General features: G+C 59.6%; 51 protein-coding genes (2 of these 51 cut by a window edge). 17 read left to right on the top strand and 34 right to left on the bottom strand.

Annotated features, from left to right (window positions below):
- Window positions 1-511 carry the 5' portion of a class I SAM-dependent methyltransferase gene (locus tag CKW30_RS07825; protein WP_041478224.1) on the bottom strand. The gene continues 272 nt to the left of window position 1, outside the view, so only the first 511 of its 783 coding nucleotides appear in the window; it begins with the start codon at window positions 509-511; its stop codon lies off the left edge, out of view.
- 92 nt (window positions 512-603) lie between these two features.
- Between CKW30_RS07825 and CKW30_RS07820 the strand changes: the two genes are divergently transcribed.
- Entirely contained in the window at window positions 604-1,224 is a 621-nt protein-coding gene (locus CKW30_RS07820; RefSeq protein WP_056783179.1) for a hypothetical protein, read from the top strand.
- 3 nt (window positions 1,225-1,227) lie between these two features.
- Here CKW30_RS07820 and CKW30_RS07815 read toward each other — a convergent pair whose 3' ends face one another.
- The 7 genes from CKW30_RS07815 to ppc all read right to left on the bottom strand — a co-directional run bounded on the left by CKW30_RS07815 (window position 1,228) and on the right by ppc (window position 8,565).
- Window positions 1,228-1,920, bottom strand: a complete 693-nt coding sequence (locus tag CKW30_RS07815; RefSeq protein WP_095180474.1) for an extensin family protein — start codon at window positions 1,918-1,920, stop codon at window positions 1,228-1,230.
- Between the two features lie 2 nt (window positions 1,921-1,922).
- A complete protein-coding gene (locus CKW30_RS07810) occupies window positions 1,923-2,759 on the bottom strand; it encodes an oxaloacetate decarboxylase (protein WP_095180473.1) in 837 nt (278 codons plus the stop codon).
- Between the two features lie 30 nt (window positions 2,760-2,789).
- Window positions 2,790-3,650, bottom strand: a complete 861-nt coding sequence (locus CKW30_RS07805) for a DUF72 domain-containing protein (RefSeq protein WP_095180472.1) — start codon at window positions 3,648-3,650, stop codon at window positions 2,790-2,792.
- A complete protein-coding gene (locus CKW30_RS07800; RefSeq protein WP_042606956.1) occupies window positions 3,650-3,958 on the bottom strand; it encodes a hypothetical protein in 309 nt (102 codons plus the stop codon). The genes CKW30_RS07805 and CKW30_RS07800 overlap by 1 nt, the downstream gene beginning before the upstream one ends.
- Window positions 3,959-4,215: 257 nt before the next feature.
- On the bottom strand, window positions 4,216-4,890 hold the full coding sequence (gene tsaB, locus CKW30_RS07795; RefSeq protein WP_095180471.1) for a tRNA (adenosine(37)-N6)-threonylcarbamoyltransferase complex dimerization subunit type 1 TsaB: 675 nt from the start codon (window positions 4,888-4,890) through the stop codon (window positions 4,216-4,218).
- Between the two features lie 93 nt (window positions 4,891-4,983).
- Window positions 4,984-5,634, bottom strand: a complete 651-nt coding sequence (adk, locus tag CKW30_RS07790; protein ID WP_095180470.1) for an adenylate kinase — start codon at window positions 5,632-5,634, stop codon at window positions 4,984-4,986.
- A 300-nt stretch (window positions 5,635-5,934) separates the two neighbouring features.
- The gene (gene ppc / locus CKW30_RS07785; RefSeq protein ID WP_095180469.1) at window positions 5,935-8,565 is read right to left on the bottom strand and encodes a phosphoenolpyruvate carboxylase; all 2,631 of its coding nucleotides are present in this window, start codon (window positions 8,563-8,565) and stop codon (window positions 5,935-5,937) included.
- Window positions 8,566-8,778: 213 nt separating this feature from the next.
- Between ppc and CKW30_RS07780 the strand changes: the two genes are divergently transcribed.
- The 5 genes from CKW30_RS07780 to CKW30_RS07760 all read left to right on the top strand — a co-directional run bounded on the left by CKW30_RS07780 (window position 8,779) and on the right by CKW30_RS07760 (window position 13,193).
- Window positions 8,779-9,123, top strand: coding sequence for a hypothetical protein (locus CKW30_RS07780; RefSeq protein ID WP_016771500.1), 345 nt, complete (start codon window positions 8,779-8,781; stop codon window positions 9,121-9,123).
- Between the two features lie 378 nt (window positions 9,124-9,501).
- Complete coding sequence (locus CKW30_RS07775) at window positions 9,502-9,906, top strand: DUF4398 domain-containing protein (RefSeq protein WP_024011747.1); 405 nt, start codon at window positions 9,502-9,504, stop codon at window positions 9,904-9,906.
- Between the two features lie 55 nt (window positions 9,907-9,961).
- Window positions 9,962-10,750 (top strand): OmpA family protein, encoded by a 789-nt coding sequence (locus tag CKW30_RS07770; protein ID WP_095180468.1) that lies wholly within the window; start codon window positions 9,962-9,964, stop codon window positions 10,748-10,750.
- Window positions 10,751-10,949: 199 nt separating this feature from the next.
- A complete protein-coding gene (locus tag CKW30_RS07765; RefSeq protein WP_095180467.1) occupies window positions 10,950-11,150 on the top strand; it encodes a hypothetical protein in 201 nt (66 codons plus the stop codon).
- A gap of 66 nt (window positions 11,151-11,216) precedes the next feature.
- Window positions 11,217-13,193, top strand: coding sequence for a hypothetical protein (locus tag CKW30_RS07760; protein WP_143497895.1), 1,977 nt, complete (start codon window positions 11,217-11,219; stop codon window positions 13,191-13,193).
- A 239-nt stretch (window positions 13,194-13,432) separates the two neighbouring features.
- Here the strand turns inward: CKW30_RS07760 and CKW30_RS07755 are convergent, their stop codons facing one another.
- From CKW30_RS07755 to CKW30_RS07695, 13 genes are all read right to left on the bottom strand, one after another.
- Window positions 13,433-13,762 carry a hypothetical protein gene (locus tag CKW30_RS07755; protein ID WP_095180465.1) on the bottom strand — a complete coding sequence of 110 codons (330 nt, stop codon included), beginning with the start codon at window positions 13,760-13,762 and terminating at the stop codon, window positions 13,433-13,435.
- Window positions 13,759-14,664, bottom strand: a complete 906-nt coding sequence (locus CKW30_RS07750; RefSeq protein ID WP_095180464.1) for an alpha/beta hydrolase — start codon at window positions 14,662-14,664, stop codon at window positions 13,759-13,761. Before CKW30_RS07750 ends, CKW30_RS07755 begins: the two co-directional genes overlap by 4 nt.
- Window positions 14,665-14,816: 152 nt before the next feature.
- Complete coding sequence (locus CKW30_RS07745) at window positions 14,817-16,067, bottom strand: flavohemoglobin expression-modulating QEGLA motif protein (protein ID WP_166554750.1); 1,251 nt, start codon at window positions 16,065-16,067, stop codon at window positions 14,817-14,819.
- Between the two features lie 185 nt (window positions 16,068-16,252).
- Window positions 16,253-16,966: a TetR/AcrR family transcriptional regulator gene (locus CKW30_RS07740; protein WP_056783159.1), complete on the bottom strand. Its 714-nt coding sequence runs from the start codon at window positions 16,964-16,966 to the stop codon at window positions 16,253-16,255.
- Between the two features lie 105 nt (window positions 16,967-17,071).
- On the bottom strand, window positions 17,072-18,574 hold the full coding sequence (gene lysS / locus CKW30_RS07735; RefSeq protein WP_095180463.1) for a lysine--tRNA ligase: 1,503 nt from the start codon (window positions 18,572-18,574) through the stop codon (window positions 17,072-17,074).
- Between the two features lie 79 nt (window positions 18,575-18,653).
- Window positions 18,654-19,749 (bottom strand): peptide chain release factor 2 gene (prfB, locus tag CKW30_RS07730; protein WP_099758102.1). Its coding sequence is split into 2 segments (ribosomal slippage): window positions 18,654-19,676 and window positions 19,678-19,749, totalling 1,095 coding nucleotides; the frame shifts between segments, so codons are not numbered across the junction.
- A gap of 307 nt (window positions 19,750-20,056) precedes the next feature.
- Window positions 20,057-21,058, bottom strand: coding sequence for a PleD family two-component system response regulator (locus CKW30_RS07725; protein ID WP_041478162.1), 1,002 nt, complete (start codon window positions 21,056-21,058; stop codon window positions 20,057-20,059).
- A 48-nt stretch (window positions 21,059-21,106) separates the two neighbouring features.
- Window positions 21,107-22,117, bottom strand: a complete 1,011-nt coding sequence (locus CKW30_RS07720; protein WP_095180462.1) for a chemotaxis response regulator protein-glutamate methylesterase — start codon at window positions 22,115-22,117, stop codon at window positions 21,107-21,109.
- The gene (locus tag CKW30_RS07715; RefSeq protein ID WP_095180461.1) at window positions 22,114-24,384 is read right to left on the bottom strand and encodes a hybrid sensor histidine kinase/response regulator; all 2,271 of its coding nucleotides are present in this window, start codon (window positions 24,382-24,384) and stop codon (window positions 22,114-22,116) included. The genes CKW30_RS07720 and CKW30_RS07715 overlap by 4 nt, the downstream gene beginning before the upstream one ends.
- Window positions 24,381-25,064 carry a chemotaxis protein CheW gene (locus tag CKW30_RS07710; RefSeq protein WP_095180460.1) on the bottom strand — a complete coding sequence of 228 codons (684 nt, stop codon included), beginning with the start codon at window positions 25,062-25,064 and terminating at the stop codon, window positions 24,381-24,383. Before CKW30_RS07710 ends, CKW30_RS07715 begins: the two co-directional genes overlap by 4 nt.
- A complete protein-coding gene (locus CKW30_RS07705; RefSeq protein WP_095180459.1) occupies window positions 25,061-26,335 on the bottom strand; it encodes a CheR family methyltransferase in 1,275 nt (424 codons plus the stop codon). The genes CKW30_RS07710 and CKW30_RS07705 overlap by 4 nt, the downstream gene beginning before the upstream one ends.
- The gene (locus tag CKW30_RS07700) at window positions 26,332-26,868 is read right to left on the bottom strand and encodes a chemotaxis protein CheW (protein WP_095180458.1); all 537 of its coding nucleotides are present in this window, start codon (window positions 26,866-26,868) and stop codon (window positions 26,332-26,334) included. The genes CKW30_RS07705 and CKW30_RS07700 overlap by 4 nt, the downstream gene beginning before the upstream one ends.
- Entirely contained in the window at window positions 26,868-28,490 is a 1,623-nt protein-coding gene (locus tag CKW30_RS07695) for a methyl-accepting chemotaxis protein (RefSeq protein WP_095180457.1), read from the bottom strand. Before CKW30_RS07695 ends, CKW30_RS07700 begins: the two co-directional genes overlap by 1 nt.
- A 416-nt stretch (window positions 28,491-28,906) precedes the next feature.
- On the opposite strand from CKW30_RS07695, the gene CKW30_RS07690 reads away from it, so the two are divergent.
- The 8 genes from CKW30_RS07690 (at window position 28,907) to CKW30_RS07655 (ending at window position 39,416) form a co-directional block, all read left to right on the top strand.
- Window positions 28,907-29,422, top strand: a complete 516-nt coding sequence (locus CKW30_RS07690; protein WP_007949952.1) for an Hcp family type VI secretion system effector — start codon at window positions 28,907-28,909, stop codon at window positions 29,420-29,422.
- A gap of 134 nt (window positions 29,423-29,556) precedes the next feature.
- A complete protein-coding gene (gene tssI / locus CKW30_RS07685) occupies window positions 29,557-31,599 on the top strand; it encodes a type VI secretion system tip protein TssI/VgrG (RefSeq protein ID WP_095180456.1) in 2,043 nt (680 codons plus the stop codon).
- On the top strand, window positions 31,589-32,326 hold the full coding sequence (locus tag CKW30_RS07680; RefSeq protein WP_095180455.1) for a DUF4123 domain-containing protein: 738 nt from the start codon (window positions 31,589-31,591) through the stop codon (window positions 32,324-32,326). Before tssI ends, CKW30_RS07680 begins: the two co-directional genes overlap by 11 nt.
- Window positions 32,326-36,984 (top strand): RHS repeat-associated core domain-containing protein, encoded by a 4,659-nt coding sequence (locus tag CKW30_RS07675; RefSeq protein ID WP_095180454.1) that lies wholly within the window; start codon window positions 32,326-32,328, stop codon window positions 36,982-36,984. Before CKW30_RS07680 ends, CKW30_RS07675 begins: the two co-directional genes overlap by 1 nt.
- Complete coding sequence (locus CKW30_RS07670; protein ID WP_041478181.1) at window positions 36,984-37,274, top strand: hypothetical protein; 291 nt, start codon at window positions 36,984-36,986, stop codon at window positions 37,272-37,274. The genes CKW30_RS07675 and CKW30_RS07670 overlap by 1 nt, the downstream gene beginning before the upstream one ends.
- Window positions 37,275-38,498, top strand: coding sequence for a hypothetical protein (locus tag CKW30_RS07665; RefSeq protein ID WP_252877501.1), 1,224 nt, complete (start codon window positions 37,275-37,277; stop codon window positions 38,496-38,498). It begins immediately after the preceding gene.
- Window positions 38,499-38,676: 178 nt separating this feature from the next.
- Window positions 38,677-38,829, top strand: a complete 153-nt coding sequence (locus CKW30_RS27840) for a barstar family protein (RefSeq protein WP_371857534.1) — start codon at window positions 38,677-38,679, stop codon at window positions 38,827-38,829.
- A gap of 242 nt (window positions 38,830-39,071) precedes the next feature.
- Window positions 39,072-39,416: a hypothetical protein gene (locus CKW30_RS07655; protein WP_071174496.1), complete on the top strand. Its 345-nt coding sequence runs from the start codon at window positions 39,072-39,074 to the stop codon at window positions 39,414-39,416.
- Between the two features lie 124 nt (window positions 39,417-39,540).
- Here CKW30_RS07655 and CKW30_RS07650 read toward each other — a convergent pair whose 3' ends face one another.
- Window positions 39,541-40,263: a tellurite resistance TerB family protein gene (locus tag CKW30_RS07650; protein ID WP_095180453.1), complete on the bottom strand. Its 723-nt coding sequence runs from the start codon at window positions 40,261-40,263 to the stop codon at window positions 39,541-39,543.
- Between the two features lie 179 nt (window positions 40,264-40,442).
- A complete protein-coding gene (locus CKW30_RS07645; protein WP_095180452.1) occupies window positions 40,443-40,628 on the bottom strand; it encodes a hypothetical protein in 186 nt (61 codons plus the stop codon).
- 403 nt (window positions 40,629-41,031) lie between these two features.
- On the opposite strand from CKW30_RS07645, the gene CKW30_RS07640 reads away from it, so the two are divergent.
- Window positions 41,032-42,660: a glucan biosynthesis protein D gene (locus tag CKW30_RS07640; protein ID WP_095180451.1), complete on the top strand. Its 1,629-nt coding sequence runs from the start codon at window positions 41,032-41,034 to the stop codon at window positions 42,658-42,660.
- Between the two features lie 199 nt (window positions 42,661-42,859).
- Here the strand turns inward: CKW30_RS07640 and CKW30_RS07635 are convergent, their stop codons facing one another.
- The 3 genes from CKW30_RS07635 to CKW30_RS07625 form a co-directional block, all read right to left on the bottom strand.
- Entirely contained in the window at window positions 42,860-43,966 is a 1,107-nt protein-coding gene (locus tag CKW30_RS07635) for an NADH:flavin oxidoreductase/NADH oxidase (protein ID WP_039759093.1), read from the bottom strand.
- A gap of 266 nt (window positions 43,967-44,232) precedes the next feature.
- Window positions 44,233-45,942 carry a single-stranded-DNA-specific exonuclease RecJ gene (gene recJ / locus CKW30_RS07630; protein WP_016771527.1) on the bottom strand — a complete coding sequence of 570 codons (1,710 nt, stop codon included), beginning with the start codon at window positions 45,940-45,942 and terminating at the stop codon, window positions 44,233-44,235.
- 54 nt (window positions 45,943-45,996) lie between these two features.
- On the bottom strand, window positions 45,997-46,539 hold the full coding sequence (locus CKW30_RS07625) for a YaeQ family protein (RefSeq protein WP_007908961.1): 543 nt from the start codon (window positions 46,537-46,539) through the stop codon (window positions 45,997-45,999).
- Window positions 46,540-46,685: 146 nt separating this feature from the next.
- On the opposite strand from CKW30_RS07625, the gene CKW30_RS07620 reads away from it, so the two are divergent.
- Window positions 46,686-47,885: a CaiB/BaiF CoA-transferase family protein gene (locus CKW30_RS07620; protein ID WP_095180450.1), complete on the top strand. Its 1,200-nt coding sequence runs from the start codon at window positions 46,686-46,688 to the stop codon at window positions 47,883-47,885.
- A 220-nt stretch (window positions 47,886-48,105) separates the two neighbouring features.
- On the opposite strand, the gene CKW30_RS07615 is transcribed toward CKW30_RS07620, so the two are convergent.
- From CKW30_RS07615 to xerD, 7 genes are all read right to left on the bottom strand, one after another.
- Window positions 48,106-48,387: a DUF3509 domain-containing protein gene (locus tag CKW30_RS07615; protein ID WP_016771530.1), complete on the bottom strand. Its 282-nt coding sequence runs from the start codon at window positions 48,385-48,387 to the stop codon at window positions 48,106-48,108.
- A gap of 162 nt (window positions 48,388-48,549) precedes the next feature.
- Window positions 48,550-48,957 (bottom strand): response regulator, encoded by a 408-nt coding sequence (locus CKW30_RS07610; protein ID WP_041478191.1) that lies wholly within the window; start codon window positions 48,955-48,957, stop codon window positions 48,550-48,552.
- A 117-nt stretch (window positions 48,958-49,074) separates the two neighbouring features.
- Window positions 49,075-50,448, bottom strand: a complete 1,374-nt coding sequence (locus CKW30_RS07605) for a transporter substrate-binding domain-containing protein (RefSeq protein WP_095180449.1) — start codon at window positions 50,446-50,448, stop codon at window positions 49,075-49,077.
- A 120-nt stretch (window positions 50,449-50,568) separates the two neighbouring features.
- The gene (gene thrC, locus CKW30_RS07600) at window positions 50,569-51,978 is read right to left on the bottom strand and encodes a threonine synthase (protein WP_024011723.1); all 1,410 of its coding nucleotides are present in this window, start codon (window positions 51,976-51,978) and stop codon (window positions 50,569-50,571) included.
- Between the two features lie 106 nt (window positions 51,979-52,084).
- Window positions 52,085-53,389: a homoserine dehydrogenase gene (locus CKW30_RS07595; RefSeq protein ID WP_024011722.1), complete on the bottom strand. Its 1,305-nt coding sequence runs from the start codon at window positions 53,387-53,389 to the stop codon at window positions 52,085-52,087.
- Window positions 53,390-53,520: 131 nt separating this feature from the next.
- Complete coding sequence (gene dsbC / locus CKW30_RS07590) at window positions 53,521-54,252, bottom strand: bifunctional protein-disulfide isomerase/oxidoreductase DsbC (RefSeq protein ID WP_095180448.1); 732 nt, start codon at window positions 54,250-54,252, stop codon at window positions 53,521-53,523.
- Between the two features lie 366 nt (window positions 54,253-54,618).
- Window positions 54,619-55,515 (bottom strand): site-specific tyrosine recombinase XerD, encoded by an 897-nt coding sequence (gene xerD, locus CKW30_RS07585; RefSeq protein ID WP_071174488.1) that lies wholly within the window; start codon window positions 55,513-55,515, stop codon window positions 54,619-54,621.
- A 108-nt stretch (window positions 55,516-55,623) separates the two neighbouring features.
- Here xerD and CKW30_RS07580 point away from each other — a divergent pair, with 108 nt between their 5' ends.
- Window positions 55,624-57,432: a sodium:proton antiporter gene (locus CKW30_RS07580; RefSeq protein WP_095180447.1), complete on the top strand. Its 1,809-nt coding sequence runs from the start codon at window positions 55,624-55,626 to the stop codon at window positions 57,430-57,432.
- A gap of 166 nt (window positions 57,433-57,598) precedes the next feature.
- Here the strand turns inward: CKW30_RS07580 and rplS are convergent, their stop codons facing one another.
- Window positions 57,599-57,671: the final stretch of a 50S ribosomal protein L19 gene (gene rplS, locus CKW30_RS07575; RefSeq protein ID WP_003175895.1), read on the bottom strand. It continues 278 nt past the right edge of the window; only the last 73 of its 351 coding nucleotides appear in the window; the start codon falls outside the window, past its right edge; it ends in the stop codon at window positions 57,599-57,601.

Here is a 57,671-nt window from a genome sequence, read left to right as displayed (position 1 = left end):
CCCCTTCCCAACTGCGCATCACTTCGATGGAGTTGCCCTTAAGCAATTTCATCCGCGCCACGATCGGCGCCACGTCGAAATCTTCCGCCGCCCGCGCCAAGCCGTCCTCAAGCAGTGCGCCGATCAGCGGCTGACGCTCGATCAGGCTCATTTCACAACCGAGACTGGCCAGCACAAATGCATCCTTGCCCAAGCCCGCCGTGGCATCCAGCACACGCGGGCGAACGCCTTGGGCGATGCCGACAGCCTTGGCAATCATCTGGCCGCTGCCGCCGCCATACAAACGACGATGCGCCGCGCCGCCTTCGACGAAGTCGACCCGCACCGGTCCAGGCGCATCCGGGCCAAGCTGCTGCAACTGCAAACCCTGCTCGCCGACCTGCAAGACGAACTCGCCGTCCGCCTCGCCGAGCGGCAGGCCGAGACGTTCGGCCCAGTGTGCGGCTTGTGCTTGAAACGTCGGGGCGAGGGCCTGGACATGGATGCGGCAGGCCGCAGGTGACTCGATCATGAAAAAACGCTCAAAAAAGTTAAGGATTGACAAAAACCGCCGATAAACCATTCAACGCGCATTTTGCCAGAGCTGAGCGTCAACCGAAAAAAATGTCAGGCATTCTTCCCACATCGATTGGCTACGTTTCGCCCCATGGCGACTTTAGCCGTCATAACACTCAAGCACTGAGCGGCGTCAGTCACCTGTGGCAGGATTTCTTTGCCCAGGCCCTGGCCGAACAGACGAGTGAAGTGGTGCCTGCCTGTGGCACGTTTCCACCGGTTGACCTGAACAGCCCGGAAGAACCGACCGTTGGCAGCGAGCTGCACGCGCACATCGTCAGCCAGCGTGAGTGCGACGTGGTTGAAACCCAGGTTCGCCCGCCGGAGCCACTGTTCCTGCCGATCGCCGAGTTCGAAATGGAGCTGCTGGACAAGCCGTTCCCACCGTTCCCGCCGGAAGAGCTCAAAGCCCAGCAAGAGCAACAGGATTTCGACAGCAGCTGGGTACGCCCGATTGTGATCAACAATGGCCAGCCAGTGCCGGAGCCAGGCCCTGCTCCGCAGAAACGTCCGCTGTACCTGCCGATTGCCGAGTTCGATCTGGACTTGCTGCAGAAGCCTTACCCGCCGTTCCCGCCGGAAGAAATCGTCGAGCAGCAGAAAGCTCTGGACTTCGATAATGGCTGGGCTCGCCCGATCGTTCTGCAGAACCTGCGCCTCGCTGCCTGATTCTCAGCGACACACGCTCCAGCGCCCGACATCGACATGAAAGTGATTGCGATGGGCGGCGTTGTAATCCGGGCTCAACACCACACTGAATGACTCGCAGGCGCCGTCGCGCAGTTGGCGGAGAAACTCTGCGTCCTGGTGTTGCTTGGGCCAATCCCTGAGCACGCTGATCGTGCGTCCGCCAGCCAAACGGAAACCGGCAATGTCCAGCGCGTCGGCACTGGCATGTCGACTGAGGGCACCGCTCTCACGGTTGTAGACATTGCGACAGGCAAAGCTGCCGAGGTGATCGACACGCGCGATCTTCTGGCCATAAGCCGATTGCGCGGCCGGTTGCAGGGTGTGGTGTTCGAACATCGCGTACGCCACCGCCAGCGGGCAACTGGCAATGAAACTGCTGCTCAGCGCCACTCCACCGCCATGCACCCGCAGAGCACCGACCAGCGGACACTTGGCGCCGGGGCTGTCGGCCTGGGGGCTGACGCGCAGATCCGAGCTGCTCAGCGCCTGTGCGCAAAGCTCAGGATCGCTGCGCAGGCGCATGAGTTTGTAACCGGTCAGCCAGTTGGGCGCGGCTTTTATGTCCAATGGCGCCCACGGGTTCCACTGCGGCGGCACCTCCAGCCAGCCACGCCAGACACTCACCGCGCCACCAGCGATCGCGAGCAACACCCCCCAGAACAGCCAACGTCCCATGCTCAGCCCTTGAAGAATTGGTTGGCCCTGGCGTACGGCATCGACTGCGACGTAAAGCCAAACGTGCCGCACTGGTGGATTTCTTCAGCCGCGCGGAAGAACTCGCCGAACGCCGCCAGCGCCAGTGCCGACCCGGTGCTGATCCGCCGGACGCCCAGTTCCTCGAGCTGTTGCACGGTCAGTTTCAAACCGCCAGACATCAACACATTGACCGGTTTCGGCGCCACCGCTTGCACCACTGCGCGCACTTCTTCGGCGCTGCGCAAACCCGGCGCATAGAGCACGTCGGCACCCGCTTCGGCGAATGCCTGCAAGCGGCGAATGGTGTCGTCAAGATCGGGGTTGCCGTGCAGGTAATTTTCCGCGCGAGCGGTGAGGACGAAAGGAAACGGCAGGGTGCGCACCGCCGCGACAGCGGCTTCAATCCGTGCAACGGCGTGTTCGAAGCAATAGATCGGCGCGTCCGGACGTCCCGTAGCGTCTTCGATCGACCCGCCCACCGCGCCCGCTTCGGCGGCGCGCAACAGACTCTGCGCAGACTCGACCGGATCATCGGCAAAGCCGTTTTCCAGGTCCACCGCCACCGGCAGATCCGTCGCCGCGACAATCGCGCGGACATTGGCCAGGGTCTCGTCGAGACTCAACGCGCCATCAGGCTTGCCTTGGGAAAACGCGTAACCGGCACTGGTGGTTGCCAAGGCCTGATAGCCAAGACCGGCGAGCATCTTCGCCGAGCCGGCATCCCACGGATTAGGGATGACGAAGATCCCCTGGCGATCATGCAGGGCCTTGAAGGCTTGGGCTTTGAGTCGTTGCTGTTGACTGACTTGGACGTTCATCGACGGCCTCCCGGACAGAAAAAACCCGCCTCAGAGCAAGCCAAGCTGCTCGGCGGCGGGTTCCCTGTATAGCTCAGGCAGAGCGGGCAAGCCAGGCAAACGTTGCATCAGTTGGACGTGAAAACGCTGCGCCAGTTTCGCTGCCAACAGGTTGTCAGCGGTGTGCAGAAAGACGTAGGGCGTGCGCCCCTCTTCTATCCATTCAGCAATCTTCGCCACCCACGGCACGAGAAACGCATCGTTGGCCTCAAGCTCGGGATGGCCAATGAAGCGCACCTGCGGAAACTGCGTGAACGCCGCCGGACGGGTCGGCACTCGCGGCTTTTTCGACTGCGCGTGGATCACCGAGGACTCGGTCGACAAGCAGCTGAACAGCGCGCGCGGGTCGAGACAGATGCGCTCGACACCGCGATCCAGCAACAGACGATTGAGCAGACGCTCGCTCTCGCCCTTGGCGAAGAACTGTTCATTGCGCACCTCGACCGCAAGCGGGCAATCCAGTGCATCGATAAACGCCGCGAGCTCCGGCAGACGCTGCGGCGTGAAGCTTTTCGACAGTTGCAGCCACAGCGGCGAAACACGTTCGCCTAACGGCTTGAGTAATTGCAGGAAGGTTTCGGCAGCGGTCAGTTGCTCGCGCAAGTCGCCGCTGTGGCTGATGTCGCCGGGGAATTTGGCAGTGAAGCGAAAGTGCGCCGGCATGATCTCGGCCCAGCGTTGCACAGTGGCTGGCGACGGGCTGGCGTAGAAGGTGGTGTTGCCTTCAACGGCGTTGAACACCTGGCAGTAGAGAGCGAGAAAGTCGGAGGTTTTTGCGTCTACCGGATACAGATACTCGCGCCAGGCATTTTCGCTCCAGGACGGGCAACCGAGGTAGTAAGGCAGATCCATCAGATATACAGATCGAGGCCCAGCACGTCTGCGTCCCAATCGACAAAACCGGCGGTGCTCAGGTAGCTGGCCAGAGCCATGGCTACGCTTTTCTTCATCGCGCGGTGGTAGATCATGTCTTGTTGACGGGCAGGCAGGTTGCTCAGGCGTTGCGCAGTGGCTTGGGCTGCACGGGCGGCCATCTGCTCTTCGCTCGGGAATTCCAGCTCGCCGTCGATGATGTCGACGGATTCATCCAGCGCCGCATTGCCTTTACGCGGCTTGCGCTTGATGGGGTAGGACTGAGTGGAAACGCCGTCTATACGCATAATGTCATGCTCGGTATCAATGATGGCAATTTAGCGGCACTTGACCGACTTAGCAAACCGCCGAGTGATAACTAGAACACATAAAGCGCAAAAGGTTTTAAGCGAGGGGGCAGAAACTGACGATTGGCGATATTTGTATGTGACCGCGAACCTGTGGGAGCGAGCCTGCTCGCGAAGGGTCCAGCACATTCAACACATGCATTGACTGACCAGAAGCCTTCGCGAGCAGGCTCGCTCCCACAGGAGAAAGTGTCGTATCAGCGGGCTTTGGGGGTGGCAACTTTATCGCGCAAGTAAACCGGCTGCGCGTCATCTGCCGGGATCGCCTCACCGCGCTCCCAGGCGAAACGCGCCAGGGTCAGCAGGTCTTCGGCGTGGGGCAGCATGCCCGCGTCGGAGCCGCTCAGATTGACCGCGATGCGCTCGCCGTAACCCCAACCGGTACCGGCACCGAACCAATCGCCACTGGCATCAGCGGGCAACGCGGCGACTTCCGGCGGCAACACGGCTTCGGCGCCAACCAGACGCATCTCCCCCGCCGTCTCGCGGTAGCAGCCCCAATACACTTCATCCATCCGCGCATCAATCGCAGCCGCGACCTGGCTTACGCCATGTTCACGAAAGGCTCGCTGGGCCAGCACGGCAAGGTTGGATACCGGCAACACCGGACGATCCAGAGCAAAGGCCAAACCCTGCACCACACCAATGGCAATGCGCACACCGGTAAACGCGCCCGGGCCACGGCCGAAAGCAATCGCGTCGACCGCTTGCAGCGTGGTGCCGGCATCGGCGAGCAATTGCTGAATCATCGGCAGCAGCTTCTGCGCATGCAGGCGCGGGATCACCTCGTAATGGCTCGTGACCTTGCCGTCATGCAGCAAGGCAACGGAGCAAGCTTCAGTCGCGGTGTCCAGGGCCAGCAAGGTGCTCATCGATGTTTCCAAAACAGGGGTGGGAAAAAGTGCGTCAGTATAAACAACAACGGCCCGCAAGCGGGCCGTGGATGATGCAGCCGATCAGACTTTTCAGCTCAGCGCGGCCAGCACCTTGGTGGTGATTGCATCAACCGAACCCACGCCTTCGATGTGGCTGTACTTTGGCTTGCCGCCGTTCTTGGCGGAAAGGTTCTGGTAGAACTCCACCAGCGGTTTGGTCTGCGAGTGGTAGACCGACAGGCGATGACGCACGGTTTCTTCGGTGTCGTCCTTGCGCTGTACCAGCTCTTCGCCGGTGATGTCGTCCTTGCCAGCCAGTTTCGGCGGGTTGTAGAAGATGTGGTAAACACGGCCACTGGCTTCGTGGACACGGCGACCGGCGATGCGCTGAACGATTTCATCGTCTTCGACAGCGATCTCGACCACGGCATCCAGCTCGACGCCGGCAGTGACCAGCGCTTCAGCCTGCGGAATGGTGCGCGGGAAGCCGTCGAACAGGAAACCGTTGGCGCAATCAGGTTGAGCGATGCGGTCCTTGACCAGCGCGATGATCAGGTCATCCGACACCAGGCCGCCGGCATCCATGATGCTCTTGGCTTGCACGCCCAGTGGAGTGCCAGCCTTGACCGCAGCACGCAGCATGTCGCCGGTGGAGATTTGCGGAATGCCGAATTTCTCGGTGATGAACTTTGCCTGAGTACCTTTACCGGCCCCGGGAGCTCCCAGCAGAATGACGCGCATCGATGTGCTCCTCAATTTTTTATATAAAAGCTTTACAAAACAAAGGATTCGCTCGTAACCGGCGGATCCTGAAAATACGGGTCGTGGCCGCACAAACGGCCAAAGGCTGATCAAGATACACAGCAGGCTGCGCCCACACAAGACGCCAAAAGTCGGAGAAACCGACGCCCGCCGTGACCTTGCGACGCGGTAACCCAAGTCGCAACCCCATCAATAACTGTCGCTTCGCGGCACTTTCCTACGGCAGGAGAAGCGGCATCCGACCCTTGTCGCGAATGCCGCCTGAGGTGCTCAGCAACCTTAGCCGGTATTGCGCAATCCGGCGGCAATCCCCGCCACAGACACCAGCAGCGCCTGTTCTACCGGGCTGCCCTGCTCGACATCCTGTCGCCGCGAACGCGCCAACAGTTCCGCCTGCAATAGATGCAGCGGGTCGAGGTAGGTGTTGCGCAAGCGGATGAATTCGAGGGTGTCCGGGCTATGCGCCAGCAGCTGCGACTGCCCGGTCAGACCGAGCACGACGGTGCATGCCTGCGACAATAGGTCGCGTAACTGCGCGCCCAATGGCAGCAGATCAGCTTCAACCAGACGCTCGTCGTAGGACTGCGCAATATCCGCATCAGCCTTGGCCAGAACCATTTCCAGCATATCGATACGGGTGCGGAAGAACGGCCATTGTTCGCGCATCTGCCCCAGCAACTCACCTTCGCCGCGCTCCAGCGCCTTGCTCAGCGCCGTCTCCCAGCCCAGCCAGGCCGGCAACATCAATCGGGTTTGGGTCCAACCGAAAATCCACGGGATCGCCCGCAGGCTTTCGATACCGCCGGCGCGACGTTTGGCCGGGCGACTGCCGAGCGGCAAACGTCCCAATTCCTGCTCCGGCGTCGACTGACGGAAGTACTCGACGAATTGCGGATTTTCCCGCACCACCTGGCGGTAAGCGCTGACACCGTCCGCCGCCAATTCGTCCATCAGATGGCGCCATTCCGGAGTCGGCGGCGGCGGTGGCAGCAAGGTCGCTTCGAGCACGGCGGCCAGATACAGATTGAGGTTTTGCTCGGCGATGTCCGGCAGGCCGAATTTGAAACGAATCATTTCTCCCTGCTCGGTAGTGCGGAAACGTCCCGCCACCGAACCCGGTGGTTGCGACAGAATCGCCGCGTGCGCCGGACCGCCGCCACGCCCCACGGTGCCGCCGCGACCGTGGAACAACAGCAGTTCGACTTGCTGTTCGCGGCAGATTTCCACCAGGCGCTCCTGCGCGCGATATTGCGCCCATGCCGCAGCGGTGGTGCCGGCATCCTTGGCCGAGTCGGAATAGCCGATCATCACTTCCTGCGGGCCGTGCAAACGCGCGCGATAGCCCGGCAACAGCAGCAGACGTTCCATCACCGGCCCGGCGTTGTCGAGGTCGGCGAGGGTCTCGAACAGCGGCACCACGCGCATCGGCCGCAGTACGCCGGATTCCTTGAGCAGAAGTTGCACCGCGAGCACATCGGAAGCGGCGCCGGCCATGGAGATCACGTAGGAGCCCAGCGAAGCAGCAGGCGCGGCAGCGATTTCCTTGCAGGTGTTGAGCACTTCAGCGGTGTCCGCCGACGGTTTGAAATGCGCGGGCAGCAAAGGGCGACGGTTGCTCAATTCTTCGGTGAGGAAGTTGATGCGCTGTTCTTCGTCCCATTCCTCATAGCGGCCGAGGCCGAGGTAATCGGTGATTTCCGTCATCGCCGAGCTGTGCCGGGTCGAATCCTGACGCACATCGAGGCGCACCAGAAACAGGCCGAACGTCACCGCCCGACGCAGGCAATCGAGCAACGGCCCGTCGGCGATGACGCCCATGCCGCACTCGTGCAGCGAGTTGAAACACAACTGCAAAGGCTCGAGCAGATCGCGATTGTCGTGCAGCACATCGGCGGTTGCCGGGGTCGGCGCGGTCAACGCGGCATGCGCCCAGTTGCGTGTGGCGCGCAGGCGTTCGCGCAATTGCTTGAGCACCGCGCGATAGGGTTCGGCGCTGTCGCCGGCCTTGGCCTTCAGCGCATCGCTGGCCTGCTGCATCGACAGTTCGGCAGCGAGATGATCGACATCGCGCAGGTACAAATCAGCGGCCATCCAGCGCGCCAGCAGCAAGACTTCGCGAGTGACAGCGGCGGTGACATTGGGGTTGCCGTCACGGTCGCCGCCCATCCACGAAGCGAAGCGGATCGGCGCGGCTTCCAGCGGCAAGCGCAGACCCGTCGCGGCGAACAGCGCCTGATCGGCCTTGCGCATATGGTTGGGGATCGCTTGCCACAACGAATGCTCGATCACCGCGAAGCCCCACTTGGCTTCATCGACCGGGGTTGGTCGGGTGCGGCGGATTTCTTCGGTGTGCCAGGCTTCGGCGATCAGCCGTTGCAGTTTGCTCTGGATCTGCTCGCGCTCGGCGCTGGTCAGGTCGCGATGATCCTGAGCGGCCAGTTGCGCGGCGATCGCGTCGTACTTCTGGATCAACGTGCGTCGCGCCACTTCGGTCGGATGCGCGGTCAGCACCAGTTCGATTTCCAGCCGCGCCAGTTGCCGGGCCAGGGACTCGGCGCTGTGGCCTTCGCTGCGCAGGCGCGCGAGCAGTTCCGGCAACACCCTCGACTCGAACGGCGCCGGTTGCGACTCCTCGCGGCGATGGATCAGCTGGTACTGCTCGGCAATGTTCGCCAGGTTGAGAAACTGATTGAAGGCCCGCGCGACCGGGAGCAATTCGTCTTCGCTCAATTGATTGAGGCTGGCGCTCAGTTCAGCGTCCATCGAGCCGCGCCGGTCGGCCTTGGCGCCTTTGCGAATCTGCTCGATCTTGTCGAGGAACGCCTCGCCGTACTGGTCTCGAATGGTGTTGCCCAACAGCTCTCCGAGCAGGTGAACATCTTCGCGCAAGCGTGCATCAATATCGGTCATCAGCAGTTCTCCAGCGGTAATCGGGGACAGCGCAGAAACGAATGCTTTGCCAGAGAGTGCCGCTCTGCGCCGCTTCTTACAAGCAGGCGACGAATTGACTTTAAACCTTGCCGGCGAAAGCTAGTCTCAACAGTAAGCCGTACGACGGCCCGCCGCCGGCGCTGCCGGACACTCACCCAGGCCTGCCATCAGCAGGCGCTAAATGAGGTCATCATGAAAATTCGTGAACTCGCCCAGCATTGGGAAGAAAACGCCAAAGGTCGCCTGACCGACACCGGCTACACGATTCATCTGGACGTCGAAGCCGCCGCAAGGCTGGCGGCGATTGCCGAAATGTACCCCAAGCGTCACCCCGAGGAACTGCTCGGCGAGCTGATCGGCGCCGCGCTTGAGGAGTTCGAAGCGAGCCTGCCGTATGTGAAGGGTTCAACAGTGGTGGCAACCGATGAGGAAGGCGATCCGTTGTATGAAGATGTCGGCCCGACGCCGCGTTTTCTGGCGTTATCGCGGCGGCATTTGCATGATTTGTCCTCGGCTGAGAACAAGCAGAAGCACTGATTCGACACACATCAAAACCGTGGGAGCGAGCCTGCTCGCGAATGCGGATTTTCATTCAGCATTTGCGCCGACTGACACATCTCATTCGCGAGCAGGCTCGCTCCCACATAGGCTGTATTCCAGTTCGCAAATTGGTTTATCAACAGACAAAATACACCCGCGCGTACCGCTCCAAAGCCCTAAAGTTCCCGCCCCAGAGCCTTGTCCAAACGGTCAATTAAATTTTTGGCGATAGGCCATCTTTTCTGAACTTTTCAAAAATGCCGCCGGTCGGAACAGGTAACCACGCCTGGAACGAGCGTTTCAATTCGCGTCTACAAGCGATGCTTTCGCCTCCTCTGCCAGGATGGATTCAGTTGTATTTTCAGGAGATGCCTAATGGAGTTGAAGACCATGAAAACCCAAACCTCGTTTTCCCACCTGCGCGGTCTGAAACTGGCCGCTCTGGCCATCGGCACCAGCTTCGTACTGGCCGGTTGCGCCGGTAACCCACCGACCGAGCAGTACGCCGTGACCCAATCGGCCGTCAACAGCGCCGTCAGCGCTGGCGGTACCGAATTCGCTGCGGTGGAAATGAAGCAGGCTCAGGACAAACTGAAACAAGCTGAAATCGCCATGCACGACAAGAAGTATGACGAGGCCCGTCGCCTGTCCGAACAGGCTGAATGGGACGCTCGCGTCGCTGAACGCAAGGCTCAGGCCGCCAAGGCCGAACAGGCTGTGAAGGATTCCCAGAAAGGTGTTCAGGAACTGCGTCAGGAAAGCCAGCGCACTGTGCAGTAAGCGCGCATCCCGACCGCAAAGCTGAAACTCTTACCGATAGAAAGGACGAAAAATTATGCGTAAGCAACTGATGATTCCCGCTCTTCTGGCCGCAAGCGTTGCACTGGCTGCCTGCTCCACCCCGCCTAACCCGAACCTGGAACAGGCGCGCACCAACTACGCCGGCCTGCAGGCCAACCCACAGGCGAGCAAAGTCGCGGCACTGGAAACCAAAGACGCCAGCGATTACCTGGACAAGGCTGACAAGGCCTATCTGGACAAAGAAGACGCAGCCAAGGTTGACCAACTGGCTTACCTGACCGACCAGCGCGTGGAAGTGGCCAAGCAGACCATCGCTCTGCGCACCGCTGAAAACAACCTGAAAAACGCCGCTGCGCAACGTGCCCAGGCCCGTCTGGATGCCCGTGACCAGCAGATCAAACAGCTGCAGGACAGCCTCAACGCCAAGCAGACTGATCGCGGTACGCTGGTGACTTTCGGTGACGTGCTGTTCGCCACCAACAAGGCTGATCTGAAATCCAGCGGCCTGGTGAACATCAACAAACTGGCGCAATTCCTCCAGGAAAACCCGGATCGCAAAGTGATCGTCGAGGGTTACACCGACAGCACTGGCACCGCGAGCTACAACCAGTCGCTGTCCGAGCGTCGCGCGACTTCCGTGCAGATGGCCCTGATCAAGATGGGCGTCGACCCTTCGCGCATCGTCGCTCAGGGTTATGGCAAGGAATATCCGGTAGCGGATAACGGCAGCGTCTCGGGCCGTGCGATGAACCGTCGTGTGGAAGTGACCATTTCCAACGACAACCAGCCGGTAGCACCGCGTTCTTCGGTGAGCTCGAACTAAGCTCCACCCGGTAACGCAAAAGCCCCGCCTGAGCGATCAGGCGGGGCTTTTTTGTGGAAGTGTGAAAGTCGGTTGACTCAATTCCCATGACCGTTTCGTCTTCCGAAAGCGAAGTCCACTGTCAACTATGACAGTGGACGAGAATCGGTACATGGAAGAGGCTGTTACCTGTCAGCCTGATCCTCACAAGGATTCCCCGATGAAACGATCAATCATCGCAGTCGGATTTTTGTCGACACTTCTCCATACAGCGATGAGCTGGAGCAACGCGGCAATCCCACCACAGCCTTTGTATGATCCCGATGACATGGTCATCAGCACCGATCCCGAACTACTGACTCCCTCGATAAAACGCCCGATCACAGGCGTTCAAAAGGTATTGCTGGTGGCCGGGCACTGATCAGGCGAACCGGGCCTGGACTCCGGAAAAATTGCTGAGCAAACTTTCTCAACGCACTGGAATTCATTGCGCTCCTACATCCTCGCTGCCTCCGGCAATAAACTGAAACTGGAAGGCACACAGATCGAGGCAGATTTCGGTCCAAAACCTGCTACATGCTCCGCTTCAGGCAGTCTCGACGCAGGACGCAAAGCGGCCCGTGCACAAAACATTGATCCCGCAGGTTTTCCATTCCTCTTTGTGGCGGTCCCCTGTGGCGGCGGCGCAATCGCTACGGTGCCGGGAAACTGGATTTGGGTTAAAGGTATGCCGGGCTCACCGCATACATGGAAGCACGAATTCGGCCACAATCTGGGATACCCACATGGCGGCACTTATACCAAATGTCCGGTGAGTAACGACGTTGTTCAGGCTCCTGAAGAGTGCAGCCCGGTCGGGTATGGTGATACTGGAGACTCGGTATCGGGTGGCGGAACACTCTATCCGGCAATCAACCGGTGGTTTTCCGGCTGGCTAGATGACTCGCAAGCCGCCGTGATCAGTAAGACAGGTCTGTACCGCCTGGGGGTATTGGGTAAGGAAGGGCCTCAACTTTACATGATCAATCGGCCCACAGAACCTCAGTTGATAGCGCTTGAGTACCGCCAGCCCACACCATTCGACGAATTTTCTCCCACCGATAATCGCGTGACCGGCGTCTGGATCAGGTACTCGTCACTGAACGGGACGGTGCGCAATGTGCAATTGGATGCCTCGCCAGAAACTGCCACAACGAACGATCCTACCCTGCAGCCAGGACGGACGCTGGAAGACGCGACGGCAAAAATCAAAATCAAAGTCTGTGCGACGGATAAGGCTGGTGCATCGCTCGCAATTGCAATAAACGGACAAGGCCTCCCATATTGCACAACGACAGTCGTGCCACCGCTGGTCATGACACCCGAGCAGAACGCTACAACAACGCTGAAACCTTTGATCACTGGAACGGCGCGACCGGGAGCAACGATCAAGGTAGCAGAAGCCGCAACCCCGGAGACTTTCTTCGCAACAGCTATCGCGGATGTACAAGGCAGGTGGTCAATAACCCCTCCTACCGATAGGCCATCAGGCCCCAATGCGCTTGTGCTTCGGCAGTACTTTGGCGACAGAGTCTCGGGGCCGTCCGAGCAGCGTTTTTTCAACGTTGTTGATATCGTGGATGTGCCTCCCCCGGTTATCTCCAGGCCAGTGGAAAACGCTGACTCCGGTTACAACCCTTTGCTTTCAGGCACAGCATTGCCTGGCGCTCATATTCGCGTAACCCGCGTTTACGGCCCTTACGAAATACTGGCGGAAACAGACGCTGATGCCTATGGCAAATGGTCAGTGCGAAGTGTCTGGACATTACCCTCAGGGCCTTTTTCCATGACAGCCTGGCAAAGCATTGATGGTAAGCGCTCGCCGTGGAGTGCCAATAGAACAATCAAGGTAATTGATACGCTCGAGGCGCCAGTCATAGAAACCCCACTAGAGGGTAGTGACAGTGGTCAAAACCCTCTGCTCTCCGGCAAAGCTGTTCCGCGCGCACATATCCGTGTGTCCAAGGTCTACGGCCCTTACGAGGTACTGGCGGAAACAGACGCCGATGACTATGGCAACTGGTCGGTGCGAAGTGTCTGGACTTTACCCGTCGGCCCGTTTTCCATGACTGCATGGCAAAGTATCGATGGCCATCGCTCACCCTGGAGCGCCAATCGAAAAATCACGGTAACTGACGCACCCGCAGCGCCTGTTATCGACACACCGGTGGAGGGCAGTAAAAGCGGCCAAAATCCGCTGCTCTCGGGAAAAGCGCTGCCGGGTGCCCATATCCGGGTCACCAAGGTTAACGGCCCTTACAACATACTGGCGGAAACAGATGCCGATGCTTACGGCAACTGGTCGGTGCAAAGTGTCTGGAGCTTACCCGTCGGCCCGTTTTCCATGACTGCATGGCAAAGCATTGACGGTAAGCGCTCGCCGTGGAGTGCCAATCGAAAAATCACGGTGACAGCCAGCCCTTAGCTGTAAAAGCTCCTTCGTTCAAATGGAGGGGCTCTTTGTTAAGTTTCATACTGTAGCCCCTCACCCCAACCCTTCCCCGAGGGAGAGGGAGCCGATTGGGGGATGCTCTAAAGATACATCGATCTGAAAGTGCTTTATTGAATCCATAATCGACACGGTCTCTCAGGTCGATGTATGGCGGAATACACCTCGGTCAGTCCCCTCTCCCAATGGGAGAGGGGGAAAGTGATCCAGCAGAATCACTGCTCCAGCTTCTGCGGCGTCTCCTCCCCCATGCAGCGCACAGCCTTTTTCTGGCCATTGATCAACACACCGGTCAACCCTTTCTGCTCGGTATCAAACAACACCAGCACACCATCAATGCACTGCGCCACTTGCGGCGCGGGGGTCAGCGAGACTTTGTAGTCCTCGCCCGGCACCGTCTTGAGCATGGTGAATTCGCTGAGCAGCAATGCATCCTCCGGCTTGGCAAAGTGCAGGTAGCCGTAGTACCACAGCGCCCCGACGGTGCCGAGGATGCTGCAGATACCGGTGATGATCAGCGGGATGGCATTACGTTCTTCACTCATTGCGGGCTCTCATCTTCAGAATTCGGGGGCGGCGGATAGTTGGGGATTTCGCCGAGGCGGCGCAGGCCGTCGAAGTGTTCGGGATCATCAAGGTAGCGCAGCATGACCTGACGCCACACCGGGTCGCCGAAGGTTTGCACATGACCGCCACGGGTCAGCTGCAACACGCGCGGCGGCGGCGCCGCTTGATACAGGCGAATGCCGTTGGCCATCGGCACCAGCGGATCGTCGATGCTGTGGAAGATCAGCTTGGGCACGCCGGTCAGCTGCGCCATCGAGTTGATCGCGCTGTCGCCATCCGGCACCAGCCACGACAGCGGCACCTGCAACGGCCAGGTCAGCCACGAAGTGCTGAGGGCATATTGGCCGACGCTGCGATAGCTGGCGGGCACACCGTCTAGCACCAGCGCTTTCAGCTGTTTTTGCCGCTCCGGGTGCTGCGCCAGCCAATGCACCGACATCGCGCCGCCGAGGCTCTGCCCGAGCAGCACCAGCGGTTTGCCTTTGACCTCGGGCGCTTTGTCGAGCCAGGCGAACGCGGCGTCGATGTCCTGATAGATCGCCGGCAGGCTCGGCTTGCCCTCGGACAAACCGTAGCCGCGATAGTCGACCAGCAGCACCTGATAGCCGTTCTTCGGCAACCACCAGCTGCCGCCCAGATGCATCGGCAGATTGCCGCCGTTTCCGTGCAGATGCAGGACCGTGCCTTTGACCTCGACGCCAGGTTTGGCCGGCAGCCACCAGGCGTTGAGCTTCAAGCCATCAGCGGTGATCAGAGTGACAGTGCGGTATTCGAGTTTGGCTTTGTCCGGAGTAAATATCTGGCCCGGTTCAGGGTAGAACAGCAGCGAACTGCAACCGCCGAGGGTCAAGAGCAGGCAAAGGATGCCGAGGATTCTCATCCGGTGAAACCTCGCAAAGAAGAGAACTGAACACAAATCAAACCTGTGGGAGCGAGCCTGCTCGCGAAAGCGGTGTATCAGCCGACATCAATGTTGAAGGTGAAATCGCATTCGCGAGCAGGCTCGCTCCCACAAGGGGTTCGGTGGTGGGTCTAGAGGATATTGGAGTAATCCGCCTCAATCCGGTCCAGGCTCAAATGGTTGAGGAAGTTGGAGAAACACATCCACGCCGACAACGCATTCAAGTCACGGAACTGATCCGGTAGATATTTCGGCGGCACCACCAGCCCTTCATCCACCAGTTGCCGCAAGGTTCGCATGTCTTCCAGTGTGGTCTTGCCACAGAACAACAGCGGAATCTGCTCGAGCTTGCCCTTGCGCACGGCCAACTGAATGTAGTTGTAAACCATGATGAAGCCCTTGAGGTAGGACAAGTCTTTGGTGAATGGCAGACCGGTCGGCGTCGAGCCACGGAAAACCCGGCTGGCGTTGCCGTAGCTTTCGGCCATCTCGAAACCTTGCTCGCGGAAGAATTCGTAGATCTGCAAGAAGTCCGCGCCCTCCTCGACCATATGAATCGCACGGGTGCGGTTGGTCAGTTTGCGCAGGCGACTCGGGTAAGAAGCAAAGGTGATGATTTCCATCAGGATCGCCAGGCCTTCCTGGGTCACCGTCGACGAGGGCGGGCCTTTGGACAGGAAAGTGCAGATCGGCTGGTTCAAGCCATTGAGCGTAGTGCCGACGTGCACCAGACCTTCGTGGACTTCCAGTGCGCGCACGTCGCGGTCGTTGAACAGCGCATCCGTGCGGATCTTGATGTAGTCGGCGCCCGCCGCGGCGTCGGCGACGATGCCGTCGGACTCGAACACGCGAATGGTTTCTTCGGCCTCACCGAATACCTTGTTCAGTCGGGTTTGCAGCAGGTGCACCGCGTCTTTGGCGGTGAGGATTTTCGGCTCGTCCTTCAGATCGCCGCGCCCGTCGATGTTATTCAGGTAGTCGGACATCATCAGGCCGAGGTCGGCCAATGTCGGGTCACCGGCGTGGAAGGCATCGGACGCCGCGCCGTACAGTTCTTGCGAGATCAGACCGAAGTCCTCGGTGCCGCGCGCTTCGAGCATGCGCACCACCATGCGGTATTCCTTGCACATGCGCCGCATGATCTGCCCGACCGGGTTGAACTGGCCGAGCTGGCGGGTGATGTCGCGCTCGATGTTCTGGAATTCCAGTTTGACCTGGCTCGAATCGAACGACAGCGGGCGGTTGAGGTAGTAGTCGCGATCCACCGCCGGCATTTCCTTGCCTTTGGCCTTGAGGAAGCCCTTGCGCACGTTGTCGTCCCACTTGACCGCATCGAGCACGCGGATCGGCGTCTGCGCCAGCACAATGCGATCGGACAACATGCGTATCGTCTGCTGGTAATCGTCCACCCGAAACTCCTGTAGAAAACGTGACGTGCTGAAACTCAGACTTTAAGCCTTTGCGGGAGCGGGCCTGCTCGCGAATGCACTGTGTCAGACAACGCAGATGTTGAATATCAGAGTGCTTTCGCGAGCAGGCTCGCTCCCACGGGGTGTAGCGTGAAACGCTAGACCGACGCCAGCACCAGGTGCATATACCGCGTCAGAATCCCGAGCATGTCCTCTTCGGCCAATGGCTCGGCGTCATTGAGCAGGCCCTGATATTCCATCCGCCCGATAATCGCCGTCAACACCTTGGCATCCTGTTGCGGTTCGCGCGAGCCCAGTACCTGGAACAACTGGCAGGTGCCCTGCAACAGAATCTGCTGATGCGAGCGCACCAGAATGGCCAGACGCGGATTGAGCAGCGCTTCCTGACGGAACGCCTGCTCGGCCATCAGATGCTCGCGGCGGTTGATCAGTTGCCGGTGCACGTAATCGGCCATCAGCCGCGCGATGTCATCGGCCAGTTGCGAGCGCGACTCCGGGCTGCCGTCGGCGCTGACCACCATTTCGCGCAGCAGACCTTCGTTATTGATCCACAACTTGGCCATGTACGCCGCGCTGCGTTCAACGTATTGGGCGAAGGTATCGGTGAGCAGGTCATCGATGTCCTTGAAATAATACGTGGTCGCCGACAGCGGCACACCGGCCTCCGCCGCGACCGCACGATGGCGCACGGCACGCACGCCGTCGCGCACGACAATGCGCATCGCGGCGTCGAGAATGTCCTGGCGACGCTGCTCACTGCCCTGTCGGCTGGCCTTGCGGCCCTGGTACTGAACACTTTCAGCGACCGCAGTGGCGATACCCGCTGCACCTTCTTGAGCTATTGCACCCATCACGACAGCACTTCCTCTGCTATTTGCAAATTAACCAATTGATACATTTGTACCAGACAGGCAATAAAAAGCCGCCTGTTTTAGGCGGCTTTTCAACTGAAACGTTTACGCTTGCGGTCGCATGTGCGGGAACAGGATCACATCGCGGATCGACGGCGAGTTGGTCAGCAACATCACCAGACGATCGATGCCGATACCTTCACCGGCTGTTGGCGGCATGCCGTACTCCAGCGCACGGACGAAGTCGGCGTCGTAGTGCATGGCTTCGTCGTCACCGGCGTCCTTGTCGGCCACCTGCGCCATGAAGCGCTCGGCCTGGTCTTCGGCGTCGTTCAGCTCGGAGTAGGCGTTGGCGATTTCACGACCACCGATGAACAGCTCGAAGCGGTCGGTGACGTTCGGGTTCTCGTCATTGCGACGGGCCAGCGGCGACACTTCGAACGGGTACTGAGTGATGAAGTGCGGCTGCTCCAGCTTGTGCTCGACCAGTTCTTCGAAAATCATCACCTGCAATTTGCCCAGACCTTCGAAGCCCAGCACCTTGGCGCCGGCCTTCTTGGCGATGGCGCGAGCCTTGTCGATGTCGTTCAGATCATCGGCAGTCAGCTCAGGGTTGTACTTGAGGATCGAGTCGAACACCGACAGACGCACGAACGGCTCGCCGAAGTGGAACACCTTGTCGCCGTACGGCACGTCGGTGCTGCCCAGCACCAGCTGCGCCAGCTCGCGGAACAGTTCTTCGGTCAGGTCCATGTTGTCTTCGTAATCGGCGTACGCCTGATAGAACTCCAGCATGGTGAATTCAGGGTTGTGACGAGTCGAAACGCCTTCGTTACGGAAGTTGCGGTTGATCTCGAAGACTTTCTCGAAACCACCGACCACCAGACGCTTCAGATACAGCTCAGGCGCGATACGCAGGAACATTTCCATGTCCAGCGCGTTGTGGTGAGTTTCGAACGGCTTGGCTGCGGCGCCGCCGGGAATGGTCTGCAGCATCGGCGTTTCGACTTCGAGGAAGTCGCGCTTCATCAGGAAGCTGCGGATGTGCGCGATCACTTGCGAACGCACGCGGAAGGTCTGGCGCACGTCTTCGTTGACGATCAGGTCGACGTAACGCTGACGGTAGCGCTGTTCGGTGTCGGTCAGGCCGTGGTGCTTGTCCGGCAGCGGACGCAGCGACTTGGTCAGCAGGCGCACGTGGGTCATTTCCACGTACAGGTCGCCCTTGCCGGAACGCGCCAGGGTGCCTTCGGCGGCAATGATGTCGCCCATGTCCCAGGTTTTCACCGCGGCCAGGGTTTCTTCGGACAGCGTCTTGCGGTTGACGTAGACCTGAATGCGCCCGGTCATGTCCTGGATCACCATGAACGAGCCACGGTTGAGCATGATGCGACCGGCAACCTTGACCGGGATTGCAGCCTCTGCCAGCTCTTCCTTGGTCTTGTCCGCGTACTGTTTCTGCAAGGCATCGCAGTAGTTTTCGCGGCGGAAGTCGTTCGGGAAGGCATTGCCCTTGGCGCGCTCGGCAGCAAGCTTTTCCTTGCGCAGGGCGATCAGGGAGTTTTCTTCCTGTTGCAGGGCTTGCGGGTCGAGTTGTAGGTCGCTCATGTCTTTAAGTATTCCATCAGGTTCGTTGCCCCCAGCCTTCGGCTGGGGATCGCGGGCGAGCCCGCTCCCACAGAGGGTGTTACAGGCCGGATTTCAGGCTCGCTTCCAGGTATTCGTCGATGTCGCCGTCGAGCACCTTGTCGCAATCGCTGCGTTCGATGTTGGTACGCAGATCCTTGATCCGCGAGGCATCGAGCACGTAAGAGCGAATCTGGTGACCCCAGCCGATATCGGACTTGGTGTCTTCCAGCGCCTGCGAGGCCGCATTGCGCTTCTGCATTTCCTGCTCGTACAACTTGGCCCGCAGCATTTTCATCGCGGTGTCCTTGTTGGCGTGCTGGGAACGCTCGTTCTGGCAGCTGACCACGGTGTTGGTCGGTACGTGGGTGATACGTACGGCCGAGTCGGTGGTGTTTACGTGCTGACCACCGGCACCGGAGGAACGATAGGTGTCGATCCGCAGGTCTGCCGGGTTGATTTCGATTTCCACCTTGTCATCGATCTCTGGCGAGACGAAAACAGCGGAGAACGAGGTATGGCGACGGTTGCCGGAGTCGAACGGGCTCTTGCGCACCAGACGGTGCACGCCGATCTCGGTACGCAGCCAGCCAAAGGCGTATTCGCCCTTGATGTGCACGGTCGCGCCCTTGATCCCGGCGACTTCACCGGCGGACAGTTCCATGATGGTTGCGTCGAAACCGCGTTTGTCAGCCCAGCGCAGGTACATGCGCAACAGGATGTTGGCCCAGTCCTGCGCTTCGGTACCGCCGGAACCGGCCTGGATGTCCAGGTAGGCGTTGTTCGGGTCCATTTCATGGCTGAACATGCGGCGGAATTCCAGCTTGGCCAGATTTTCCTCGAGACGGGCCAGCTCGGCGACGACATCGCCCACTGCGCCTTCGTCGTTCTCTTCGACGGCCATGTCCAGCAGGTCGCGGCAATCGGCCAGACCGCCGTTCAGTTCGTCGAGCGTGTCGACGATCTGCGCCAGCGCGGCACGCTCGCGGCCCAGCTCCTGGGCGTATTCAGGTTTGTTCCAGACACTCGGATCTTCAAGCTCGCGATTGACCTCGGTCAGACGCTCATGCTTTTGATCGTAGTCAAAGATACCCCCGAATAGTTTCGGAGCGCTCGGACAGGTCCTTGATGGTGTTCAGGATCGGGTTGATTTCCATGACGGGCAGCACTCGTTGGCGAACTTTTGAAAGCCGGCGAGTATAACGTAAACAGGCTGTCGCGGCAGCCCGTCTGGCGGTGAATGGGCCGAGATTGCTGCCCTCACCCTAACCCTCTCCCGGAGGGAGAGGGGACCGATCGGGGGATATTTGAAACATACGCAGAATAGAATGGCTTCACCGAATCCGTGATCGCCAAGCCTGAAGATCCATAATCGCTGCGATCTCTCAGGTCGATGTCTGGCCCGAGACACCTCGGTCGGCCCCCTCTCCCTCCGGGAGAGGGCTGGGGTGAGGGCAACGGCCGTTACTCGATCCCGACCTGATTGCGCCCATTGTTCTTGGCCAGATACAAGCCGCGATCCGCCGCCGAAATCAGCAGCCGGCAATCACTGCCCGCCTGCGGCACCATGGTCGCCAGACCAATGCTGATGGTCAGACTGGAGCCCTCGGCCGGCGTGTTATGCGGAATTTTCAGCGCCGCCACGGTCTGGCGCAGTTTCTCGGCCAACAGCCGCGCGCCGCCCGGCGAAGTGTTCGGCAGCACCAGCACAAACTCCTCGCCGCCGTAACGCGCCGGCAGGTCCGACGGTCGCGCACTGGCCTCGCGGATCGCCGTGGCGACCTTGCGCAAGGCTTCGTCGCCTTCAACGTGGCCAAAACTGTCGTTGTACGACTTGAAGTAATCGACGTCGATCATCAGCAATGACAGCTGCGTCTGATCACGCAGCGAACGGCGCCACTCCAGTTCCAGGTACTCGTCGAAGTGCCGTCGGTTGGACAGCCCGGTCAGGCCATCGGAGTTCATCAGCCGTTGCAGCACCAGATTGGTGTCGAGCAATTGCTGCTGGCTGACCCGCAACGCTCGGTACGCGGCGTCGCGTTGCAGCAATGTCATGTAGGACCGCGAGTGGTAGCGAATGCGCGCGACCAGTTCGATGGTATCCGGCAGTTTCACCAGATAGTCGTTGGCGCCAGCGGAGAACGCCGCGCTTTTGATCAGCGGGTCTTCCTTGGTCGAGAGAACGATGATCGGGATGTCCTTGGTCGCCGGATGATTGCGGTATTCGCGCACCAGGCTCAGGCCATCGAGGCCGGGCATCACCAGGTCCTGGAGGATCACCGTCGGCTTGATCCGCACCGCCTGGGCGATGGCCTGCTGCGGGTCGGAGCAGAAGTGGAAGTCGATGTTTTCCTGATTCGACAGCCCACGGCGCACCGCTTCGCCGATCATCGCCTGATCATCCACCAACAACACCATGGCGGCGTTTTCGTCGGTTTTAATGTCGTCGATCTGTAAATCATTCATGAGCGGTCACCTGAGTACTGCGGGGGCCTGGATTGCGGATCAACCTGTTCATTTGGGGAAAATCTCCAGCAATCGTGGCGCTATCTTTTCCAGCGGACGGATTTCCACCGCGGCATCGATCGCCGCGGCAGCCTTGGGCATGCCGTACACCGCACTGCTGTGCTGATCCTGCGCAATGGTCAAATAACCCTGCTGGCGCATGAGCTTAAGCCCTTGCGCGCCATCGCGCCCCATCCCGGTCAATAAAACCCCGACCGCGTCACCGTTCCAGTAACTGGCAACGCTCTCGAAAAACACGTCGATCGAGGGGCGATAGATCTCGTTGACCGGTTCGGCGGTGTAGGCCAGCGTGCCGTTTTTCAACAGGCGAATATGGTGATTGGTCCCGGCCAGCAGCACCGCGCCACTCTGCGGCGGCTCGCCTTCACGGGCCAGACGCACATCGAGGCCGCTGGCGCTGGCCAGCCATTCGGCCATGCCGGCGGCGAACACCTGATCGACATGCTGCACCAGCACGATCGCGGCGGAAAAATCCTTCGGCAGGCCTTTGAGCAGCACTTCCAGCGCCGCCGGCCCACCGGCAGACGAACCGATCGCCACCAGCCGCTGACGTGACGGCGAACTGCGCGGCGAACTCGGCGCCGGGCGCGAACGCGGCGCCTTGTCGCCGATCAGCCAGCCGATGTTGAGGATCTTGCGCAACAACGGCGCCGCCGCTTCCTGGGCATTGCCGGCGCCAATGGCCGGCGTGTCGACCACGTCCAGCGCGCCGTGGCCCATGGCCTCGAACACGCGGTGCACGTTCTGCTGGCGGTCGACGGTGACGATGACGATCGCGCATGGGGTCTCGGCCATGATCCGCCGCGTGGCTTCGACACCGTCCATGATCGGCATGATCAGGTCCATCAGAATCAGGTCTGGCGTGCACTCGGCGCAGCGTTGCACCGCCTCGGCGCCGTTGCTGGCGACCCAGATCACCTGATGCGCCGGCTCGAACGCCAGCGCTCGGCGCAGGGCCTCCACCGCCAGGGGCATGTCGTTGACGATTGCGATCCTCATGCCCGCGCTCCCCCGATGAGCTCGACCACTGCATCGAGCAGGGCGTCGTCATGAAAACTGGCTTTGGCCAGATAATAGTCGGCGCCGGCGTCCAGTCCACGGCGGCGGTCTTCTTCGCGATCCTTGTACGACACGACCATCACCGGCAACGATTGCAAACGGTTGTCGCGGCGCAGCAGCGTAACCAGCTCGATGCCGTCCATGCGTGGCATGTCGATGTCGGTGATCAGCAGATCGAAGCTCTCCGAACGCAGCGCATTCCAGCCATCCATGCCGTCCACCGCCACCGCGACGTCATAGCCGCGATTGAGCAGCAGTTTGCGTTGCAGCTCGCGCACGGTCAGCGAATCGTCGACCACCAGCACCCGCTTGCGCGCCACTTCGGCAGCTTGATTGCCGTGTCGGGCAATGCGCTCCAGACGCCCGGTGTTGAGCAGCTTGTCTACCGAACGCAGCATGTCTTCGACATCGACGATCAGCACCACCGAACCATCATCGAGCAAGGCCCCGGCGGAAATATCCTGAACCTTGCCCAGACGCTCGTCCAGCGGCAACACCACCAGCGTGCGCTCACCCACGAAGCGCTCGACAGCCACCCCATAAATCGCCTCGCGCTCGCGGATCACCACGACTTTCAGGGTAGCGCCATCGTTCTGACTGGCCGGGCGATTGAGCAACTGGCTGGCCGCAACCAGCCCGACATGCTGGCCTTCGTGCCAGAAATGCTGGCGTCCTTCGACCTGCACGATGTCTTCGGGGGCCAGATCGCACATGCGTTCGATGTGCGCCAAGGGGAATGCGTAAGCCTCTTCGCCGACTTCCACCACGAGGCTGCGTACCACCGAAAGCGTCAACGGCACCTCCAGATGGAAACGGCTGCCCTCGCCCGCCGTCTGCTCCAGCACCACGGCCCCACGCAATTGGCGGACCATATGCTGAACAGCGTCCAGGCCGACGCCACGCCCGGACACCTCGGTGACCTTGTCGCGCAGGCTGAACCCCGGCAGAAACAGGAAGGTCAGCAGTTCTTCTTCGCTCAGTTGCGCTGCGGTTTCGGCTGGGGATAACTGCCGTTCGACGATACTGCGGCGGACTTTCTCCAGATCGACGCCACCGCCGTCATCGCTGAGTTCCAGCACCAGCAAACCGGCTTGGTGGGAGGCGCGCAGGCGAATCAGGCCTTCTTCGGGCTTGCCCTTGAGCAGGCGCTGCTCCGGGGATTCGATGCCGTGATCGACGGCGTTGCGCAGCAAATGAGTCAGCGGCGCTTCGAGCTTTTCCAGCACATCGCGATCGACCTGGGTTTTCTCGCCTTCGATCTCCAGGCGCACCTGCTTGCCGAGGCTGCGACCGAGATCGCGAACCATGCGCGCCTGCCCGCTCAACACGTCGGCGAACGGGCGCATGCGACAGGCCAGCGCGGTGTCATAGAGCACTTGTGCACGCTGGCTGGCCTGCCAGGCGAATTCGTCGAGTTCGGCGTTTTTCTCGCTGAGCAATTGCTGCGACTCGGCGAGCAAGCGCCGCGCATCTTCCAGTGACTCGAGCGCTTCCAGGCTCAGTGCGTGGTCCTTCAGGTGCACATTGAGATTTTCCAGTGCGCGCAGGCCATTGTTCTGCATGCGCTTGAGACGCTGCATGGTCGCCAGATGCGGCTTGAGACGCTGGGTTTCCACCAGCGATTTGCTCGACAGATCGAGCAGGCTGTTCAGGCGTTCGGCAGTGACGCGCAAAACGCGCTCGCCGCCTTCGGTGGTGCGTTTGTTTTTGCGCGGGGTCGGTTCGGCGGGCTCGTCGACAATCGGCGCCGACACTATCGGCACTGGCTCGATCTGCAACTCGGCCATCGGTGGCGTGGCAACCACAGCGGCTGGCGCCGAAGGATCGAGCAGACGCCCCATCAGCGTCACGTAGGCTTCAATGTCCGTGGGTTGCGGCGCATTGGCCGGCGTGGCGATGCGCATCAGCAGGTCGGTGCCCTGCAACAACGCGTCGATGTGTTCGGGACGCAGCAACAAACGCCCTTCCTGCGCGCTGACCAGGCAATCCTCCATGACGTGGGCGACGCTGACGCCGCTGTCGATGCCAACAATGCGCGCCGCACCTTTGAGCGAGTGCGCCGCACGCATGCACGACTCCAGCTGATCGGCCTGGGTCGGATTGCGCTCCAGCGCCAACAGCCCGGCGCTGAGCACTTGGGTCTGGGCTTCGGCTTCGAGACTGAACAGCTCGAGCAGAGAGGCGTCGCGCATTTGCTCGGGGGTCATGTCAGGCTCCGGGTCACGGCGGACAACAGCTGTTCTTCATCCAGCCAGCGCAGGCTGCGACCGCGATATTGCAGAACGCCACGGGTGTACTTGGCACTGTTCTGCGCACCGGACTGCGACGCGGCGTCGAGGATGCGCTCGTCGATGGCATGGATGCCGTCCACCTCATCCACCGGCACCACCACCGGCCCGCCGTGCGCGGCGATGATCAGCATGCGCGGCATGATTCGCCCGCCGCTGACCGGCGCAACGCTGGCGCCGAGGTCGAGCAGTTCCACCAGCGACAGGCACGCGACCAGTGCGCCACGGACATTGGCCACACCGAGCAAGGCCCGCGAGCGCTGGTGCGGCAGCGAATGTATCGCCTGCAACGGCGCAACTTCGACAAGCGTGCGCGTGGCCAGTCCGAGCCATTCCTCGCCGAGGCGGAACATCAGCAGCGAGCGGGTCTTGACGTCGGTTTCGACCTTGCTGACCACCGCTTCGCGCTGGTCCTGCTGCAACGAATAACGGTCGAGCAGGCGCGTGGCGGCGGCGGAATACACCGAACAGTTGCGGCAGTGAATATGCTCTTCCAGCAACGGGCAGGACTTGTCGCCATGAGTGCCGATGCGGTTCCAGCAATCGTCGATGGCGCGGGCGTCTTCGTGGGTAACGTTCAAAGTGTCGGGCGCGCTCATCGTTTACGCTCACTGTCGGCGGTGCGCCCGCTGCGGGCGGCGCGCTCCTGCAATCGTCGGGCACCCGCCGTATCGCCCTGAGCCTGCAGCAACGCGGCCAGGTGCATCAGCGCTTCGGGGTGTTGCGGTTCGAGGTACAAGGCCTTGCGATAAAAACCCTGGGCCTCAAGGCTCAGGCCGGCGACATCGCTGAGCAGGCCCAGCCAATAGAACACCTGCGCCACGGGTTCATGGCTGCGCAGATAGTGTTCGCACGCGGCACGGGCCTCGGCGCTTTTGCCTTCGTTGGCCAGTGCAGCAATCTGCGCCAGCAGCGTTGCGGCGTCCGGGTCGGCAGTTTTTTTCGTCACCGGCAAAGCCGTCACGGCAGCGAACGGCCGATTGCGCACTGGCGCTGGCGGCGGCGCGCTGCGCAGTGGTTGGCTGACCGGCACGGCGACCGGTTTGGGCATCGGCAGCGGTTCCGGGTGCGGCTCGCTATGGCGGCTGAAGGCGAAGGATTGCGGGATGCCGATCGAACGCATGCCCAAACGCCCGAGCAGACTGCCCTCCGCCGGGCCGATAAACAGCACGCCGTCGACGTGGGTCAGGCGCTTGAGCACTTCGAACACCTGCTTTTGCGTCGGCTGGTCGAAGTAGATCAGCAGGTTGCGGCAGAACACGAAATCGAAGGCCGGCTCGGTCGCCAACAGCGTCGGATCGAGCACATTGCCGACTTGCCAGCGCACTTGTTCGCGAACGTATTCGTTGACCCGGTGGCCGTCCTGCTCGGCAAAAAAATGTCGCTCGCGGTATTCCAGATCCTGACCGCGAAAGGAGTTCTTGCCATAAACCGCACGCCGCGCCTTTTCCACCGAGAGCGGGCTGATGTCCATGCCGTCGACCTTGAATTGATGCGGCTGCAATCCGGCATCAAGCAAGGCCATGGCAATCGAGTAGGGTTCTTCGCCGGTCGAGCACGGCAGGCTCAGAATTCGCAGCGCGCGCATATTATTGAGTTCTTTAAGCCGACCTCGCGCCAGTTTGCCCAGCGTCGCGAAAGATTCCGGATAACGGAAAAACCACGTTTCCGGAACGATCACCGCTTCGATCAGCGCCTGCTGCTCGTCCCGCGAGCCTTGCAACAGCTGCCAATATTCGTCGGCGTGGGCGGCCTGGGACAGGGTCGTGCGCTGGCGCACGGCACGCTCGATGATCGCCGCGCCCACCGACGCAACATCAAGGCCGATGCGTTCCTTGAGGAAATCGAAAAAGCGCTGCTCACTGCTCATGGCCGCGCCTCAAGCTGCGCCGGATCACGCGGCGGATCGGGGAACAGCAAACCGCGCACGGCATCATCGAGCAAGTCATTGACCCGCACCCATTGCAGCAATCCCTGTGCATCTTCGCGCACCGGTCCGAGGTACGGCGCCTCGCGGTTGTCGAGGCCGTAGGGCTGGAAATCTTGCGGATGACAGCGCAGCGTGTCGGTGGCCTGCTCGAGAATCAGCCCGAGCCATTGCGCTGCTTGCGATTGATCCGGCTGATAATTGACCAGCACCAGCCGCGTGCTGGTGCGCGCCTCGGCGGGCTCACCGAAAGTGAGCGCGCTGAGGTCGATCACCGGCACCACCGCCCCGCGATAGGCGAACACCCCGGCCACCCACTGCGGCGCCCGGGCAATCGGTTTCAGCGGCAGGCGCGGCAGCACTTCGGCCACTTCCGTGGCGCGCAGGGCGTAGCGTTCGCTGCCGATGCGAAACAGCAGGAACAGCGCCGGCTTCGCCACTGGCGCACTGCCTCGTTTGGCGATGATTTCGCTCATCAGACTTTGAATCGCGAAACGCCGCTGCGCAGGCCGACGGCCACCTGGCTCAGTTCGTCGATAGCGAAACTGGCCTGACGCAGCGATTCGACGGTCTGGCTGCTGGCATCGCCCAACTGCACCAGCGCATGGTTGATCTGCTCGGCGCCAGTGGCCTGGGCCTGCATCCCTTCGTTGACCATCAGCACGCGCGGCGCCAGTGCCTGCACCTGATGGATGATCTGCGACAGCTGCTCGCCGACCTGCTGCACTTCCGACATGCCGCGGCGCACTTCTTCGGAAAACTTGTCCATGCCCATCACCCCGGCCGACACCGCCGACTGGATCTCGCGGACCATCTGTTCGATGTCGTAGGTGGCCACGGCGGTCTGATCGGCCAGACGCCGGACTTCGGTGGCGACTACGGCAAAACCGCGGCCGTACTCGCCAGCCTTCTCGGCTTCGATCGCTGCGTTGAGCGACAGCAGGTTGGTCTGGTCAGCCACTTTGACGATGGTCACCACCACCTGATTGATGTTGCCGGCCTTCTCGTTGAGGATCGCCAGTTTGGCGTTGACCAGATCCGCCGCGCCCATGACCGAGTGCATGGTGTCTTCCATGCGCGCCAGGCCTTGCTGGCCGGAGCCGGCGAGCACCGAGGCCTGATCGGCAGCGGTGGACACTTCGGTCATGGTGCGCACCAGATCCCGCGAAGTCGCGGCGATCTCACGGGAGGTTGCGCCGATTTCGGTGGTGGTCGCTGCGGTTTCGGTGGCGGTGGCCTGTTGCTGCTTGGAAGTGGCGGCGATCTCGGTGACCGAGGTGGTCACCTGCACCGAGGAGCGCTGGGCCTGGGACACCAGCGACGTCAGCTCGGTCATCATGTCGTTGAAGCCGGTTTCGACCGCGCCGAACTCGTCCTTGCGATCAAGGTTCAGGCGCGAACTCAGATCGCCGGTGCGCATGATGTCGAGGATGGTCACGATGCGGTTCATCGGCGCCATGATCGCGCGCATCAGCAGCAGACCACAGAGGCCGGCGGCCAGCACCGCGACCAGCAGAGAAATGACCATGCTGACTTTGGCCGTTGCCACCGCGTCGTCGATGTTGGCCATGGCGTTATCAGCGACGACTTTGTTCTCGCCAATGATGTCGTTGAGTTTCATCCGACCGGTGTACCACGCCGGGGTCAGCTTCTCGTTGAACAGCTTAATGGCATCGGCTTCCAGATTGCGCTTGTGCAGGTCCAGCACGGCATCCTGAATCTGCATGTAGGTATCGTGGTACTTCTCGAACAGGGCGAATTCGGAACGGTCTTCATCGGTGGCCATGGTCTTGCGATAGTTGGCCATCTGCTCTTGCAGACGCGCCTCGAATGCCTTGTAGTCGGCAGCGTCTTCGCTGGAAACGCCCTGGCCTTCCTTGAGGCCGAGCAGCTCTTGCGTCTGCAAATAACTGTCGACCCATGCACCACGAATCATCGAGCTGTAATAGACGCCGGGGATGGCATCGTCGCGCACGCTGTTTTCACTGGCCTCGATTTTCAACAACCGCGAGTAGGACAGCACCACCATCAACAGCATGATGGCGATAATCACCGCAAAGCTCGCCAAAATGCGTTGGCGCAACGTCCAGTTCTTCACAGTGAATCCTCGTGCCTGATCGAAATGCGGGGAGTATAGCCGAGGGCGGTGTTTCATTTATAAGACGCTTTCGCTGGCAGCACTGTCCTTGTGGGAGCAAGCCTGCTCGCGAAGGCCACACCGCAGTCCCGGCAAATACCCAACTGCGCAAGAAGTTGCGCAGTTGGTCGTAATATTTCAGGGCCTAAATCCTCTGCAGCTCAAGCGGCGCAAGGCCTGCAGCCAAGTGCGCAACTTCTTGCGCACTTTCTCCCGACTTTCCCGCTGAAAATCGCCCCGAATGATCACCGACTACCGTGGCGCCCCCGCCATCCGGGCACCGCGCAAAACCTGGCACGCTCCTTGATAACTCTCAGCCACCCACCGGGCGATTTCGCCTCCGGGCACCCTAACTTTATCCGCAAGGAGAGCACCCCATGGCAACACCAGCGTACATGTCGGTTACCGGCGAAAAACAAGGCCTGATCACTGCCGGCGCTTTCACCGCCGACTCCGTTGGCAACACCTACCAGGAAGGCCACGAAGACCAGGTCATGGTTCAGGCTTTCACCCACGACGTGATCATCCCGCGTGACCCGCAATCCGGTCAGCCAACCGGTCAGCGCGTACACAAGCCAGTTGTGATCACCAAGGTCTACGACAAGGCTTCGCCACTGCTGCAAGCAGCTCTGACTTCCGGCGAGCGCATGAGCGAAATCGTTATCCAGTGGTACCGCACTTCGGCTCAAGGCACCCAAGAGCACTACTACACCACCAAACTGGAAGACGCGATCATCGTCGCCATCAACAACAAAATGCACAACTGCCAGGATCCAGGCAACGCGCACTTCACCCACCTGGAAGAAGTGCAGTTCACCTACCGCAAAATCACCTGGACCCACGAAGTATCCGGTACTTCGGGTTCCGATGACTGGCGTGCTCCAGTCGTTTAATTACGGCTGACCGTTACACGCATCGGCCAGCTCTGCTGGTCGATGTTGTTTACGCCCCTCCAGAATTTCGCGTACGTTGAGCCGCTTTTTTGCGGTCGTCGACGAGCGCCGCTGTACAGCACGAGGAACAAGGGATGTTCGCGCCGGCCAATGAAACCCACTTTGCCCTGACCATCGAAGGGCTTTCCGCCGACTTTCAGGTGTTTACCCTCACCGGCCGGGAAGCCATCAGCCAGCCTTTTGTCTTTGAGGTGGAGCTGGTCAGTGAGCAGCCGTCGCTGGAGCTCGAAACCCTGCTGCACAAACCCGCCTTCCTGCAGCTGTCGCCTGACGGCAGCGGCATCCATGGCCAGATCTACCGCGCCGCGCAAGGTGACTCGGGCAAACGCCTGACCCGTTATTCGGTGACGCTGCGCCCGCAACTGGCGTATCTGGCGCACCGCATCAACCAGCGCATCTTCCAGAACCTCAGCGTGCCGAAGATCATCGGTCAGGTGCTGGAAGAGCACGGCATTCAAGGCAACGCCTACGAATTCAAGACCGGCTCGATCTATCCCGAACGCATCTACTGCGTGCAATACGACGAGTCGGACCTGCACTTCATCCAGCGCCTGTGCGAAGAGGAAGGCATTCACTTCCACTTCCAGCACAGCGCCAACGCGCACAAGTTGGTGTTCGGCGACGACCAGACGGTGTTCCCGAAGCTCAAGCCGGTGCCCTATCAGCAAGACTCCGGCATGGTCGCCAGCAACCCGGTGATCAAGCGTTTCGACCTGCGCCTGGAAACCCGCACCAGCCGCACCACCCGCCGCGACTACGACTTCGAAAAACCGCGTCTGACCCTGGAAAGCGAAAACCGTGGCGACGCCCTGCCCGACCTTGAAGACTACGATTACCCGGGGCGCTTCATCGACCGCGAGCGCGGCAAACATTTGGCCAAACGCGCCCTCGAACGCCACCGCAGCGACTTCCAGCTCGCCGAAGGCAAGAGTGATCAGCCACTGCTGGTCAGCGGCCATTTCCTCGCCCTGACCGAACACCCGAAAGCCAAATGGAACGACCTGTGGCTGCTCACCGAAGTCCTGCACGAAGGCAAACAGCCGCAAGTGCTCGAAGAATCGGTGACCAGCGACACCACCGCGCTGAAAGACGATTTCCATCAGGGCTACCGCAACCGCTTTCAGGCGACTCCGTGGGACGTGCCCAATCGTCCGCCGCTACGCCATCCAAAACCGCGCATCCTCGGCAGCCAGAGCGCGGTGGTCACCGGCCCGAAAGGTGAAGAAATCCACTGCGACGAGTACGGCCGGGTCAAAGTCCAGTTTCACTGGGACCGCGAAGGCCAGGCCGACGACAAGACCAGTTGCTGGCTGCGCGTCTCCAGCGCCTGGGCCGGCGCCCAGTATGGCGGCATCGCCATCCCGCGCATTGGCATGGAAGTGCTGGTCACGTTCCTTGAAGGTGACCCCGATCAACCGCTGATCAGCGGCTGCCTGTACCACAAGGAAAACACCGTCCCCTATCCACTGCCGGCGAACAAGACCCGCAGCACCTTCAAGACCCTGAGCTCCATGGGCGGTGGCGGCTACAACGAACTGCGCATCGAAGACAAAAAAGGCCAGGAACAAATCTACCTGCACGCCCAGCGCGACTGGGACGAGAACATCGAACACGACCAGAAAATCCGCGTCGGCAACGAACGCCACGACACCGTCGAAAAGAACAGCTACACGGAATTCAAAGCCGAAGAACACCACACCGTCTACGCCGACCGCAAAGTCGAAACCCGCGCCAACGACCACCTCACCGTCGGCGTCAACCAGCACATCAAGATCGGCACCGGCCAGTTCATCGACGCAGGGCAGGAAATCCACCTGAGCAGCGGCATGAAAGTGGTGATGGAAGCTGGCGCCGAACTCACGCTGATCGGCGGCGGCAGCTTCATCAAGATTGACGCTGGTGGCGTGACCATGAGCGGGCCAGTGATCAACATGAATTCTGGTGGTAGTCCGGGCAGTGGGACTGGTGCTGCGCCGTTGATGCCCGGCGTGTTGAAACAGGCGGATGCAGACAAGGCTGGCCAAGTCCTGACCCCGGCGCAGATCAACACCCTCAAACGTAACGCGCCGTTCTGTGAAGAATGCGAAAAATGCAAGGCAGGTGCCTGTGCCATCTGAACGAATTTCCCCCAAGGACTGGCTGGCGCAACAGCCGCTGCAAAGCGGCGAGCGCCTGTACCTGATCATCAGCGCCGCCAGCGACGCAGACGCCCTGAAAACCCTGTACCTCACCGAACCCACCGCCCAGCTCATCCCGATCTGGGGCGGCACGCCCTACTCCACCTGGCAACCGGTGATGCCCTACCTCACCGAACTCAAAGCCAACTCCGCCTTCCTGCCATGGATCGCCGAAACCGACGCCCTCGACTGGGGCTGGCTGGCGGTGTCGCGTTCAGAACCGAACGAAGTGTTCGAACACCTGCGCAGCCTGACGCAGGTGAAAATGCCGGACGGCACCGAGGTGTTTTTCCGGTTTTGGGATGGGCGGCATATTTATCCGATTTTGCGAGGGCTTGGGGAGAAGGCTGGAGAAGTGCTGCCGGTGTTTGAGCGGTATCTGATCAATGGGCAGGCGCTGGAAGTGGGCACGCGGGTGGTGCCGAAGGTGCGGGACTGGCCGTGGTGGGAGGTGCCGAAGGGGTTGTTGGAAGGGTTGAGCAAGGACAATCCGGCGACGCTGGTCAGCAACCTGATGCAGTGGCTGGAAGAAGACCGCCCGGACCTCTACACCGCATGGCCCGAGAACAATCTGAAGCTGAAAATCACCCGCTTCGTGCGCCGCCCGGATGCGCCGCAAAATCTTAAAGAAGCATTGATAAACCACCTGATTCTGGAGCAAGGCTGATGGATCGCGTTGCCTTTGTTGACAACCAACTGAACACCTTCAAGGACAGTCTGAAGCTGTATCAGGAACAAACAAAAACCTGGTACGCACAGGCTCTCGACAAGGGTAGCCGTGCCGCGGACATGCCGTCCTTGTTGGGCATGGAGCGTGTCATCAAGGCGGGCAACACCAGTAAAACGGTGAGCATGACCGACGGTAACTTCACCTCGAACGTGGCTCAATGTCCGCTCAAGGGTCCGTTGCTGATCGAGAGCAAATTCGAATCGGTTTACGACATTCCCGTCGGCGATATCGAAGTCGAAATCGTGGCCGTGGACGGTGGTGCTGTCAGCAAGGTCAAACTCGACGCCCAAGGCAAAGCCGCATGGACCGGTGGTGTGCCCGGCAAGTTCTACACGATTCGCGTCCATAACGAAGTGACCCCCGCGCAGATCGACGCCCTCTTCAGTTCTTACAGCGGCGTGACTGCGGACCTTGAAGGTTTCCTGCGCAAGGAATGGGCCGGCTTCAAACCGCAATGGTCGAATCTTTCGACCTCCGGCACAGCCATGGCCATCGGCAACGGCATTCTTGAAGGTGGCTGGGAAGCGATCAAGGGCGTATGGGACGGCATCAGTCTCGTGCTCGACATCCTTCAGGACCCAGGAAAGTTTGCGAAGGATCTCGGCGCTGGCGCAGACGAGCTGATCAAAGTCGCCAAGAGCTCGCCGGACATCATGAAAAAGGCCATGTTGCTGGCCAGCGACGAGGCGGCTTTGTTTTTGCTGGTGCGCAGTGCGGTGATCTGGCTCGCGGGCTTGCCGCCGATGAAGATGGCGGGCGACGTAGCGAAGATGACCACGGCCATTGTCGTAGGCATTGCGATCGACATCGTGATCGGCGTGGTATTGACCATCGCGGCCGAAGGTACCGGCGTAATCTACCTTGCGGCCCGACTGAAGAAGTACGGAGAGCTTGTCATCAAGGCTGTGATCGGCTTCGTGAAGTCGGTGTTCAAGATCATCAACGGCTTTATGGAGTATGTCGCCAAGTACACCGCAGTGGCGGCCCGAGGGGTGACGGCGAAGGTCAGGAACGGGATTTCCGAGTTGCGTTTTGATGGCAAGAAAAACGCCAGACTTGCTGACGGTAAAGTCGCTGATGACGTATCGAACCAGGCGACGAATCCCGCCGAAAAGAGCGCAGAACCTGCTGCAAAGACTTGCACTAACGGGTGCCCTGTTTCGATGGTCACTGGCGAAGAGTTATTGACGTTAACTGACGGCCAACTCGACGGCCTGCTGCCATTCGAATGGACCCGTCTCTATCGCACCAGCGCTGTGGAAGTCGACTGCGGTCTCGGCTATGGCTGGAGCCACGCGCTCGCCCACCGCATCGAGATCAATGGCGATGAAGTCATCTGGACCGATCAGGAAAACCGCTCCACCGTTTTCCCACTTCCGAGCGAGCAGCGTCCCGCCATCACCAACAGCCTATCGCACGCGGCCATTTTTCTAGGTGACGATCCATCCGAGCTGATTCTCGCGCAGGCTGGCAAGCGACCATCGTTCTATCACTTCCGCTTCGACAGCAAAGGCGCGACCCTGATCGCCATCAGCGATAGCTATGGCAACCGCTTGCACGTTACTCGCGACATCCATGGGCGCATCAAACGTCTCGACAACGGTGCCGGCCGCGCCCTGCTTCTGCGCTACGACCGCAAGCACATCATCGCCGTCGATTATCAGCAGTTTCTGCCCGCCGATAATCTGGAAGACGTCTGGAATACCGTGCAGACGTTGGTCACCTATAGCTACGACGCGCAACATCGCCTGATCGAGGCGAAAAACGCGGCGGGCGAAGCCGAGCGTTATCGCTACAACGAGCAGCACGTCATTCTCGAGCGGCAATTGGCAGGCGGCGCAGCGTTCTATTGGGAATGGGAAAACGAAGGCAAACTGTCTCGCTGCACTCGTCACTGGGCCAACTTTTCGCAGATGGAAGCGCAGTACGTCTGGGATGACAAAGGCAGCGTCACCGTAACCAACGCCGATGGCAGCGAAGAGGTCTATACCCACGACGATCAGGCCCGATTGATCAGCAAGATCGATCCGGATGGTGCCGAGCATCTCAAGGCCTACAACGACAAAGGCCAATTGATCGCCGAAAAGGATCCGCTGGGCGCCGTTACCGAATATCGCTATGACGATAACGGATTGATGACCGCGGTCATCCCGCCGGAAGACGAAGCCACCACTTACGAATACATCAATGGTTTCGTCAGCGACGTTCGGCGCGGCAAAGCCAGTTGGAAGTACCAACGCAACCGGCAGGGCGATATTACTGCGCAGATCGACCCGGATGGCAATGCCACCCACTACAGCTATGACCCTCAGGGTCGTCTGCTGGAAATCCGTCATTCGGACGGCAGCCGCCATCAGTTGGGCTGGAACAATCTCGGCCAGCTATTGGAAGAGCGCCTGCCTGATGGCGGTCAACGCAAGTACCGCTACGACGCACTGGGTAGGCAGATCACCCGCCAGGAAGAGTCAGGCGCGATTACGCATTACCAATGGGATACCGCCAATCGCCTCGCTCAAGTCACGCTTCCAGGCGGTGCAACCCGAGCCTTTACTTATAACGCCTATGGCAATGTCACCGCCGAACGCGATGAACTGGGTCGCATCACCCGCTACGAATACGCCGACAATCTGCACCTCGTCAGCCGCCGCATCAATCCCGACGGCAGCCAACTGCGCTATCGCTACGACAACTCGCGCCTGCTGCTCACTGAAATCGAAAACGAGCGCGGCGAGCACTACCACATCGATTACTACGCCAACGGCCTGATCCAACAGGAAACAGGCTTCGATGGTCGTCGGACTGCCTACGAGTACGACCTCAACGGCCAACTGCTGAAGAAAACCGAGTTCGGTGATGACGGTAGCGAACTGGTCACCGAATACCAGCGTGATGCCGCAGGCCGCTTGCTGGTAAAAACGCTACCCGATGGTGAGGAGATTCACTACAGCTACGACGCTCTGGGTCGCCTCGTTAACGTCGACGACGGCCACTGGCCGCTCGCCTATAAATACGATCTGCAAGACCGACTCATCGAGGAGCACCAAGGCTGGGGCACTCTGCGCTACGAATACGATAGCGTCGGCCAGCTCAAGCACTGCCGCTTGCCCGATGGCAGCAAACTCGATTACCGCCACCAGCCTGGCGGGCAACTCACCAGCATCGACCTCAACGGTTCTCGCCTGACCTCTCATCAGTTCAACGCTGGTCGAGAGCAACAGCGCCAACAAGGTCTGCTGCTTAGCCAATACCAATACGATGAACAGGGACGTCTGCAAGCGCACAGCGTTAGCCAACGGGACAAGCACCTGTTCCAGCGTCGCTACAACTACGATGCCAACGGCAACCTCGCCGGCATTAACGACAGCCGCAAAGGCAACCGCAGCTATCACTACGATCCACTGGATCGCCTGATCAGCGTACGCGGCGCCATACCAGAGAGCTTCGCCCATGACCCGGCAGGCAACCTCCTCGGCCAGAATGACCTGCCCGCAGCCAACCTCGCCAACGTCAAAGGCAACCGCCTGCTGATACAAGGCGACCGCCATTACGATTACGACGCCTACGGCAACCTGATCCGCGAACGTCGCGGCACCGGCCAAAAGCTCGTCACCGAATACCGCTACGACTGCCAGCATCGCCTGATCGGCGTCAGCCTGCCGGGTGGCAGCACCGCAAGCTACAAATACGACGCTTTTGGCCGCCGCATCGAGAAAACCGTCGACGGCCATACCACTGAATTTCTATGGCAAGGCGAACGATTGATCGCCGAAAGCGCAGAAAACCGTTACCGCAGCTACATCTACGAACCGGGCAGCTCCCGCCCGTTGGCAATGCTCGACGGCGAAGGCCCGCTAAAAGCGGCCCCCTTCTACTACCAACTCGACCATCTCGGCACGCCACAGGAACTGACCGACTACAGCGGCGAGATCATGTGGTCAGCGAAGTACCGCGCCTACGGCAATCTCGCAGCGCTGGATATCAGCGAAATCGATAACCCGCTGCGTTTTCAGGGTCAGTACTTCGACGCCGAGACAGGCTTACATTACAACCGCCACCGCTACTACAATCCGGGGACTGGCCGGTTCTTGACGCCGGATCCGATCAAGCTTGCGGGCGGGTTGAATAGCTACCAGTACGTGCCTAACCCTACTGGGTGGGTGGATCCTTTGGGGTTGAGTAGCGAATGTCCACAGAAGAAAGCTAAATCTAAGGGCGATATCGGTAACCCTTCCGAAAAAGCCAAGGTCAACGAAGGCGAACCAGCGGCACCTTCCCCCGTCCCTCGCGGAGAAAGTACTACTCGTGTCCGGCACTACACCAACAGAAAAGGCTCTACTGGTATCGAAAGCGATGGTGTAATCCAAGCTCAGGATAACAATCGTGTTTACGTCGAACCCGCCAACAAGAAGCCGCTGAGCCAGCTTGATGCTGAAGAAAAATACCAAATTGGCAGAGGCCGCGGCCGGGATTACATTGAGACAGACGTACCTGACTCGCAGCTCGAATGGGTTAAAAACCCTAGGTATGGAACTATGGAGCTGACCATTAAAGGAAACTTAAAATTAGAGAACCCAACTTTTACTCGGAGAAAATAATGTTAGAAAAAAACAAGAAAATCATACTGACTGGCGAAGATGCTCTGGAAGCACTCGCAAATATTGAATTCATCATGATTTCCCTACATAAAATGGGAAGTTACTATAGCGACAAACCGGTTGAAGAATATCGAAAAGCTACAACCGAGTTCATTGACAATGAAAACGTAACTCAGCGACTAGCAAAAATCAGAACAATTATCAGCAAAAACTTTGACTCAACTCTTGGCGAGGATGACATGGATGACATAGAGCGTCATGTGGAGGGAATTGAATTCTGGAAGCCTTGAATGCTTAGCTGTACGAAGAAATCTGCTGAGCCGCCTGATATGCGTGAAAAACACGTCACTGAAACCTTCAAGGCGACTGTCAACTTAAACCCCCCATTCAAGAATAATGAAAAACAGAAAACTTATGCTCAACGCATAATCACCAGATCAAATCTCTGCGACCACTCTCACGGATTAAATAATCAAAGGACTGTTATCTTGAAACACTTAAGCCGCACTCTCACCTTGCTTCTAGCCCTTACCTTCTCCCTAAGCGCAATCGCGCTGTCACTACGATCCGAACAACGTCCCGACGGCACAACTGTCTTGTTGCTTACAAACGAAGCCAGTCCAGAACGGGCTCACAAGCTCAACCAAGACCCGGCGGTTCGTTCTGCACTCGTTGATTTTTTTGGCTACCAAACCGGAAGTTACACCAATGACAATACGATGATCGTGCAGCAGGTTCTTGAAGCGCTCGACTCAGAAATGTCGACTTTTGTTGATGGTGTCCCTCCCGGCAGAAAAATGATCACTGCCATGGACGACGGTAACAACGGGTTCGAGCGCGCCGCATTGCTGCTGGACGACAAGGGGCAGTTGCTCGCCGTAGGACTGGTCAATGGCCACTGCACCGTCAAGTCTCGCGAGGAACCATTGACTTGTAACGATGCGCCGGAAACCGTGCTGACTATTTTCCAGCCAGAAGGCGCCGGCAAGTCTGACGCCGATGCTTTGATCCCCTGGAGTAAGCAACTGCCTCCTATGATGGCGCTGTGGGCGGAGAGTGACGATCCAGAACGCCGAGCCGCTGCGCAGAAGATTGCCCACGTTGAGTACATCGTGACTCAGCCGAAACAGGGAGCCTGGACTGCGGCTCAATTACCTTCTGATTTTCCAAAAGCGATGCTGCCGTTGCTTCCGCAGCGAGCTCACTTGATTGGCGCCGGCGCTCACGGTGTCTTTACGACACCGGGTATGGAGGGCACGTCAATTGACGGTGACTGGGACAAAATAGCCGGACGCCCTCAGCATGAATATGAGGTCATTCTCAGGACTTTTACCGAATACGCGGATGTTATCGACTTCTATCAGCAACATGCAAAGGACGCCGAAGTCAGCGGCAACGAGCGCAAAGCGCTCGTTGAAGGCCGCATCAATGGTGGTACCTATAAAGTAGAAATCACCAATAGAAAAGAAGCCGGCACAGTGATCACGTTTTCCGCTTGGCGGCAGGAGGTCTAATTCATCTCTGAAGAAAGAGCGATCATGTGGTCGCTTTGTCTTCTGAGCAAAAGGGACTGAGTAAAAGAGGACAGATTTTTTTCTTCAAACTGAATATAAATCTGTCCCCTTTTCTTAAGGCAGGCTGCTCAGAGCGGATGGGCGCTGTCAGCCCAATAGGAAAGTGGAAATAACCTGAATGATAATTGAACTTGACGGCCTATCCATTTCTTCCGAGCAGGATTTCCACAAGCGGATAGCTTCAGCATTTTCTTGGGCTCAGTACTATGGAAACAACCTAAATTCTCTGTGGATTTGCTCAGTACGGACGTGGAGCGTCCGATTGAAATAGTATGGAAAAATTCGAAAGAATCTGAACAAAGCATGGGCGAAACTTTTAAAAAAATGATATTTATATTCGAGGGAACAGAAAATCAGGACATATCCCTGGGCTTAGATGAAAAATTCGAATACAAATTAAAGTAAAAAAAATTGATACTTGCCAGCGCATTTATTCAACGCTGCAGTAAGCACGATTATCGTTTGAATGATCAGAGCAAAGTATTCACGAATGCAAAGATTCGGAGAGACCCAATGAGATCAAAACTCGAATACAAACTCCAACCCATCCGAGTACCAAGCGGCTGGACAATAACAATCAACAATCTGTTTGAGGTGGAGCTGACACCGGAGACTTGCAACTGGTTCTCTAGTTCGGTACTGATCGGAGGAGTCCGCCAGAGTACCGGCCATTGCTTTGACACGAGAGTCGAGCCCGAAGGGGATCCCGACGGAGAATTTGTGATTGATATGCTAACGATCGAATACGATAGAAGAGGTGAGCCAATCAAAAACTCCGAAAAGTTTCTAGGTGAATTCAGAACCAAAAGCAAAATCGAATTCATTGAAAGAATTGAAGATTTTATGATTGAGGCTTGATTACATCATTGTTCACGAATCAAAAAGATTAAAAACGGCTTTCCGAGCTAAATCTGTATTGACGCCTCAATAAGCGACACAGGAAAAATCGCAGCACAACACTGCGATTTCTCACACCATAGAATCAATCTGCCGCCAACCGCACCTGCCTCTCCAACTCCACCTTCAACCCCGGCTCCAGCTTCAACTGCCGTGCCAGTTCATCCAGATAGCTCTTCTCCATAAAATTCTCCTCATCCACCAGCATCACACTGGCGATGTACATCTCCGCCGCCATTTCCGGCGTGCTTGCCGCGCGGGCGACGTCGGTGGGGTCGAGGGGTTTGTTGAGTTCGGCGTGGAGCCAGTGTTGCAGCTCCTGGTCGTTGTCGAGTTTGGTGAATTCGCCTTCGATCAGTTCGCGCTCGCGCTCGTCGATGTGGCCGTCGGCCTTGGCGGCGGCGACCAGGGCTTTGAGGATGGCCTGGCTGTGTTCTTCGACTTGCGCGGGTGGCAGGCGGTCGAGGGTTTGTGGTTCGCGTTGGGGTGCGCTGCCTTTTTGGGCGTTGTAGTTGCCGTAGGCCTTGTAAGCCAGTACGCCCAGCGCGGCGAGGCCGCCGTAGATGGCGACTTTGCCGCCGACCTTGCGGACTTTTTTGTTGCCGAGCAGCAGGCCCATCGCGCCCGCGGCCAATGCGCCGCCGCCCGCGCCGGACAGCAGGCCGCCGAGGCCGCTGGAGCCAGACGAGCCACCGAGCAAACCGCCCAGTCCGCTGGCAGCCGACTTGTTGGAAGCGCCACCAGTCTTGTTCTGCAGCATTTCCTGCCCGGACTTGAGCAGTTGATCGAGCAATCCACGGGTGTTCATGTTCCGTCTCCAAACAAGGGTTATCCGGATCTAAGGCCCTCAGCCTAGTTCGAAAGTGCCCGACCCCGACCTGCGAGTGTGCTTCGAGATGTTGCTCGCCACTCAGAAGGGCATGTTTCGAGCGTTACGCAAATGAAAAAGGGGCAGGCTTCTCGGCCGGCCCCCTTCTCCCCTCCCCCTTAGAATCGCGAAACACTCCGCATCGCATCCACCAGATAGCGCATGGCAATCCGGTCGCTTTCCGATAGTTCTCGATAACGCTCCACAAGTTTCAATTCTTCGGTATTGAGGCGGCGTCTTCTGCGCCCGCCGCCCAAGCAAGGGAAGATGCCCAACATTTCGGTGATGCTCTGTATTTTTGCCATGGACGATGTCCTTCTCTATTGAGTCAAGAAACTGCTGAACCTCACATCGCCCTGCCTCTTCGAGCAGCGTCGTGTGCCCCGCCGGCACGAAGGCTTGTATCCGGTCTTGCCCATAGAATAGGAATTAAATCGGCGTTGAAAAGCGGTTTTTAGAGTAATTAATCGAAAAAAGCAGATATGCCCTCTAAATCAGAGAGCCCTGTCAGAAAAATTACAGACATGTCTTGTTTCATTGCCAGGTGACGCAACGCAAACAAGCCTTTTTGCCCGACAATCGAACCGATTAAGCTAGCGGGCATCTGTTTATAGTCCGTTGCGTTTGGCCGAAGGCATGACCGAACCGTAATTTCCGATCCGACAGGTGCCAGGAACGGCGCTGGATTGCACACGACAGGTTGTATTTATGCACCGCAGGAATTTGCTCAAAGCGTCCATGGCCATTGCGGCCTATACCGGTCTTTCCGCGTCGGGCCTGTTGGCCGCCCGCGCTTGGGCAGCCAATGGCGGCGCCGCCGATGGCGAGGCCCAGGCCTTCGATTTCGAGGCGTTGAAGCGTCAGGCCAAGCAGCTCGCCGGCAGTGCCTATCAGGATACGAAACAGGTGTTGCCGCCAACCCTGGCGACCATGACTCCGCAGAACTTTAACGCGATCCGCTACGACGGCGAGCATTCCTTGTGGAAGGAAAACAAAGGTCAGCTGGACGTGCAGTTTTTCCACGTCGGCATGGGTTTCCGTCAGCCGGTGCGCATGTACAGCGTTGATCCGAAGACGCGCATGGCGCGCGAGGTGCATTTCCGTCCGGCGCTGTTCAATTACGAGAACACTTCGGTCGACACCCAGCAGCTCAAGGGCGACCTGGGTTTTGCCGGCTTCAAACTGTTCAAGGCGCCGGAGCTGGATCGGCATGACGTGGTGTCGTTTCTCGGCGCCAGCTATTTCCGTGCGGTCGATGCCACTGGCCAATATGGCCTCTCGGCGCGCGGCCTGGCCATCGACACTTACGCGAAGAAACGCGAAGAGTTTCCCGACTTCACCAAGTTCTGGTTCGAGACGCCTGACAAGAACGCCACACGTTTTGTGGTCTACGCCCTGCTCGACTCGCCGAGCGCGACCGGCGCCTATCGCTTTGACATTGATTGCCAGGCCGAGCGCGTGGTCATGGAAATCGACGCGCACATCAATGCTCGTACCACCATCGAACAACTCGGCGTGGCGCCAATGACGAGCATGTTCAGCTGCGGCACCCACGAACGGCGCATGTGCGACACCATTCATCCGCAGATTCACGACTCCGATCGCCTGGCAATGTGGCGCGGCAATGGCGAGTGGATCTGCCGGCCGTTGAACAACCCGGCGACGCTGCAATTCAATGCATTTGCCGACAAGGACCCGAAGGGTTTCGGCCTGGTGCAGACCGACCACGAATTCGCCAACTATCAGGACACTGTCGACTGGTACAGCAAGCGCCCGAGCCTGTGGGTAGAACCTACAACCGCCTGGGGCGAAGGCTCTATCGATCTGCTGGAAATTCCTACGACCGGCGAGACGCTGGATAACATCGTCGCCTTCTGGACGCCGAAGAAACCCGTGGCTGCCGGTGATTCGCTGAACTACGGGTACAAGCTCTACTGGAGCGCGCTGCCACCGGTCGGCACGCCACTGGCCCGGGTGCACGCGACGCGTTCGGGCATGGGCGGCTTCACCGAGGGCTGGGCGCCGGGTGAGCATTACCCGCCAGTGTGGGCGCGGCGCTTTGCCGTAGACTTCACCGGTGGCGGCCTTGAGCGCCTGCCACAGGGCACCGGGATCGAGCCGGTGATTACCTGTTCCAACGGCAAGGTGCAGGACTTCAGCGTGTTGGTGCTGGATGACATCAAGGGTTACCGGATCCTGTTCGACTGGTACCCGACCAATGACAGCGTCGAGCCAGTGGAACTGCGCTTGTTCATTCGCACCAATGACCGCACGTTGAGCGAGACCTGGTTGTACCAGTATTTCCCGCCGGCGCCGGACAAGCGTAAATACCCTTGAGGTTTTGTAGCGCCTGAACGGGCCTAATCGCCGGCAAGCCAGCTCCCACAGTGGTGGGTTGATCACAAGACCTGTAGTCGACTCGAATCTGTGGGAGCGGGCTTGCCCGCGATGACGGCAGCGCAGACAGCGAGGCCGCATCAGACAAACCAAAGCCCCGACCCTCACCGGCTCGGGGCTTTTGCTTTCCAGCCTTCAATCAATCACGCAAATCCGACTCATGAATCGGCTGGTCGCGATGGGTAGCACGTTGATACTGCGCCGGCCACACCGCTTTGCGCCCACCCAGATCATCGTCGGCATGCAGCGGCCAGTACGGATCGCGCAGCAGCTCTCGGGCGAGGAAAATGATATCGGCCTGACAGGTACGCAGAATGTGCTCGGCCTGGGCCGGCTCGGTAATCATTCCGACAGTACCGGTGGCGATGCCTGACTCTTTGCGTACCCGCTCGGCAAAGCGCGTCTGATAACCGGGTCCGACCGGAATTTCCGCGTTTGCAGCTGTCCCTCCTGAAGACACGTCGATGAGATCGGCGCCCAGCGTGTGAAGGCGACGCGCCAGCTCCACGGTTTCGTCCGGGTTCCAGCCGTCTTCGACCCAGTCGGTCGCCGAGACGCGGACAAACACTGGCAATTCCTCCGGCCATACCGCCCTCACCGCTTCAGTGACTTGCAGCACCAGACGGATACGATTCTCGAACGAACCACCGTACTGATCGCGACGTTGGTTGCTCAGCGGCGAAAGAAACTGATGCAGCAGATAGCCGTGCGCGGCATGCACCTCGACCACGCTGAAACCCGCCGTCAGCGCGCGTTTGGCCGCGTCGACAAAGGCCTGGATCACTTCGGCGATCTGCCCCTCATCCAGCTGCTTCGGTTGAGTGTGCTGCGGGTCGAAAGCAATCGGCGATGGCCCGACCGGGGTCCAGCCGCCGTCCTCGGGCTTGACACTGCCATGCTTGCCGATCCACGGCCGGTGGGTGCTGGCCTTGCGCCCGGCGTGGGCCAGTTGAATACCGGCGACCGCGCCCTGGGCGGTGATGAAGCGAGTGATGCGTTGCAGCGGTTCGATCTGTTCGTCGTTCCACAGGCCAAGGTCTTCGGCGGTGATGCGTCCGTCGGCGGTAACCGCCGTGGCTTCGGTAAAAACCAGACCGGCACCGCCCACCGCGCGGCTGCCCAGGTGCACCAGATGCCAGTCGTTGGCCAGGCCGTCGACGCTGGAGTACTGGCACATCGGCGACACGGCGATGCGGTTGGGCAGGGTCAGTTGGCGAAGAGTAAAGGGTTCAAGCAGCAGACTCATGGGGCACCTCTCGAATCAGTGGGCAGGCTCCAGGGTTCTGTTTGAAAAGTCGACGAGTGACAGAAAAAGGGTGCAGCACCCGCCCCCGCGGGCAAAAATCCGACAAGACGTCACAAGGCCAATCAAGCAGTGCTTAGAGCCTAGTCGACAACCGGGAATGACGGAGGGTTCAGAGTAATTCAGTGTGTGAAAGGATGCTTTCGCGAGCAGGCTCGCTCCCACAAGACTGCACCGTACCTGTGGGAGCGAGCCTGCTCGCGAATGGCTTAACGCGGTTCGATATGAGCAATCATCAGCTGCACAGTCTCGTTGCCACGAAACTCGTTAACGTCGAGCTTGTAAGCCAGTTCAACCCATTGAATCGTCGGGTTCGGCCACACATCGCGATCAATGCCAAACGCGATGCCATCGAGCTTCACCGAACCGCATTCGCTTTTCAGCACCACTTTCAAATGCCGTTCGCCGACCACGCGCTGCTCGACCAGTTGAAACACACCGTGAAACAGCGGCTCGGGAAAATGCTGCCCCCACGGCCCGGCGTGGCGCAAGGCGCGAGCCAGTTCGAGATGAAACTCTTCAACGGCCAGCGTGCCGTCCGACAACATGCGCCCAGTGAGGTCTTCTTCGCGAAGTTGCCTACGTACTTCAGCGTCAAATGCCTCGGCGAACAGCGGAAAATTCTCCTGCGGCAAGGTCAGACCAGCGGCCATCGCGTGGCCACCGTACTTGGCGATCAGGTTCGGATGCTGCGCCGCCACCACACTCAGCGCATCGCGAATATGGAAGCCCTGCACCGAGCGACCGGAGCCCTTGAGCAGACCATCACCGGCATCGGCGAAAGCAATGGTCGGGCGGAAATAGCGCTCTTTCATGCGCGAGGCGAGAATGCCGATCACGCCCTGATGCCACTCCGGGTCGAACAGGCACAGACCAAACGGCATCGACTCGACCGGCAGATCCTTGAGCTGCGCCAGCGCTTCACGCTGCATGCCCTGCTCGATGGATTTGCGATCCTGGTTCATGCCGTCCAGTTGCGCAGCCATCTCCCGCGCCAGATTGGCGTCGGCAGTGAGCAGGCATTCGATGCCCAGGCTCATGTCGTCCAGACGTCCGGCGGCGTTCAGGCGCGGGCCGACGATGAAACCCAGGTCGGTGGAAGTGATCCGCGCAGCCTCTCGCTTGGCGACTTCGAGAATCGCCTTGATCCCCGGCCGCGCCCGGCCGGCACGAATCCGCTCCAGCCCTTGGTGCACGAGAATGCGGTTGTTGGCATCCAGCGGCACCACGTCGGCGACGCTGCCCAGCGCCACCAGATCGAGCAGTTCGCCGATGTTCGGTTGTGGCTTGCTCTCGTACCAGCCGAGGCTGCGCAGACGCGCGCGCAACGCCATGAGTACGTAGAAGATCACCCCGACGCCGGCCAGCGCTTTGCTCGGAAATTCGCAGCCCGGCTGATTCGGATTGACCAGCGCATCGGCCTGCGGCAGTTCATCGCCGGGTAAGTGGTGGTCGGTGATCAACACCTTCAGTCCGGCGCGCTTGGCCGCCGCGACGCCTTCGACACTGGAAATACCATTGTCGACGGTGATCAATAATTGCGGTTCACGGGTCAGCGCGACTTCGACGATTTCCGGCGTCAGGCCGTAGCCGTATTCGAAGCGGTTCGGCACCAGGTAATCGACATGCGCCGCGCCCAACAGGCGCAGACCGAGCACACCGACAGTGCTGGCGGTGGCGCCGTCCGCATCGAAGTCGCCAACAATGAGAATGCGCTGACGCTGCTCCAGAGCCGTCACCAGCAGGTCGACCGCCGCATCGATGCCTTTGAGCTGCTGGAACGGGATCAAGCGCGCCAGACTCTTGTCCAGCTCCGCCTCCGACTGCACGCCCCGCGCCGCGTACAGGCGGGTCAGCAGTGGCGGCAGATCACCGAGGAAAGGCAGCGTGGCAGGCAATTGACGAGGTTCGATACGCATGGGGCGACGGAGGCTTCTCTTTGATTCGTGGGAAATATCAGCGGTGTCGCGACCTCAGCCGCGCTCACCTTGCAGCCATTGCAACTGGACTTCGTGCTGACCGCGATCGTCGGTGACGAAGATCGTGCCTTCGCTGATCATCACGTCCCACTTGATGACGCGCGGCATGTCCTTGGCCAGGGTCTCCAGCACTTCTTGCGGGACGGCGGCGATGTTGACGTTTTTCAGGTTCTTGATCGCCGGGATCACCTTGGTTTCCCACACACGCAGGCTGCCGTAGGCCAGCAGGCTGGTGCGTTCGGTGCGGCGCGAGCACCAGGTCAGGCGATCGGCATCCGGCTGGCCGACTTCGATCCAGTGCAGGACACGGTCGTCCAGGCTCTTTTCCCACAAGGCCGGTTCATCCACGTCTGACAGACCACGGCCGAACGACAGCTGCTCGTTGTACCAGAGCGCGTAGGCCAGCAGCCGCACAGTCATGCGTTCTTCGGTCTCCGAAGGATGACGGGCGATAGTCTGCTTGACGCTTTCGTAGACGCTGCGGTCGAGGTCGGTGAGGTTCAGTTCGAATTTGTAGGTAGTGGACGGCTGGGCCATGAACGGGCTTCTTGATACGAGGAAAGTCGGCAAGTCTAACCGATGCCACAGGCAATCATCGAATTGATGGCAATCAAGCTGCGGCGTCTGACAGTCGGCTATGTTAAAACCCTGTATCCGCTCAGCCTTGTCCTACAGGATTTCGCATGCCGTTCACCAGCAAACCGCTCTCGGGTCTGAAAGTCATTGAATTGGGTACGTTGATTGCCGGGCCGTTTGCCACGCGCATTTGCGGCGAATTCGGCGCCGAAGTGATCAAGATCGAATCGCCGGACGGCGGCGATCCCCTGCGCAAATGGCGCAAGTTGTACGAAGGCACCTCGTTGTGGTGGTTTGTCCAGGCGCGCAACAAGAAGTCGCTGACCCTCAATCTGAAACACCCCGACGGTTTGGCGATCCTGAAACAACTGCTGGGCGAAGCCGACATCCTCATCGAGAATTTCCGCCCCGGCGTCCTGGAAAAACTCGGTCTGAGCTGGGAAACCCTGCACGCACTGAACCCGAAACTGGTGATGGTGCGCCTCTCCGGTTTCGGTCAGACCGGGCCGATGAAGGACCAGCCAGGTTTCGGTGCGGTCGGCGAATCCATGGGTGGCCTGCGGTACATCACCGGTTTCGAAGATCAGCCACCGGTGCGCACCGGGATTTCCATCGGTGATTCGATTGCCGCGCTGTGGGGCGTGATCGGTGCGTTGATGGCGCTGCGTCATCGCGAGGTCAACGGCGGGCTGGGCCAAGTGGTCGACGTTGCGCTGTATGAAGCTATCTTCGCGATGATGGAAAGCATGGTGCCGGAGTTCGACGTGTTCGGTTTCATCCGCGAGCGCAGCGGCAACATCATGCCGGGCATCACGCCCTCTTCGATCCACACCAGCGCCGACGGCAAGCATGTGCAAATCGGCGCCAATGGTGATGCAATCTTCAAACGCTTCATGCTCGTGATTGGCCGCGCAGATCTTGCCAACGACCCGGTGCTGGCCAGTAACGACGGGCGTGACAGTCGCCGGGACGAGTTGTATGGCGTGATTGATCGCTGGGTCAATTCCTTACCGCTGCAGACCGTTCTCGACTTGCTCAATCAGGCCGACGTACCGGTCAGCCGGATCTTCAGCGCCGAGGACATGTTCAACGATCCGCAATACCTGGCGCGGGAGATGTTCCTGCATGCCAAGCTGCCGGACGGCAAGGACTTCAAGATGCCCGGCATCGTGCCGAAGCTGTCGGAAACGCCGGGCTCGTCCGAATGGGTCGGACCGCAGCTTGGCGAACACAATGCGCAGGTGCTTGGCGATCTGGGCTACGACGCGGCGCAAATCGCTCGGCTGCGCGAAGACGGGGCCATTTGAGCAACGCTGGAGGTTTGGTTTTCGAGCAAAAAGCTGTGCACAGGGCAAACGCCGGGCAAAAGAAACCCCGAGAAGTGGGGAGACAACTCGGGGTTAAACGGGGTCTGCTTCGAGACCCGTAGCAGCAAGCGACAAGCACCGGAGCACAATGCTTGATCCTGCTGTTATGGGGTCTGACTGACAGGTATGCAGGAAGGTTCCCACAAAAAATATTTCATCTTTACAGGGCCGGACGCTTGTCCAGAGCTGCATTGCGCAACGCCGCAATGACGCAGGGTTCCAGCCGCCCTTCGGCGATCATCACGTCACGGTGCAGGCCGTCCACCACGTCGGTCAGCAAGCGCTTGTCGCTCAACTGGGCCTGATTGAATTCGCGTTCCACCACAATGGCGCCGCTGCTGTTCTTCAGCGTCACCAGACATTCACCATGGCTGCCGCGAGGGGTCAGCGTCACCTGATACGGGCTCAGAGCCTCACCGAGCAATAGACTGATACTTTCCATCTCGATCTCCACTCAATAGTCCGAAAACACAGTGCCTGGGGCGTGTTCACATTAAATGACCACCGGCCCGAGAAGAAAGTTCTGCCTGTCACGTTCCGACCTTGCAGGACCGTGTCTGACAGAGCATGCATGGCGAAGATGACAGAAAAATATTCGCCGGTATCAGGCCTCGATGAGTGCCTGCGCAGTGATCAGATAACTGTCCAGCAGACCTCGCATCAACACCGCCGAAACCGGTGTCTGCAGACGCCCCAGCAGGCGCAGGCGTTGTTGACGAAGCACCGGCTCCAGGTCACTCAACAAACTCTGCGCGACCGAGCCCAGCAGAATCAGGGCACGCGCCTCATGGTGCGCCGCCAGGTGATGAATCAATGCCAACCCATCGCCACCTTTGAGCTGCGGATCGCAAATGGCGATATCGACCGCACCGCGATGCCCCAGTGAAGACAGGGCTGACGCCAGCGAAGGCGCGGTCAATACGTCGTAGATGCCGATGGCATTGAGCATTTGATGCAATGCCATCAGCTGGAACGGGTTGGGTTCAAGAATCAGGACTTTAAGCGAGCGCATGGGCGACCTCTGGAGCGATCATCGCGGACTCTCACCGCAGGTGTCGTTCACTCTAGGGCAGGCGTCTTAAGCCTCCCATCAGAAAAGTAGCCGCGTCTTGCAGGACATTTCCCTTCTTTACTGCAGACAGCGACACCCGCTCTCGGTCCGACGCTGGGTGATGTCGGTCCAGCCGCCCAACAAGCCGCGCAATTTGCCGTCGCCGCTGTAAAACGGCACGGTCCACTGATAAACCTCGCGAGGCCCGCCCTTGAACAGCAGTTGGCGTTTGCTGAAGCGCGACTTGCGGGTTTGCAACTGGGCGATGAATTCGTCGTGGAGCATCCGCGCGGTGGTTTCCGGAAACGCATCGACTTCGATCAGCAAGCGTCCCTGCATCTGGTCCTGGCGCACCGACAGCGCCTCTTCGTAACTGCGATTGCAGATGATCAAACGCCCGTGCAGATCACGGACAAACACCGGATCCGGCATCGAATCGATCAGGGCGTGCTGAAAGGCCAGTTGATCGCCCAACTCCTTTTCCGCAGCGCAGCGCAGCTTGATCACGGCCGCCAGGCGCCGGTTCCACACCAGCGACAGCATTCCGAAAACGCCGATTCCCCCCATCGCCCAGCATGCCCACTCGACCAGGCGCTTCCACACGGAGGGCACGGGCGGCGGCGAAACGCCTGCCAGCCACTTGAGACGAATCGCCCGCAACTCCGCAGCAGGAAAAGCTTCCAGCGCCTTGTTAAGAATACTCAGTAGTTGCGGCATGCCTTTTCGTACAGCCAGATGATCGGCTTCCCACTTGCCCTCTACCAGAGCACCGACCTTGAGCATGCCCAACGGATAGAGCTGCGCGCCGATTTCGTTTTCGATGGTTGCGTAGGCTTCCCCACTCTCGACCAGCGCCCGCGCTTCGGCGTAGGTTTTCACCGAGCGTATTTCAATCGACGGATAATCGCGCCGAATCGCATCCTCCAGGGCATGACGGGCGGGCAGCACCAGAACGCGCTTCGCCAGTTGCTCGAAAGACTCCACCCTCGGGGCATTGGCATGTCCGACAAACACCCAGCCAGCCCCTCCGAAAGCATGACTGAAATCGAGAAACGCCTTGCGTTCATCGCTCATGGCCAACGTCGTACTGATGTCCGCGACCCCGCTTTGCAGGCGATCAAGCATATGGTCGGTAGAGAACGATTCCTGGTGCTCGAATTGCAGTCCGGTCATTGCGCTGACCCGCTTGAGCACATCGTTGTTCAGACCGCTCCACTGGCCGTGTTCGTCCTGAAACAGGTACAGCGGATATTGCACCGATGCCACCGTTACTCTGGGGTTGTCACGGATCCATTGCCGCTCGTGCGCATCCAGCTCGACAGCCGGCACATTGCCCGACGCATTGGCCTGATCGAGTGCCATCTGCGCTGCCACGCCGCTGTGCATCCATCCCAGCACCGCCAACAAAAACAACCAGCCCAGTGCCGGTTTCAAACCTCTGTAAAACAGCATTGCCATTTCCTTCGTGATCGACTCACCCGTCCTTCGTGGGTGAAAACCCGAGCAGTGTGGCAGCAGAAACAAAAAAGCCCGTCAGGAGACGGGCTTCAAAATGTGACAGCTTTTACTGGCTTAGAGTGGCTTGCCGCGGTTGCCATGCTGGCTGACAAAGGCTTGCACGGCTTTCAGGTCGTTTGGCAGAACCGTGCAACGCTCGTTTCGCTCAAACAAATCAGAAAGATGTGCAGGTAGTTCGAGCGCTTTTCCTACACCCGCTTTCTCCACTGCCTCAGGAAACTTGACCGGATGGGCAGTGCCCAGAATCACCATCGGGATATCCAGACTGCGACGGCATTCGCGCGCAGCTTTCACACCGATGGCAGTGTGCGGGTCGAGGACTTCACCGGTTTGCTCGTAGACGTCGGCGATGGTTTCGCAGGTCTGCGCATCGTCCACCGCCAGCGAATCGAACAGCTTGCGTGCTTCGGTCCAGCGTTCTTGTTCGACGCTGAAACTGCCGTCCTTTTTGAACGAGTCCATCAGGCCGGCAATCGCCGCACCGTTACGCCCGTGCAGGTCGAACAGCAGGCGCTCGAAGTTCGACGACACCATGATGTCCATCGACGGCGACAGCGTTGCGTGCAGGGTTTCCTTGACGTACTGGTTGCCGCTCATGAAGCGGTGCAGGATGTCGTTGCGGTTGGTCGCCACGATCAACTGATTGATCGGCAGGCCCATGTTGCGCGCCAGGTAGCCGGCGAAGATGTCGCCGAAGTTGCCGGTCGGTACCGAGAACGACACCGAACGCGCCGGACCGCCCAACTGCAGGGACGCATGGAAGTAGTAAACGATCTGGGCCATGATCCGCGCCCAGTTGATCGAGTTCACCGCCACCAGACGCGTGCCTTTGAGGAAGCTCTGGTCGGCGAAGCTGTTCTTGACCATTTCCTGGCAGTCATCGAAGTTGCCTTCGATGGCGATGTTGTGGATGTTCTCGCCGAAGATTGTCGTCATCTGCCGACGCTGCACTTCAGACACTCGTTGGTGCGGATGCAGGATGAAGATATCGACGTTTTCACAGTGCTTGCAGCCTTCGATGGCCGCAGAACCGGTATCACCAGAGGTGGCACCGACAATCACCACGCGCTCGCCGCGCTTTTCCAGCACGTAATCGAGCAGACGACCGAGCAGTTGCAGGGCGAAGTCCTTGAACGCCAGGGTCGGGCCATGGAACAGCTCCAGCACCCATTCATTACCGTTCAGCTGACGCAATGGCGCCACGGCGCTGTGCGCGAACACGCCGTAGGTTTCTTCGAGGATCTTCTTGAAATCGGCATCCGGGATGCTGCCGGTGACAAACGGGCGCATCACCCGGAAGGCCAGTTCGTGATAAGGCAGGCCAGCCCAGGAAGCGATCTCTTCCTGAGTGAAACGTGGCAGGTTTTCCGGGACGTACAGACCGCCATCGGTCGCCAGACCGGCCAGCAGGACCTCTTCGAAATTCAGGGCCGGGGCCTGGCCGCGAGTACTGATATATCGCATTTTTTTCAAACCTTCGGTTTGAGCTGCAAGCTGCAAGCTGCAAGTCGCAAGTAAAAGCCAGACTGCTTCTCTCTTGCCGCTTGCAGCTCGAAGCTTGCCGCTGCTTTTAGTTCAAATGTTCGACACGGATCCGTACAACCGGGCCGTCGACGCCAGCCAGTGCTTCCAGCGCGGTGATCGCATCATTGATGCGTTGCTCGACCACGCGGTGGGTCAGCAGGATCATCGGCACCAGGCCGTCATGCTCTTCGACTTCCTTCTGCATGATCGATTCGATATTGATGCCGCGCTCCGACAGGATGCTCGCCACCTGAGCCAGTACGCCCGGATGATCCTTGGCGTGGATTCGCAGGTAGTAAGCGCTTTCGCAGGCTTCGATCGGCAGGATCGGATGCGCCGACAGCGAGTCCGGCTGGAAGGCCAGGTGCGGCACACGGTTTTCCGGGTCGGAAGTCATCGCGCGAACCACGTCGACCAGATCGGCGATCACCGACGAAGCGGTCGGCTCCATGCCAGCGCCGGCGCCATAGAACAGCGTCGAACCGGCGGCGTCGCCGTTGACCATAACTGCGTTCATCACGCCGTTGACGTTGGCGATCAGGCGATCGGCCGGAATCAGCGTCGGGTGCACGCGCAACTCGATGCCGGCGTCAGTGCTGCGCGCCACACCCAAGTGCTTGATGCGATAGCCCAGCGCTTCGGCGTAGTTGACGTCGGCAGTGGTCAGTTTGGTGATGCCTTCGGTGTACGCCTTGTCGAATTGCAGCGGAATACCGAAGGCGATAGACGCCAGAATGGTCAGCTTGTGCGCAGCATCGATGCCTTCGACGTCGAAGGTCGGATCGGCTTCGGCGTAACCCAGCGCTTGCGCTTCGGCGAGCACGTCTTCGAACGTACGACCTTTTTCGCGCATTTCGGTGAGGATGAAGTTGCCGGTGCCGTTGATGATCCCGGCAACCCAGTTGATGCGGTTGGCGGACAGGCCTTCGCGGATCGCCTTGATCACCGGAATGCCACCGGCCACCGCCGCTTCGAATGCCACGATCACGCCTTTCTCGCGTGCCTTGGCGAAAATCTCATTACCGTGAACGGCTATCAGCGCCTTGTTCGCGGTGACCACATGCTTGCCATTCTCGATGGCCTTGAGTACCAGCTCGCGGGCAACGGTGTAGCCGCCCATCAGCTCTATGACGATGTCGATCTCAGGGTTCGTGGCCACTTCGAAGACATCGTTGGTAATCGCAATACCGGTCGTCTGGAACTGAGGCTTTGGCGTGCGCGTGGCAATTTGCGCCACTTCGATTCCACGCCCGGCACGACGAGCAATTTCCTCGGCGTTGCGCTGAAGTACGTTGAAGGTACCGCCACCGACGGTCCCTAACCCACAGATGCCTACTTTGACCGGATTCACTGTGAACTCCCCATGAAACGGCCGACACAGGGTCGGCCGGAAAACAACCGCGTGCTCGCGGCTCTCTGTTGATGGCCCGGCGCTGCTGCTGCCGGACCACGATCGTCAACGGTTACCCGTGACGATGCGAATTACTTCGCGCCCAGTGCCAGTTTGGCGACTTGTGGCGCCGGCTGGTAGCCCGGAATGACCTGGCCGTCGGCCAAAACGATGGCCGGTGTACCGTTCACGCCGATCGACTGACCTAGCGCGAATTGCTTGGAAACCGGGTTATCGCACTTGGCGGCTTTGATTTCCTTGCCATCGACCATTTTGTCCATGGCGGCTTTCTTGTCTTTCGAACACCACACTGCTTGCAGCTGCTCGTCACCCGGCGAATTCAGGCCCTGGCGCGGGAACGCCACGTAGCGCACTTCGATGCCGCGCTTGTTCAGCTCGGGCACTTCGGCATGCAGTTTGTGGCAGTACGGACAGGTGGTGTCGGTGAACACGGTGATGTGCGATTTGGTCTCGCCCACGGCCGGGTAGACCACGGTTTCGGCCACCGGGATGGCATTGATCAGTTTGGAAATGCCCAGGCGTTCGGTCTTCTCGGTCAGGTTGACCGGTTTGCCATTCGCGAGCTGGTACAGATTGCCCTGCACGATGTACTGGCCATCGGCACTGGCGTACAGCACGCGGCTGCCTTTGAGTTTGACTTCGTACATGCCAGGCAACGGGCTGGCACTGATGCTTTCGACTGGAACCTCGAGTTCGAGTTTTTCCAGGCTTTGACGAATGGCTTTGTCGGCCGCGTCGTCGGCGACGGCAAAGGTGCTCACCAGCGCGACAGCGGCGGCGGCGAAAATCTGGGTCAGACGCATGAGTACTCCTGAGGGCGGGCCAATGAAACGATCAGAACGCCCGTGCGAAACACCGGGTCATAACCGTCCATCGTGCAAACCGGCAAAGCCTAACACATAAGGCCGCGAGGGCCGAATGCGCCTGTCGCCACACACTCATGTGCAACTGACACACCTTCATGCTTGTACAGTTGACCCACAACCACATGTGGCTGACACACATTATTGTGGCGAGGGGATTTATCCCCGCCGGCTTGCGAAGCAGCCCTAAACCATCCACCGCGATCTTTCAGTCAAAATCGAGCCAGCCGGGTTTGCGACTGCTGCGCAGCCGAACGGGGATAAATCCCCTCGCCACAGGTCAGTATTTCAACATTATGGGATGTGTCAGCCGCGTGGGTGGTGTTTGGCGTGCAGATCCTGCAATCGGGCGCGGGCGACATGGGTATAGATCTGCGTCGTAGAGAGGTCGCTGTGCCCGAGCAGCATCTGCACCACGCGCAAGTCCGCGCCATGGTTGAGCAGGTGCGTGGCAAATGCGTGGCGCAAGGTATGCGGCGACAGCGACTTGCTGATCCCGGCGACCTTGGCCTGATGCTTGATCCGATGCCAGAACGTCTGCCGGGTCATCTGCTCGCCGCGCTGGCTGGGGAACAGCACATCGCTGGGACGGCCACCGAGCAACTCGCCACGACCATCACGCATATAGCGCTCGACCCAGACAATCGCCTCCTCGCCCATCGGCACCAGACGCTCCTTGCTGCCCTTGCCCATCACCCGCAATACGCCTTGGCGCAGGTTGACCTGCTCCAGTGTCAGGCTGATCAGTTCGGTCACGCGCAGGCCACAGGCATACAGCACTTCCAGCATCGCGCGGTCACGCTGACCGATGGCTTCACTCAGGTCCGGTGCCTTGAGCAGCGCTTCGACATCGGCTTCCGATAGCGATTTGGGCAACGGCCGGCCCAGTTGCGGCATGTCGACGCGCAACGTCGGGTCGACGCTGATCAGTTTTTCCCGCAACAGATAGCGATAAAAGCCACGCACCCCGGAGAGAAATCTCGCGGTGGAGCGCGGCTTGTAGTTTTGCTCCAGCCGCCACGCCAGGTGATCGAGGATCAATTCGCGACCGGCATTGATCAGCTCGAGATTTTTCTCCTGCAACCAGCCGTTGAACAGCGCGAGGTCGCTGCGATAGGCGTCGCGGGTGTTGTCGGACAGGCCTTTCTCCAGCCATAAAGCGTCGAGGAATTGATCAATCAGCGGATGGTCGATGGCAGGCATGGGTGCTCGGGGCAGGCAGTTTTTAACACTGCGCGCAAATAGACAGTGAACGACGGGAATGGCCGCTAGTCTTTCATAGCCAGCCAGATCAAGGAACAGGGAGCATCAATGAACGAGCAGCAAATTCTCTTGGCATTTGGCGGGATCGGCGCGGCGGCGCTGGGTTGTCAGTGGCTGGCATGGCGCCTGAAGCTGCCGGCCATTCTGTTTCTGCTGCTGACCGGCATTCTGGCCGGCCCGGTGCTGGGTTGGCTCGACCCGCAGGAAATGTTCGGCCCGCTACTGATGCCACTGGTGTCGCTGGCAGTGGCGCTGATCCTGTTCGAAGGCAGCCTGACCCTGCACCTGTCGGAATGGAAAGAGATCGGCAGCGTCGTTCATCGACTGGTGACCCTCGGTGCGATTTCGACCTGGATCGTCATCGCGGTGGCCACGCACTTTCTGCTGGGCTTCGACTGGATGCTGGCGATTCTGTTTGGCAGCCTGACGCTGGTAACCGGTCCGACCGTAATCGTGCCGATGCTGCGGGTGATGCGGCCAAAAGCCTCGATCGCCAACATCCTGCGCTGGGAAGGCATCGTCATCGATCCGATCGGCGCTCTGCTCGCCGTCGTGGTGTACAGCTTCATCATCGCCAGCGCTGAAGGGCATGGCCTCAAGCAAAGTCTTCTCACCTTCGGCGGGGTGATCCTCTGCGGCGCCGTGTTTGGTGTCGTCGGTGGCTGGCTGCTGGGGACGGTGATCCGGCGTCAGTGGCTGCCGGAATACTTGCATAACCTGGCCTCGCTGGCAGCGGTGCTGGCAATCTTCATCGGTGCCAACCAAGTGATGCATGAGTCCGGCCTGCTGGCGGTGACGCTGATGGGCATGTGGCTGGCCAACATGAAAGGCGTGGACGTGCGGCACATCTTGCACTTCAAGGAAAACCTCAGCGTGTTGCTGATTTCCGGACTGTTCATCCTGCTCGCGGCGCGCCTGGACCTGAACGCGTTAATCGGTCTGGGACCGCTGGTGTTGATTCTGCTGCTGGTGATCCAGTTGATCGCTCGCCCATTGAATGTTTTGCTCAGCACCGCCGGTTCCAGTCTCAGCTGGCGTGAACGGGCGCTGCTGTGCTGGATCGCGCCGCGGGGGATCGTCGCTGCGGCTGTCTCGGCGATTTTCGCGATTCGCCTGGATGAATCCGGACATGAAGGCGCCCTGCTCCTGGTGCCGCTGACCTTTGCGGTAATCATCGGCACCGTGGTTTTGCAAAGCGCAACGGCTCGACCGCTGGCACGGCTGTTAAAGGTCGCCGAACCGGCGCCGAGCGGTTTTCTGATCGTTGGTGCCAATGGCCCGGCCCGCGCATTGGGCAAGTCGCTGCAGCAACTGGGCAGTCGCGTACTGCTGACCGATTCGAGCTGGGAGAATATCCGCGCGGCACGCATGGAAGGCTTGCCGACCTATTTCGGCAACCCGGCGTCGCAGCATGCTGACGCGCATCTGGACCTGGTGGGGTTGGGGCATTTGCTGGCGCTGTCACCGTCGGGCGAGCTGAACACATTGGCGGCGATGCGCTTTCGTCATGACTTCGGTCATCAGCGCCTGTTCGGTCTGGCCAGCGGCCATGAAAGCCGCCGCAGCGATAAACATCGGGCGAGCCTGGAACACCGGGGCAATCAGTTGGGCAGTGAGGCACTGACCTATTCGAAACTGGCCGGCCAGATGGGCCAGGGTGCCGAGCTGTACAGCACAACCTTGACGGATGGGTTTGGCTGGGATGATTACCGGGCGCTGCACGGCAATCGCGCAACTTTACTGTTCATGCGTGATGACAGCGGCTGGGTGCATGTGGTGACGCCGGAAACGGCGTTGAAGCCGGGGGCTGGGTGGACGTTGCTGGCGTTGATTCAACCAGAAGGTTCCAGCGCCTGATGGATCGATTCGCTAGCAGGCTCGCTCCCACTGTATTCCTGTGGGAGCGAGCCTGCTCGCGAAGGCCGCGACTGGGTCACAGACAGACTGAAGATCTTTGCAGCACAAATCCCGGGCAACAAAAAAGCAGCCCGTAGGCTGCTTTTTTCTGCATCGGAAGCTGGGCTTAAGCCAGTTTTTCCTTGATGCGTGCTGCTTTACCCGACAGGTCGCGCAGGTAGTACAGCTTGGCTTTACGT

Origin of the sequence: Pseudomonas sp. Irchel 3F6, assembly GCF_900187595.1 — a bacterium.
GTDB classification, from domain to species: Bacteria; Pseudomonadota; Gammaproteobacteria; order Pseudomonadales; family Pseudomonadaceae; genus Aquipseudomonas; species Aquipseudomonas siliginis.
The sequence above is the reverse complement of the archived record's forward strand: the minus strand, read 5'-3'. Positions and strand labels throughout refer to the sequence as shown.

What these genes read in the sequence shown, in the direction of transcription:
- CKW30_RS07820 (WP_056783179.1), top strand. Translation starts at nt 604, where the DNA reads ATGTCAGGCATTCTTCCCACATCGATTGGCTACGTTTCGCCCCATGGC.
- CKW30_RS07815 (WP_095180474.1), bottom strand. Translation starts at nt 1,920, where the DNA reads ATGGGACGTTGGCTGTTCTGGGGGGTGTTGCTCGCGATCGCTGGTGGC.
- CKW30_RS07810 (WP_095180473.1), bottom strand. Translation starts at nt 2,759, where the DNA reads ATGAACGTCCAAGTCAGTCAACAGCAACGACTCAAAGCCCAAGCCTTC.
- CKW30_RS07805 (WP_095180472.1), bottom strand. Translation starts at nt 3,650, where the DNA reads ATGGATCTGCCTTACTACCTCGGTTGCCCGTCCTGGAGCGAAAATGCC.
- CKW30_RS07800 (WP_042606956.1), bottom strand. Translation starts at nt 3,958, where the DNA reads ATGCGTATAGACGGCGTTTCCACTCAGTCCTACCCCATCAAGCGCAAG.
- tsaB (WP_095180471.1), bottom strand. Translation starts at nt 4,890, where the DNA reads ATGAGCACCTTGCTGGCCCTGGACACCGCGACTGAAGCTTGCTCCGTT.
- adk (WP_095180470.1), bottom strand. Translation starts at nt 5,634, where the DNA reads ATGCGCGTCATTCTGCTGGGAGCTCCCGGGGCCGGTAAAGGTACTCAG.
- ppc (WP_095180469.1), bottom strand. Translation starts at nt 8,565, where the DNA reads ATGACCGATATTGATGCACGCTTGCGCGAAGATGTTCACCTGCTCGGA.
- CKW30_RS07780 (WP_016771500.1), top strand. Translation starts at nt 8,779, where the DNA reads ATGAAAATTCGTGAACTCGCCCAGCATTGGGAAGAAAACGCCAAAGGT.
- CKW30_RS07775 (WP_024011747.1), top strand. Translation starts at nt 9,502, where the DNA reads ATGGAGTTGAAGACCATGAAAACCCAAACCTCGTTTTCCCACCTGCGC.
- CKW30_RS07770 (WP_095180468.1), top strand. Translation starts at nt 9,962, where the DNA reads ATGCGTAAGCAACTGATGATTCCCGCTCTTCTGGCCGCAAGCGTTGCA.
- CKW30_RS07765 (WP_095180467.1), top strand. Translation starts at nt 10,950, where the DNA reads ATGAAACGATCAATCATCGCAGTCGGATTTTTGTCGACACTTCTCCAT.
- CKW30_RS07755 (WP_095180465.1), bottom strand. Translation starts at nt 13,762, where the DNA reads ATGAGTGAAGAACGTAATGCCATCCCGCTGATCATCACCGGTATCTGC.
- CKW30_RS07750 (WP_095180464.1), bottom strand. Translation starts at nt 14,664, where the DNA reads ATGAGAATCCTCGGCATCCTTTGCCTGCTCTTGACCCTCGGCGGTTGC.
- CKW30_RS07745 (WP_166554750.1), bottom strand. Translation starts at nt 16,067, where the DNA reads ATGTTGTCCGATCGCATTGTGCTGGCGCAGACGCCGATCCGCGTGCTC.
- CKW30_RS07740 (WP_056783159.1), bottom strand. Translation starts at nt 16,966, where the DNA reads ATGGGTGCAATAGCTCAAGAAGGTGCAGCGGGTATCGCCACTGCGGTC.
- lysS (WP_095180463.1), bottom strand. Translation starts at nt 18,574, where the DNA reads ATGAGCGACCTACAACTCGACCCGCAAGCCCTGCAACAGGAAGAAAAC.
- CKW30_RS07725 (WP_041478162.1), bottom strand. Translation starts at nt 21,058, where the DNA reads ATGAATGATTTACAGATCGACGACATTAAAACCGACGAAAACGCCGCC.
- CKW30_RS07720 (WP_095180462.1), bottom strand. Translation starts at nt 22,117, where the DNA reads ATGAGGATCGCAATCGTCAACGACATGCCCCTGGCGGTGGAGGCCCTG.
- CKW30_RS07715 (WP_095180461.1), bottom strand. Translation starts at nt 24,384, where the DNA reads ATGACCCCCGAGCAAATGCGCGACGCCTCTCTGCTCGAGCTGTTCAGT.
- CKW30_RS07710 (WP_095180460.1), bottom strand. Translation starts at nt 25,064, where the DNA reads ATGAGCGCGCCCGACACTTTGAACGTTACCCACGAAGACGCCCGCGCC.
- CKW30_RS07705 (WP_095180459.1), bottom strand. Translation starts at nt 26,335, where the DNA reads ATGAGCAGTGAGCAGCGCTTTTTCGATTTCCTCAAGGAACGCATCGGC.
- CKW30_RS07700 (WP_095180458.1), bottom strand. Translation starts at nt 26,868, where the DNA reads ATGAGCGAAATCATCGCCAAACGAGGCAGTGCGCCAGTGGCGAAGCCG.
- CKW30_RS07690 (WP_007949952.1), top strand. Translation starts at nt 28,907, where the DNA reads ATGGCAACACCAGCGTACATGTCGGTTACCGGCGAAAAACAAGGCCTG.
- tssI (WP_095180456.1), top strand. Translation starts at nt 29,557, where the DNA reads ATGTTCGCGCCGGCCAATGAAACCCACTTTGCCCTGACCATCGAAGGG.
- CKW30_RS07675 (WP_095180454.1), top strand. Translation starts at nt 32,326, where the DNA reads ATGGATCGCGTTGCCTTTGTTGACAACCAACTGAACACCTTCAAGGAC.
- CKW30_RS07670 (WP_041478181.1), top strand. Translation starts at nt 36,984, where the DNA reads ATGTTAGAAAAAAACAAGAAAATCATACTGACTGGCGAAGATGCTCTG.
- CKW30_RS07665 (WP_252877501.1), top strand. Translation starts at nt 37,275, where the DNA reads ATGCTTAGCTGTACGAAGAAATCTGCTGAGCCGCCTGATATGCGTGAA.
- CKW30_RS27840 (WP_371857534.1), top strand. Translation starts at nt 38,677, where the DNA reads ATGATAATTGAACTTGACGGCCTATCCATTTCTTCCGAGCAGGATTTC.
- CKW30_RS07655 (WP_071174496.1), top strand. Translation starts at nt 39,072, where the DNA reads ATGAGATCAAAACTCGAATACAAACTCCAACCCATCCGAGTACCAAGC.
- CKW30_RS07650 (WP_095180453.1), bottom strand. Translation starts at nt 40,263, where the DNA reads ATGAACACCCGTGGATTGCTCGATCAACTGCTCAAGTCCGGGCAGGAA.
- CKW30_RS07645 (WP_095180452.1), bottom strand. Translation starts at nt 40,628, where the DNA reads ATGGCAAAAATACAGAGCATCACCGAAATGTTGGGCATCTTCCCTTGC.
- CKW30_RS07640 (WP_095180451.1), top strand. Translation starts at nt 41,032, where the DNA reads ATGCACCGCAGGAATTTGCTCAAAGCGTCCATGGCCATTGCGGCCTAT.
- CKW30_RS07635 (WP_039759093.1), bottom strand. Translation starts at nt 43,966, where the DNA reads ATGAGTCTGCTGCTTGAACCCTTTACTCTTCGCCAACTGACCCTGCCC.
- recJ (WP_016771527.1), bottom strand. Translation starts at nt 45,942, where the DNA reads ATGCGTATCGAACCTCGTCAATTGCCTGCCACGCTGCCTTTCCTCGGT.
- CKW30_RS07625 (WP_007908961.1), bottom strand. Translation starts at nt 46,539, where the DNA reads ATGGCCCAGCCGTCCACTACCTACAAATTCGAACTGAACCTCACCGAC.
- CKW30_RS07620 (WP_095180450.1), top strand. Translation starts at nt 46,686, where the DNA reads ATGCCGTTCACCAGCAAACCGCTCTCGGGTCTGAAAGTCATTGAATTG.
- CKW30_RS07615 (WP_016771530.1), bottom strand. Translation starts at nt 48,387, where the DNA reads ATGGAAAGTATCAGTCTATTGCTCGGTGAGGCTCTGAGCCCGTATCAG.
- CKW30_RS07610 (WP_041478191.1), bottom strand. Translation starts at nt 48,957, where the DNA reads ATGCGCTCGCTTAAAGTCCTGATTCTTGAACCCAACCCGTTCCAGCTG.
- CKW30_RS07605 (WP_095180449.1), bottom strand. Translation starts at nt 50,448, where the DNA reads ATGCTGTTTTACAGAGGTTTGAAACCGGCACTGGGCTGGTTGTTTTTG.
- thrC (WP_024011723.1), bottom strand. Translation starts at nt 51,978, where the DNA reads ATGCGATATATCAGTACTCGCGGCCAGGCCCCGGCCCTGAATTTCGAA.
- dsbC (WP_095180448.1), bottom strand. Translation starts at nt 54,252, where the DNA reads ATGCGTCTGACCCAGATTTTCGCCGCCGCCGCTGTCGCGCTGGTGAGC.
- xerD (WP_071174488.1), bottom strand. Translation starts at nt 55,515, where the DNA reads ATGCCTGCCATCGACCATCCGCTGATTGATCAATTCCTCGACGCTTTA.
- CKW30_RS07580 (WP_095180447.1), top strand. Translation starts at nt 55,624, where the DNA reads ATGAACGAGCAGCAAATTCTCTTGGCATTTGGCGGGATCGGCGCGGCG.